Annotated in this window: 51 protein-coding genes (1 of these 51 running past the window's edge); 15 read left to right on the top strand and 36 right to left on the bottom strand. The window is 45.4% G+C overall.

Translation table 11 applies throughout. The features are described from left to right. Window positions 1-116: 116 nt before the first annotated feature. From EJ063_RS04175 to EJ063_RS04165, 3 genes are read right to left on the bottom strand one after another with little or no spacing between them, the layout of a single operon-like run. The gene (locus EJ063_RS04175; protein ID WP_126572742.1) at window positions 117-1,115 is read right to left on the bottom strand and encodes a succinylglutamate desuccinylase/aspartoacylase family protein; all 999 of its coding nucleotides are present in this window, start codon (window positions 1,113-1,115) and stop codon (window positions 117-119) included. Window positions 1,116-1,156: 41 nt separating this feature from the next. Further along, window positions 1,157-1,585: a MarR family winged helix-turn-helix transcriptional regulator gene (locus tag EJ063_RS04170; protein WP_126572741.1), complete on the bottom strand. Its 429-nt coding sequence runs from the start codon at window positions 1,583-1,585 to the stop codon at window positions 1,157-1,159. A 24-nt stretch (window positions 1,586-1,609) separates the two neighbouring features. Further along, window positions 1,610-2,236: a cytochrome b/b6 domain-containing protein gene (locus EJ063_RS04165; protein ID WP_126572740.1), complete on the bottom strand. Its 627-nt coding sequence runs from the start codon at window positions 2,234-2,236 to the stop codon at window positions 1,610-1,612. Between the two features lie 147 nt (window positions 2,237-2,383). Between EJ063_RS04165 and EJ063_RS04160 the strand changes: the two genes are divergently transcribed. Both EJ063_RS04160 and EJ063_RS04155 read left to right on the top strand, forming a co-directional pair. Next, a complete protein-coding gene (locus EJ063_RS04160) occupies window positions 2,384-2,809 on the top strand; it encodes a c-type cytochrome (RefSeq protein ID WP_158675986.1) in 426 nt (141 codons plus the stop codon). A 51-nt stretch (window positions 2,810-2,860) separates the two neighbouring features. After that, window positions 2,861-3,523: a hypothetical protein gene (locus EJ063_RS04155; protein WP_126572739.1), complete on the top strand. Its 663-nt coding sequence runs from the start codon at window positions 2,861-2,863 to the stop codon at window positions 3,521-3,523. A 51-nt stretch (window positions 3,524-3,574) separates the two neighbouring features. Here the strand turns inward: EJ063_RS04155 and EJ063_RS04150 are convergent, their stop codons facing one another. After that, entirely contained in the window at window positions 3,575-4,480 is a 906-nt protein-coding gene (locus tag EJ063_RS04150) for a DMT family transporter (protein WP_126572738.1), read from the bottom strand. 131 nt (window positions 4,481-4,611) lie between these two features. Between EJ063_RS04150 and EJ063_RS04145 the strand changes: the two genes are divergently transcribed. Continuing rightward, window positions 4,612-5,532 carry a LysR family transcriptional regulator gene (locus EJ063_RS04145; RefSeq protein WP_126572737.1) on the top strand — a complete coding sequence of 307 codons (921 nt, stop codon included), beginning with the start codon at window positions 4,612-4,614 and terminating at the stop codon, window positions 5,530-5,532. 11 nt (window positions 5,533-5,543) lie between these two features. Here EJ063_RS04145 and EJ063_RS04140 read toward each other — a convergent pair whose 3' ends face one another. From EJ063_RS04140 to EJ063_RS04130, 3 genes are all read right to left on the bottom strand, one after another. Further along, window positions 5,544-7,028 (bottom strand): SgrR family transcriptional regulator, encoded by a 1,485-nt coding sequence (locus EJ063_RS04140; protein WP_126572736.1) that lies wholly within the window; start codon window positions 7,026-7,028, stop codon window positions 5,544-5,546. 15 nt (window positions 7,029-7,043) lie between these two features. Continuing rightward, window positions 7,044-8,033 (bottom strand): Gfo/Idh/MocA family protein, encoded by a 990-nt coding sequence (locus EJ063_RS04135; protein ID WP_126572735.1) that lies wholly within the window; start codon window positions 8,031-8,033, stop codon window positions 7,044-7,046. Window positions 8,034-8,227: 194 nt separating this feature from the next. After that, window positions 8,228-9,406, bottom strand: a complete 1,179-nt coding sequence (locus EJ063_RS04130; protein WP_126572734.1) for an MFS transporter — start codon at window positions 9,404-9,406, stop codon at window positions 8,228-8,230. A 216-nt stretch (window positions 9,407-9,622) separates the two neighbouring features. Here EJ063_RS04130 and EJ063_RS04125 point away from each other — a divergent pair, with 216 nt between their 5' ends. Further along, window positions 9,623-10,114 (top strand): GNAT family N-acetyltransferase, encoded by a 492-nt coding sequence (locus EJ063_RS04125; protein WP_126572733.1) that lies wholly within the window; start codon window positions 9,623-9,625, stop codon window positions 10,112-10,114. 42 nt (window positions 10,115-10,156) lie between these two features. Here the strand turns inward: EJ063_RS04125 and EJ063_RS04120 are convergent, their stop codons facing one another. Beyond that, window positions 10,157-11,125: a phosphotransferase gene (locus tag EJ063_RS04120; RefSeq protein ID WP_126572732.1), complete on the bottom strand. Its 969-nt coding sequence runs from the start codon at window positions 11,123-11,125 to the stop codon at window positions 10,157-10,159. A gap of 1 nt (window position 11,126) precedes the next feature. After that, window positions 11,127-11,405, bottom strand: a complete 279-nt coding sequence (locus EJ063_RS04115) for a GNAT family N-acetyltransferase (protein ID WP_126572731.1) — start codon at window positions 11,403-11,405, stop codon at window positions 11,127-11,129. Between the two features lie 168 nt (window positions 11,406-11,573). Between EJ063_RS04115 and EJ063_RS04110 the strand changes: the two genes are divergently transcribed. Continuing rightward, window positions 11,574-12,305: a flagellar brake protein gene (locus tag EJ063_RS04110; protein ID WP_126572730.1), complete on the top strand. Its 732-nt coding sequence runs from the start codon at window positions 11,574-11,576 to the stop codon at window positions 12,303-12,305. Between the two features lie 59 nt (window positions 12,306-12,364). On the opposite strand, the gene gltS is transcribed toward EJ063_RS04110, so the two are convergent. Continuing rightward, window positions 12,365-13,591, bottom strand: a complete 1,227-nt coding sequence (gene gltS / locus EJ063_RS04105) for a sodium/glutamate symporter (protein ID WP_126572729.1) — start codon at window positions 13,589-13,591, stop codon at window positions 12,365-12,367. A 645-nt stretch (window positions 13,592-14,236) separates the two neighbouring features. Here gltS and EJ063_RS04100 point away from each other — a divergent pair. Next, a complete protein-coding gene (locus EJ063_RS04100) occupies window positions 14,237-15,157 on the top strand; it encodes a polyprenyl-phosphate transporter (RefSeq protein ID WP_126572728.1) in 921 nt (306 codons plus the stop codon). Window positions 15,158-15,218: 61 nt separating this feature from the next. Here the strand turns inward: EJ063_RS04100 and EJ063_RS04095 are convergent, their stop codons facing one another. After that, window positions 15,219-16,196 (bottom strand): arginine deiminase-related protein, encoded by a 978-nt coding sequence (locus EJ063_RS04095; protein ID WP_126572727.1) that lies wholly within the window; start codon window positions 16,194-16,196, stop codon window positions 15,219-15,221. Between the two features lie 307 nt (window positions 16,197-16,503). Here EJ063_RS04095 and EJ063_RS04090 point away from each other — a divergent pair, with 307 nt between their 5' ends. Continuing rightward, entirely contained in the window at window positions 16,504-18,360 is a 1,857-nt protein-coding gene (locus EJ063_RS04090; protein ID WP_126572726.1) for an ABC transporter ATP-binding protein, read from the top strand. Between the two features lie 273 nt (window positions 18,361-18,633). Next, window positions 18,634-18,846 carry a transcription antiterminator/RNA stability regulator CspE gene (gene cspE / locus EJ063_RS04085; RefSeq protein WP_004744614.1) on the top strand — a complete coding sequence of 71 codons (213 nt, stop codon included), beginning with the start codon at window positions 18,634-18,636 and terminating at the stop codon, window positions 18,844-18,846. A 157-nt stretch (window positions 18,847-19,003) separates the two neighbouring features. On the opposite strand, the gene EJ063_RS04080 is transcribed toward cspE, so the two are convergent. Continuing rightward, the gene (locus tag EJ063_RS04080) at window positions 19,004-19,525 is read right to left on the bottom strand and encodes a DUF2058 domain-containing protein (protein WP_126572725.1); all 522 of its coding nucleotides are present in this window, start codon (window positions 19,523-19,525) and stop codon (window positions 19,004-19,006) included. A gap of 286 nt (window positions 19,526-19,811) precedes the next feature. Between EJ063_RS04080 and speA the strand changes: the two genes are divergently transcribed. Both speA and speB read left to right on the top strand, forming a co-directional pair. Next, window positions 19,812-21,722: an arginine decarboxylase gene (gene speA, locus EJ063_RS04075; protein WP_167469867.1), complete on the top strand. Its 1,911-nt coding sequence runs from the start codon at window positions 19,812-19,814 to the stop codon at window positions 21,720-21,722. Beyond that, on the top strand, window positions 21,723-22,649 hold the full coding sequence (gene speB, locus EJ063_RS04070) for an agmatinase (protein WP_126572723.1): 927 nt from the start codon (window positions 21,723-21,725) through the stop codon (window positions 22,647-22,649). Between the two features lie 67 nt (window positions 22,650-22,716). On the opposite strand, the gene EJ063_RS04065 is transcribed toward speB, so the two are convergent. Continuing rightward, complete coding sequence (locus EJ063_RS04065; protein ID WP_126572722.1) at window positions 22,717-24,144, bottom strand: NAD-dependent succinate-semialdehyde dehydrogenase; 1,428 nt, start codon at window positions 24,142-24,144, stop codon at window positions 22,717-22,719. Window positions 24,145-24,317: 173 nt separating this feature from the next. On the opposite strand from EJ063_RS04065, the gene EJ063_RS04060 reads away from it, so the two are divergent. After that, window positions 24,318-25,103, top strand: coding sequence for an HAD-IIB family hydrolase (locus EJ063_RS04060; RefSeq protein ID WP_126572721.1), 786 nt, complete (start codon window positions 24,318-24,320; stop codon window positions 25,101-25,103). A 78-nt stretch (window positions 25,104-25,181) separates the two neighbouring features. On the opposite strand, the gene phnE (EJ063_RS04055) is transcribed toward EJ063_RS04060, so the two are convergent. The 10 genes from phnE (EJ063_RS04055) to catB all read right to left on the bottom strand — a co-directional run bounded on the left by phnE (EJ063_RS04055) (window position 25,182) and on the right by catB (window position 36,179). Continuing rightward, the gene (phnE, locus tag EJ063_RS04055) at window positions 25,182-25,985 is read right to left on the bottom strand and encodes a phosphonate ABC transporter, permease protein PhnE (RefSeq protein ID WP_126572720.1); all 804 of its coding nucleotides are present in this window, start codon (window positions 25,983-25,985) and stop codon (window positions 25,182-25,184) included. After that, window positions 25,985-26,788, bottom strand: coding sequence for a phosphonate ABC transporter, permease protein PhnE (phnE, locus tag EJ063_RS04050; RefSeq protein WP_126572719.1), 804 nt, complete (start codon window positions 26,786-26,788; stop codon window positions 25,985-25,987). Before phnE (EJ063_RS04050) ends, phnE (EJ063_RS04055) begins: the two co-directional genes overlap by 1 nt. Next, window positions 26,776-27,561: a phosphonate ABC transporter ATP-binding protein gene (gene phnC, locus EJ063_RS04045; protein WP_053439427.1), complete on the bottom strand. Its 786-nt coding sequence runs from the start codon at window positions 27,559-27,561 to the stop codon at window positions 26,776-26,778. Before phnC ends, phnE (EJ063_RS04050) begins: the two co-directional genes overlap by 13 nt. Before the next feature lie 100 nt (window positions 27,562-27,661). Then, complete coding sequence (phnD, locus tag EJ063_RS04040) at window positions 27,662-28,702, bottom strand: phosphate/phosphite/phosphonate ABC transporter substrate-binding protein (RefSeq protein WP_126572718.1); 1,041 nt, start codon at window positions 28,700-28,702, stop codon at window positions 27,662-27,664. Window positions 28,703-28,960: 258 nt separating this feature from the next. Then, on the bottom strand, window positions 28,961-30,172 hold the full coding sequence (locus EJ063_RS04035; RefSeq protein WP_126572717.1) for a glycerophosphodiester phosphodiesterase family protein: 1,212 nt from the start codon (window positions 30,170-30,172) through the stop codon (window positions 28,961-28,963). 213 nt (window positions 30,173-30,385) lie between these two features. Beyond that, entirely contained in the window at window positions 30,386-31,726 is a 1,341-nt protein-coding gene (locus EJ063_RS04030; protein ID WP_126572716.1) for a sigma-54-dependent transcriptional regulator, read from the bottom strand. Window positions 31,727-31,728: 2 nt separating this feature from the next. Continuing rightward, window positions 31,729-33,558, bottom strand: a complete 1,830-nt coding sequence (locus tag EJ063_RS04025) for a HAMP domain-containing sensor histidine kinase (protein WP_244225150.1) — start codon at window positions 33,556-33,558, stop codon at window positions 31,729-31,731. Window positions 33,559-33,978: 420 nt separating this feature from the next. Beyond that, window positions 33,979-34,827: a pirin family protein gene (locus EJ063_RS04020; RefSeq protein ID WP_126572714.1), complete on the bottom strand. Its 849-nt coding sequence runs from the start codon at window positions 34,825-34,827 to the stop codon at window positions 33,979-33,981. Window positions 34,828-34,941: 114 nt separating this feature from the next. Next, window positions 34,942-35,439 (bottom strand): DUF2867 domain-containing protein, encoded by a 498-nt coding sequence (locus tag EJ063_RS04015; RefSeq protein ID WP_167469876.1) that lies wholly within the window; start codon window positions 35,437-35,439, stop codon window positions 34,942-34,944. Between the two features lie 113 nt (window positions 35,440-35,552). Then, window positions 35,553-36,179 (bottom strand): type B chloramphenicol O-acetyltransferase, encoded by a 627-nt coding sequence (gene catB / locus EJ063_RS04010; RefSeq protein ID WP_126572712.1) that lies wholly within the window; start codon window positions 36,177-36,179, stop codon window positions 35,553-35,555. 193 nt (window positions 36,180-36,372) lie between these two features. On the opposite strand from catB, the gene EJ063_RS04005 reads away from it, so the two are divergent. Further along, window positions 36,373-37,668, top strand: coding sequence for an alpha/beta fold hydrolase (locus tag EJ063_RS04005; protein ID WP_126572711.1), 1,296 nt, complete (start codon window positions 36,373-36,375; stop codon window positions 37,666-37,668). Between the two features lie 58 nt (window positions 37,669-37,726). On the opposite strand, the gene EJ063_RS04000 is transcribed toward EJ063_RS04005, so the two are convergent. From EJ063_RS04000 to EJ063_RS03960, 10 genes are all read right to left on the bottom strand, one after another. Continuing rightward, window positions 37,727-38,107, bottom strand: coding sequence for a VOC family protein (locus tag EJ063_RS04000; RefSeq protein ID WP_126572710.1), 381 nt, complete (start codon window positions 38,105-38,107; stop codon window positions 37,727-37,729). Between the two features lie 167 nt (window positions 38,108-38,274). Next, window positions 38,275-39,006 (bottom strand): immunity protein TsiV2 protein, encoded by a 732-nt coding sequence (locus EJ063_RS03995; protein ID WP_126572709.1) that lies wholly within the window; start codon window positions 39,004-39,006, stop codon window positions 38,275-38,277. A 6-nt stretch (window positions 39,007-39,012) separates the two neighbouring features. Further along, window positions 39,013-39,189, bottom strand: coding sequence for a hypothetical protein (locus tag EJ063_RS20875; protein ID WP_158675985.1), 177 nt, complete (start codon window positions 39,187-39,189; stop codon window positions 39,013-39,015). 31 nt (window positions 39,190-39,220) lie between these two features. Then, on the bottom strand, window positions 39,221-39,949 hold the full coding sequence (locus EJ063_RS03990) for an immunity protein TsiV2 protein (RefSeq protein WP_126572708.1): 729 nt from the start codon (window positions 39,947-39,949) through the stop codon (window positions 39,221-39,223). Beyond that, complete coding sequence (locus EJ063_RS03985; protein ID WP_126572707.1) at window positions 39,946-40,125, bottom strand: hypothetical protein; 180 nt, start codon at window positions 40,123-40,125, stop codon at window positions 39,946-39,948. Before EJ063_RS03985 ends, EJ063_RS03990 begins: the two co-directional genes overlap by 4 nt. A 29-nt stretch (window positions 40,126-40,154) precedes the next feature. Next, window positions 40,155-40,886, bottom strand: a complete 732-nt coding sequence (locus EJ063_RS03980) for an immunity protein TsiV2 protein (protein WP_126572706.1) — start codon at window positions 40,884-40,886, stop codon at window positions 40,155-40,157. Beyond that, window positions 40,887-44,144: a T6SS effector BTH_I2691 family protein gene (locus tag EJ063_RS03975; protein WP_126572705.1), complete on the bottom strand. Its 3,258-nt coding sequence runs from the start codon at window positions 44,142-44,144 to the stop codon at window positions 40,887-40,889. Between the two features lie 2 nt (window positions 44,145-44,146). Beyond that, window positions 44,147-44,989 carry a DUF4123 domain-containing protein gene (locus tag EJ063_RS03970; protein ID WP_126572704.1) on the bottom strand — a complete coding sequence of 281 codons (843 nt, stop codon included), beginning with the start codon at window positions 44,987-44,989 and terminating at the stop codon, window positions 44,147-44,149. A 233-nt stretch (window positions 44,990-45,222) separates the two neighbouring features. After that, entirely contained in the window at window positions 45,223-47,403 is a 2,181-nt protein-coding gene (locus EJ063_RS03965; RefSeq protein WP_126572703.1) for a diguanylate cyclase, read from the bottom strand. 47 nt (window positions 47,404-47,450) lie between these two features. Further along, window positions 47,451-47,984 (bottom strand): dihydrofolate reductase family protein, encoded by a 534-nt coding sequence (locus tag EJ063_RS03960; protein ID WP_126572702.1) that lies wholly within the window; start codon window positions 47,982-47,984, stop codon window positions 47,451-47,453. Between the two features lie 55 nt (window positions 47,985-48,039). On the opposite strand from EJ063_RS03960, the gene arfB reads away from it, so the two are divergent. Then, entirely contained in the window at window positions 48,040-48,453 is a 414-nt protein-coding gene (gene arfB / locus EJ063_RS03955; RefSeq protein ID WP_126572701.1) for an alternative ribosome rescue aminoacyl-tRNA hydrolase ArfB, read from the top strand. A gap of 62 nt (window positions 48,454-48,515) precedes the next feature. After that, a complete protein-coding gene (locus EJ063_RS03950; protein WP_126572700.1) occupies window positions 48,516-49,157 on the top strand; it encodes an START domain-containing protein in 642 nt (213 codons plus the stop codon). Window positions 49,158-49,238: 81 nt separating this feature from the next. On the opposite strand, the gene glgB is transcribed toward EJ063_RS03950, so the two are convergent. From glgB to EJ063_RS03935, 3 genes are all read right to left on the bottom strand, one after another. Then, window positions 49,239-51,416 carry a 1,4-alpha-glucan branching protein GlgB gene (glgB, locus tag EJ063_RS03945; RefSeq protein ID WP_126572699.1) on the bottom strand — a complete coding sequence of 726 codons (2,178 nt, stop codon included), beginning with the start codon at window positions 51,414-51,416 and terminating at the stop codon, window positions 49,239-49,241. A gap of 196 nt (window positions 51,417-51,612) precedes the next feature. Continuing rightward, a complete protein-coding gene (malQ, locus tag EJ063_RS03940) occupies window positions 51,613-53,793 on the bottom strand; it encodes a 4-alpha-glucanotransferase (protein WP_126572698.1) in 2,181 nt (726 codons plus the stop codon). A gap of 102 nt (window positions 53,794-53,895) precedes the next feature. Then, a complete protein-coding gene (locus EJ063_RS03935; RefSeq protein WP_126572697.1) occupies window positions 53,896-56,349 on the bottom strand; it encodes a glycogen/starch/alpha-glucan phosphorylase in 2,454 nt (817 codons plus the stop codon). A 525-nt stretch (window positions 56,350-56,874) separates the two neighbouring features. On the opposite strand from EJ063_RS03935, the gene malT reads away from it, so the two are divergent. Beyond that, on the top strand, window positions 56,875-57,671 hold the 5' end (the start) of the coding sequence (gene malT, locus EJ063_RS03930) for an HTH-type transcriptional regulator MalT (RefSeq protein ID WP_126572696.1). It continues 1,912 nt past the right edge of the window; only the first 797 of its 2,709 coding nucleotides appear in the window; it begins with the start codon at window positions 56,875-56,877; the stop codon falls past the right edge of the window.

Raw genomic sequence — 57,671 nt, 5'->3', positions numbered from 1 at the left:
ACAGTCATATGGTTCATATAATTTATAGAAGTGACGAAGAGTTGTGGTGAGTCGATAAAAGAAAATGGTGATGTGCAATAAGGGGATTGCACATCACCGTCTATAGTTCGATGGGGTTAGTGGATAAGCCTAACCACCAAAGAGCCAGGCGCACGGACTGACTCCACATTGTGGCTTATGACCGTTCCTGACACTGGCGCTAGGTAAGTTTGGATCTCATCCCCAAAGCTATTGTATTGGGTGGCGAGCTTCTGGCCTATCTCAACCTGCTGCATAAGCTCAACATGACAAACAACAAATCCTCCCTGCTCCGCTCTTACACTGGTAATGGTGTTTCCTTCCACACACGGACTCTCAACGACAGCGCTTTCGCCTGAAATGAGTTGATAATCACGCAAAACATTCAATACCCCAGATGCCGCGCGCTCAACCATGACAAGATCGGTATAACGGCCAACACCCACTTCAATGGTGATTGATGGAATGCCCGAGCGGTTATAAACAGTTTCAAGTATGCCAGGGTCGCCGGGATCATTAAGAATGACATCAGGGCTTATCAACCTTGCCATACGAATAGCGTCATCTAAACGATAATCAGCAAACACATACAATGGGTACGCGCTGCCACTGGTTTGAGAGTGGAGATCAATCGCCAAATCCGCATTGGGCTTTAGTAAGTTTTCCCACAGGCTATTGGCATAACGACTAGCATCATCACCATTTGGGTTACCTGGGAAGAGTCGATTCAAGTTTGCAGAAGAACTGTCGGGGGCTGCAGAGTGAAAGTCGCGGCTATGGCGAGCAATCCCTGATAGGTTAACCGCTGGAATAATGGTAATGCACCCTGAGATTGTTTTCCCTTCGAGTTCATGAGCAATCTTTTGTGCCGTCAAAATGCCGTTTTGCTCATCACCGTGAACACCCGCAGTGATCACGATGCGCTTACCCGGCTTCTCACCTTTAAACACTCGCACTGGTAGTGTTTGCGGGTGTCCGATGGCATCCGTTGCCACCGCAAACCAAAACTTATGCTCTCCAGCTTCAAGAGCGTTCACGTCTAACGCTTGAAGCGTTGGATACATAGGAACAATGCATTCATTTAAAGGTTTGGTCATTTCGATCTCCATTTCAAACCACGTTGTTGTGCAATCTAGAGTTACACTCTATCGACCAACTTCTTTAGCAATCGAATCAGCTCTTTTTGCTCATTAGATTCTAAAACACTCAAATACTCTTTATTCAGACCTGCCGGAATCGGAACCAATTGGCTTTGCAGGGCGCGGCCCTCTTCGGTCAAGTAAATACGAAAAGAGCGACGGCTTTCTGGATCTGGCTGGCGTTCGACTAACCCGAGTTTCTCCAGTTTGTCTAACGTACGAGTTGTGGTTGAGTTTTCCACTTTGGATTTTTTAGCGATATCTCTTTGAGTTACGCCTTCTTCTTCCCATAAACACATTAATGTTGGCCACAGTGCAATTGTCAGGCCGTGCTTTTTAAGCTCATTATCAAACAACTTTGATGCATCGTTGGCCAATACATTGATCAACCAGCCAAAGCTCGATTGTCTATCAAATTCCTCATTCATCAGGAAGGCTCACTCTTCAATTATTTAAGATGAAAATGCAATTATTGCCATGGTAACTGATGCAGAAACAACAAGCACCAATAATGCTCTCAACTGAGAGACAAATCGAACCGTTGAGTTACCTTCTAACTTTGCCTGTACCCCGGTAATCATCGCTTTCGTCAGCGGTTTAGAGCGCAGCTTATAAAATAGAATCGCAGCGACATGCAAACCAACCAATGCAGGCAATAGGTTAACAAGACCAAGGTGCATCGACTCAAACACGCTAAACAGTTCATCTGTTAACCAATACTGCGCGTAAGGGAGCTCATCAAAAAATCCGCCAAGAGCAAGACCAGACACACATTGAAGAAGCAGTGCAGAAAGCATCATGATCACCATCCAACCACCAGCTGGGTTATGTCCCGCTTTCTCTGGTTCTCTACCTAAAAGATAAAGGATGACGGATTTTGGTGAGCGAACAAATTGCTTAAATCGACTGGTCTCGCTTCCAACCACTCCCCAAATAATTCGCCATACCAGCAGCGTAAACAATAAAAGACCGAATTGAACGTGCGGTCCGTTGCCACTAAATCCTGTTGCCATTAATCCAACAAACAATACAGCTTGCAGCCAGTGATAAAGACGTGTTGCTAAATCCCATACTTTCATTTTCTACCTCGTTAAAAAGCTCAATCACATTCGATTTGCAATAATTTACACAGCAACAGTTGCAATTGCAACTATTGCTGTGTAAATTAAGCACCAAGACGAGGAAATGATCCTCAATTGATCAAATAACAAAACGAGATAACCAACGTGAAAAAGATTCTGACAACCCTCATCGCAGCTTTGCCGCTGTGCGCATTCGCTCAACAAGGTGTTATTGAGCAAAGACAAGACGCTTTTAGTGATATTGAATCGATTGCAAAGAAAACCGACACGCTGTTAAGCCAATCAGAGATCAACTGGCTTCTCATTGCGGATAACAGCGAAACCTTAAAGGCCCACAGTGAGCAGCTCGCGACCCTATTTCCACAAGGCAGCCAATCAGGTAGCAAAGCAAAAAACTCTGTTTGGGATTCACCGGAAAAGTTTCAGCAACTGCTAAGCAAAATGGATGAAGGCTTTCAGACCTTATATCAAGCGAGCCTAAAGCAAGATCTTTCGGCAGCGGAGGACGGACTAGAAACAGCGCAAGGCACTTGTCGTGCTTGTCACCGCAGTTACCGTTCACGTTGGTAAACAGATAACAACACACAACACAATCAGCCATAAACAATCGAGGAAACTATTATGAAATCACTGACTATCGCCGCTCTATTTACCACTCTATTCACTGCAACTTTCGCAAACGCTGCCGACTTTGGTATTGAACTAGCGTGGAACACCGATGACGCTCAACAAGTGTTGGACACCATGCCTGAGCAAAAGGCTGCATTTGGCGAGCTGATTGAAAAAGGCGAAGTAAAAGATATGTTCGTCTACCGCTCTCAACTCGATGGTCGCTCAGTACAAATGTTGCGTTTCGTATTAGAAGCCGACAACGAACAGGATGTGAGCGAGAAACTCAAAGATCTGCCTCTGTACAAAAAGGAGTTGGTTAAGATTGCGAACATTCAACCAATGGGCTCGAAATGGTTAGACAACACACCGGTGTACAACAACTACGGTGTCACCATCACTTGGAAGAAGGGAATTGAAGCGCTGGAAATGGATCGTGTACTAAGCATCGACCTGCAACGAGTGATCAGCTTAAACCAAGCAGGTCTGGTGACGTCATCTTACATTGACACACAAGAGCTAGATCACGGCCTAGTTCGCCCAGTTTACTCAGTTTCTTTCTTAGCGAAAGATGCGCAACATGCACAAGAACTCAGCCAGCAATTTGAAGCGGTAAACTTAGGCTACGCAACCACTCAAATCATGCATCTTGGCCACAAAATCAAGATTCAATAAAAACCAAAGCGGGCTCACTTGAGCCCGCTTTTTACTTTGTTAGCTGTGAAATTAGCTCTCTCTTGTAGACGTGACGATGACACTAAAGAGAATCAAAGCCCCACCGAAAAGCTGCATAATTGAGAGAGATTCTTGCAGCCATATCATCGCAAAAATTGCACCAAACAGTGGTTCACTACCCATCAACAAGGAGACTCGAGTTGGTGAGGTTCTGCGAACTGCATAGTTTTGTACGTAAAACGCAAACAGAGTACAAAACAGCACAAGGTACGAGAGTGTTAGCCAAAATTCAGTGCTGGTTGGAATAACAACTTCGCTTGCAGGCAAGTAAACCACTGCACATAAAATCGCAACACCTGCGACCACCAAAGACTGCAGGGACGTTAAGGTCGTCGTGGTGATCTCTTTGCCTTCCGTAAAACGTTTCGTCAGAGTCACCATTAGCGCACGTAAAAGTGCCGCTGTGAGAATAAAGTAATCACCGGTGTTGAGCGAAATCTCAATGCCTTGGTCACTGGTCAGCATTAGCACACCTACCACGCTGCATAGAGTCAACATCCACAAGGTATTACTCACTCGTTTCTTGTTAATCACGAGCTCGGCAAATGCCGTTAAAATCACCGACAAACTGATCAAGAATGCCGCATTAGATGCTGAGGTTTGCGAAACCCCAAACACTTCGCAGAAAAAAATCGCCGAAAGAATAAACCCGGTCGGTATGGCGATCTTCCAGTCTTTATTAAGTCCTCGGCGAAAGTCTCGGATCACTACAGGTAGCATACATAGGAAAGTGACCGAAAAACGAATCGAAATGAACACCAGCACACTCGTATAGACCAATGCGCTCTTTGTTAAACCATAACTTGTTCCCCAAAACACCGCGACTAGCAGTAGCAGTGATTCAATAACGGGAAACTTAACGTTTCCTTTCTTTAATAGCCCAGTCGCTGTCGACATCCTTGTCCCCCATTTCAGCATCTTTGATGGCGTCCATTCCCTTGGCCGCCCTGCAACTTTATTGACTTCACCAGTATCCATAAGTAACTTAAACGAAACAATATCGCTATTTTGCAAAGGATTTTTGCACCATGGACACAAATAAGCTGATTCCACTGCTTTCTGAGATGGCGATATTCGTCAATGTGGTGGAGTCAGGAAGCTTTTCAAAAACCGCCAAAAAGCTAGGTTTGTCGCCTTCTTCTGTTAGCCGCTCTATCACACGTTTAGAAAATGCATTAGAAGAGAAATTGCTTGAGCGCACGACAAGGCAAATGCGGCTAAGCACCAAGGGGCAAGAGGTATATGGCTTATGCAGCGATATGATGTATTCCGCCAAAATGGCCGTGTCCGCCGCTCAAACTAATAAAAAGGAAGTGTCTGGTTCACTGCGAATCGCGGCCCCTAAAGCGCTATCAAGGCAAGTTCTCATGCCGATGATTCTAGACTTTATCGACCAATACCCTAACGTTGCCTTGCAGTTAAAGGTGGCTGATCACTACATCGACCCGATTGGTGATGAAGTCGATGTCATCATTCATATTACAGATAAGCCAGTCGAAGGATTGATCGCAAAGACACTAACAGAGTGCCGATTGATCATGTGCGCCAGCCCGAGCTACTTAGCAAGCCACGGTACACCAGCTCACCCAAATGATATCGCAAACCACAACTGTTTATGCTTAGGAGAGAACCCAAGAGACCGAGTGTGGGGCTTTACCCAAGGTACACAGAAGGTGTCAGTCAATGCGAAAGGGAGCTTTGCCGTCAACCATAGCGAAATTCGCCGTGAAGCAGTATTGCGAGGCGTGGGTATTTCAGTGTTTCCCGAGTTTGCTATTCAGCCTTACTTGGATTCTGGGCAAGTCTTAGAAGTGTTGAAAGATTGGCATGTAGGTGGAAACTATCAAGGCAAAGTGACCGCTCAATATGCACAATCAAAGTTCATTCCCGAGCAAATCAAGGCGTTTGTTGACTATCTGCAGGAACGGTTTGCTCAAACCAATCACTAGCCCATGACAACTTACACTTGGTCAACCCACAGTTCGTTTAATTGGCTCCAGCCGAAGCCATTGACTTGGGTTCCTTTCAAGCGTTCTGACACCTCAAATTGAAATGTTTCTCGTTGTAGCTCTGTCAGAATTTGCTCCTCTTGAAGCCACTCTTTTAGCGCATTCAATAACTTCCATGCCTCATCCAAATTAGGCTCACATCGAATCGCATCTAACTGAGACTGTATGAAATCCTGCCATTCACTCGAGAGTCCCAACGCATGAAATGGCAAGCGGAGCAACAAGCTTAACCAAGCGCTAAACGGGTCATTTTCTTCAATCAGACTACATAGCAGCGCATCGCTTACTTGGCTGTAATCACCATAATCGATAGTAATTGAATCACCATATACACTGTTGTCTTGCTCAAATAGCTGCTGAGCATTGGATGTATCTTCAACAGCGATAGTCTTCAATTCATCAGCCACCCGCGGGTTGGATAGATACAGAAATACGGCGGGACATTCACTGCCTAGCGTCTTGGTATTTTCTGGCATTTGTAAGCGAATTTGGTTGTAAGCACATTGTTTACTCACCGCCCAATCAGGATAAAACCACACCTCAGCTCGGTCGATAATTGGCAATTGATGGCTATATCTGTCATTGCGATTAAGGCGGAGCATATTATGTGAAAACACATCGACGGAGAACGCTCCAGAGCCCACCAATGAATGAGCAGTGGATAAACGAAAAACCGACGCCTCCGCTCTGGCGAGCATTCTTGGGAGATGCCAATCCGGTTGATTAAGCTGCACTTCGATGAGGTTATCAGACACCCTTTTTACGGCTGAGACATGCTGGTAACATGAAGCCCAGTGAGGATGTAACGTTAACTCTGTTAAGCTTCGAACCATATCTTCGGTGTTTAACGCAGTCCCATCATGAAGCAACACATGACTGCGCACTTGAAATTGCCATACCGTTGCGTCTTGACTGGCCGCCCAATGATAGGCCAGATCACCCGTTAACTTGCCGTTCTCAGTTTGAGTTAACCGCTGATAAGTTTGCATGATCAGAAAGCGTTCGGTTCGGCGTAATACCTTATGCGGATGAAGCGGTTCTATCGTTCGATGAAAAGGAATATAAACGACTTGTTTAGTTGTCCCACTGGCATGGTTTAAGAATACCTGTAGTTCTTTACCTGCATCCCGGCCCCCAAAGCTCAAGATATTGAGTAGCTCATCCACTCGTCCCTTCTCAGCCAAACAATGAGCTTCTAGATAGCACGCCTCAATAGGCTCAATCAGACAAGAAAGCGAAGCCCTTTTATTGCGGCCTGATTTGGCATGCCAATGAATCCATTTATCTTGTTCAAGCGCCTTAATCAAAGTGAAAACGTGCCTTTCGGTGACGCTCCACAGCTCCGCAAACTGACTGATTTGACACTCTGACTCACCTGGGCCAAACATACCAAATAGCTGTTCATAGAACTCGAGTTTGCGCTTGATGTTTTTCATGCCGTTCGAAACTTCCTACTGTGTTAAATGACCAAAACCACTCTCTGCTAGAGCCTCTTCCATTGTAGCCAGTACTCGCTCTGTCACTTGGTGCAACAATATATCTGAGTCTAATTTGTTCTGACTGACCAACGAAGAAAAGTGGTCAATTTCAAACTCAAAGCCATTTCCTGAAACTGGGGATTCTAGGATCGCTTTTTTACCTTGTCGATCAATCTCAATCACCTGCGGGTTCCACCACTTTTCTCGAATCGTAATAGTAAAGTCTGCGCCTTTTAACACTGCGCAACGATTAAGATCGTTGCTGATTGAAGAGGAGATCTTGCCTTTTATCTCACCATCAAATGTAAAACAGGCATCCGTATCGACATAGCATTGTTTAAGTGAAGCAAGCATTTTTACCTTAGGTTTAGGTGGGACATGCCCCATGAAATGGCATAAGTCATAGTAGAGCCACAAGCTGTACACCCCAACATCTAACGTAGAACCACCTGAAAGCTTATCGTTAAAGATAAACACATCGGGATCATAGTAATTGTGATTGCCAAAGCTTGCCTCAATTGAAGTAATGCTGAGATCATGTTCTCTGAGGTAACTTTTGAGCTGCAGATACGCTGGGAATGTGACGGTTTTCATCGCTTCCAGCAACAAAACACCTTGCTGCTGAGCGAGCGCTTTCATCTCTTGCCAATCATACAAATTGGTAAACGCCGGTTTCTCAACCAAGACGTGTTTGTTGTGGCTGAGAAAAAGCTGCGCCAATGCTTTGTGGTAAGGATGAACAGTGGCAATGTACACCGCTTCGACTTCTGGGTCTTGAGCCATTTCTCGGTAAGAACCATAGTGCTTTTCCGCATTAAATTGCTCACCAAAGCGTTGAGCTCGCTCGAGATCTCTTGCGGATACGGCCACCAGTTCCCCATGTTGGCTATATTGAGTCAGCGCCGTTGCAAAACGTTGTGCAATGTTCCCTAAGCCCGCAATACCCCACTTTACTTTTCTCATTATTATTTCTCCGCCTTACCAAAAACAGGTTTAGCATACACATTCAGGCCACAGCAAAATAGCGAACAAAAACCGATTCTGTTCATGGTTTAGTGCCACTCCCCTCAGTCCATGATGCATCAACACAACGAAAAAAGGCGCATTGTTACCAATGCGCCTTTAGGCTGATCATAAGAGATTTTAGCCCAAAAGGCTTAGCTCCATTTCAATACTCGTACTTCATTACCCTCTTCAGGCATTCTTGGAATGTTCAGTGACAGAGCTAAACTCACTAGCGCCATACCCGCACCGATATAGAAGACCGCTGATGGAGAAGCTAACCATATCAAACCAAACGTCACCGGAATAAATACCGCAGCAATGTGGTTAATGGTAAAAGAAACTCCGGCTGTAGAAGCCATATCCGCAGGATCAGCAATCTTTTGGAAGTAGGTCTTAATCGCCAACGCTAGAGCAAAGAACAGATGATCGATCACGTATAGCGCCGCTGCCCACTCAGCCGTTTCAACCAATGCATAACCAACAAAAACACCAATAAGACCAACGTATTCAAACACCAATGCTTTGCGCTCACCCACACGACCAATAAATTTACCAATGCGCTTAGCAAACAAGAAGTTAAACAAGTAGTTAATGAGGAACAGTAGTGTGATATCAGCGGCTGAATAACCGAAGCGTTCAACCATTAAAAAGCCTGCAAACACAGTAAAGATCTGGCGGCGAGCGCCACTCATAAACGTTAAGGCGTAGTAAAGCCAGTAGCGTTTTCTCAGCACCAATTTCTTGTTCTGCTGCACCTTAGTTTCAAACTCAGGGAACGCGAATGCCATCCAAACCACCAGCAAAAAGCCTACGCCACCAAAGCTGAGATATACCCACTCAAAGTCCATCTTCAAAACTTCTAAACAGACCCAAAGTGCGCCATAAGTGAACAGGGACGCCAAAGCACCAATCGAAATAAACTTGCCCAGCATTTCTGGAGCTTCATCTTTGGTGAGCCATTGCAGAGAGAGTGACTGCTTTAACGTTTCAAAATAATGGAAGCCGACGGACATCAACAAAGTGGTCATCAACAGGCCGAATAGAGAAGGAAAGAAACCGGTAATGGCGGTACCCAGAGTTAAGGCACCTAACGACAACAGCATGAAACGTTGCTCACGAATGAACAGCAGCACAAACACGGCGGTAAAAGCGAGAAAGCCAGGGATCTCACGAACACTTTGCAGTAGACCTATATCCGATCCGTCAAAGTTCGCTTTTTCGATAACGAAATTATTGAGAAGAGCCATCCAACTAGAGAAGGCGATAGGCACAACAATGGAGATAAGCAATAGGAAATTTTGTGGTGTTTTCCAGCTCGCTGAGTGGTTCATGTTTCGATCCTTATGTGAATAGCCTGTTACAATAAAACGCCTCTCGCCAATAAACAAACTTATTTACAATTTATACCTAGCAGTAAAGATTCTGAGAATTTCCCTCACTTTCAGTGCAAAAAACCAGTCGAATAAAAATATTAAAAACAATACTTTAAATGTTGTTAACTTCTCGTTATGGTGTTTTTATGTTCAACCAGTCGAGAGATAAGAAAAATGGAAATAATCGTACGTCCGACACAAGTGAGTGATGCAGCCGCATTATGTGAAATTTATTCACAACCGAAAGCGCAAAGAGAGACACTCCAACTGCCAAAACCGTCATTGGCGATGTGGACACAACGACTGGAAAACATGCCTCAAGGTGTTTATAGCTTTGTCGCAGAGATCGATGGCAAGGTGATCGGAAACATTGGATTCGAGCATTCGCAAAGACCAAGAACGTCACACTGTGCAAGTTTTGGAATTGGTGTGCATGATGACTTCCACGGCTTAGGCGTTGGCAGCAAGCTAATTGAAACCGTATTAGACCTGGCGGATAATTGGTTACAGGTGAAACGTGTTCAGCTTGAGGTCAACACCGACAACGAAGGCGCAATTGCCTGCTATAAGAAGTTCAGCTTTGAAATAGAAGGCGAGTCGAAATGCGGTTCATACCGTGATGGTGAATACATCAACACCTACTATATGGCGCGAGTAAAAGTCTAAGTTCCACTGATCCTGTGCAATAAGAATCAAAAAGGCTTACCACTACGGGTAAGCCTTTAATTGTTCTAGCGCGTTTTGTGTTAGCTGTTCCGTGTAGGGGTTTATCTTCCAATGGCCGGGACTCCATCCTTTAACAAAACGCTGAAAGTCAGCCCAGGCAATCGCAAACAGTGGACGCCAAGCGCGCTCTACATCTTCAAACTTCAAGTCAGGCTGATGGTTAGCCAATGCTACTTTCAAACACGTGAAGTATTCATCCAATACCCAAGATTCCATCTCAGCACACTGGTCAGGTTCAACAGCACTGCTCATGAATAACGCGATGTCTTTCATCGCACAACCTCGGCCAATATATTGAAAATCGACCGCAGCAGCTTGCGCACCATCAGCAGTAAAACAGAAGTTCGCAAGCTTGCCGTCACCATGCACCAATGTTTGATAAGGGGCTTGAGATAAAACCTTATCAATTTTGTGGGCGTAGGACTTTAATCTTTCGTCACTTAAAGCGGCAAACTCATCAGGTCGAGTATCGAGATGCCAATAGGTTCCCTGCTCCCATAAGCCTTCACCTTGATGACCGATATGCTGGGCGTGAAATTGTGCAAACCACGCTAAACATGCACGGAGGTGTGTACGTTCTGCATGCTTCACTACCTCAGAGTAACCGAGTGATTTAAGGTCTTGCATCACGATGAGCAATTCATTTTCTTCACGTTGAACATGGATAGCGTTAGGTACTTTAGCGACTGAATGGTTCGCAGCGTTCAAATACCAGTTAAGCTCGACTTGATAAGAACGGAGTTTTCGTTGGTGAGAGAGGTCGCTGTTCCAGCCTCGTGGGTGATGTTCTGGCTTAGGTAATTGGATGTGTTTGACCACGACACTGGTCTCATCGACAGACAACCGAACCAGTTCACCATATCCTCCCCATAAGGTTTGCAGTGCCTCATAAGAGCTCAAACGCTGAAAACCTAGAGTTTCCATCAACCGCTTATAATCGTAAGAATCCATATTATGCTTTTAGGTGCGCCCATTGTGGGTTACGTGAGAAGTAATGCACCACATAGCTACAAATCGGTTCTACTTTCATGCCTCTGGTTTCGATATCGGCCAACACCGCTTCCATCATTACCTTTCCGTAACCTTTGCCTTGAAGCTCTTCAGGCACCTTCGTTGAGGTAATCGCATAAATGCCATCTTTCTCAACAAATTTGACCACCGCATAGTGCTCAGACTCTAAATGGACACGAAACTGTGAGTTTACTTCATCAAAAATGGGGGTTTTAGGCATGGTTATTCTCAAAAATGATAAATAGATCAAATTAATCAAATGCATTGCCGTTTGAATAAACAGCAAAGCGCACATAAAATTTATAACATTCGGATCTTATCGATAAATGTCCGATATCAATATCACCTACCGCTAAAACAATAACATGGTGGGGACAACGGAGGCTAGATGAATACCCAAGCGGTGGCAAGGAAGGCACAGCCCGTGCAAACTTCCAACGACAGAAACATATCCACGTTAAACAGCACTGATGCACTCGCAATGATTGAGCATGGCGGCGAACTGACGATCGGCATATCGACCCCTGTCGGTACGACCTTTCGCTGTAAAACCTCTTTTATTGGCACTCACTCTGACAGCTTCGTATTAGCCGAGCTACCAAAAATCTCTGAAGATGATCTCAACTTTTTCTTCCAGGAAGGATTCTGGGCTACCATTCGTGCCATCTCACCTAGAGGTGAAGGTGCCATTGTTCATTTTCGTAGCCAACTACAACACATTTTTAAAGCCCCAATACCGATTGTTGCGCTCTCGATTCCACAGACAATGCAGGTCTCTCAGCTTCGCAAAGAACCTCGCTTTGATGTCAACTTAGCCGCGCGAGTTGTCGCCGAAAGCCACAAACTGGATTGTGAAATTCGTGATCTATCCAAAAGTGGGTGTCGTTTTATTACTGCGCCTCTAAGCCGTTCATTTCAAGTGGGTGAAGAGATCTCGTTGCACGTCCAGCTCAACACCAAAGGCCCACAATTTGAGCCTCTATTTGGCAAAGTATGCAACCTCCAGCGCTCATTGCATTATGCTCGTTACGGGATTCAATTTACTGGCCATGGTAAGAGCAATGCCAAAACGTTACTTGGTCATTTAAAGTTTAACGGCACTAAACTGACGCTGAAATAGCCTTTTACACAGACAAAAACGCCCCGCTGCATGCGAGGCGTTTTTGTTTGAGACTTAGCTTAACCAATAAAGGAAATATAACCTTGTAAGATGATTAAGTTCACAATGTCGATAAAGAACGCGCCCACAATCGGAACAACCATAAAGGCTTGTGGCGATGGGCCAAATCGATTCACTAACGAACCCATGTTCATTACCGCCGTTGGGGTAGCTCCTAAGCCGAAGCCACAATGGCCACCAGCAATCACCGCGGCATCATAGTTACTGCCCATCACTTTAAATGTCACGAAGTAAGCGAATATACCAAGCACCACTGACTGCACCGCCAGAATGATGAGGAAAGGAATCGCAAGATCAAAGATGTTCCATAACTTCAGGCTCATTAGTGCCATCGCTAAGAACAGTGACAAAGAAACCGTACCAAGAATATCGACCGTTTCTGTATCCACTTTGTGAACCTTAGTCACCTCAATCACATTGGTGATAAACACGCCGATAAATAGCGCATAAACGAAGTCTGGGATCATCAGCCAGCTAATTTCAAAGCTGCTTACCCACTGCTCTAAGTACTTCGCACCGGTAACACAGATCAAAAGAATAAATAGGACTTCGACGACTTTCTTCGCGGTTACCTTATCTTCTTCATACTCGTTATACGTCACCAATTCAGGGAAGCGTTCGTGAGTTTTTGTCCCTGTACCGTATTCAGACTCAAAACCATTTTTGTTGATCAACTTCTGCGCCACCGGGCTGCCGATGATGCCGCCAATGATCAAACCAAACGTTGCTGACGCCATCGCGATTTCTAATGTGTTCGATAAGCCGTAGGTTTCCGAGAATGTCTGCGACCACGCCGCACCGGTACCATGACCACCAGATAGCGTTATCGAGCCTGCGATTAAGCCCATTAAAGGATCAAGACCAAGCGCTGTGGCGAGCGTTACACCGACACCGTTTTGGATGATGATGTAGAACGATGCGACTGCCAAGAAGATGAAAACCTTAGCACCACCTTTCATCAGCTGCGTATAGTTAGCAGCCAAACCCACGGTACTGAAGAACATCAACATGAACACTTTCTGTAATGGAAGTGAAAACTCTAGGTCGATGCCGTTAAAGTGCATCAATGTAATGATGACCGCGACAATGAGTCCGCCTACGATAGGCTCTGGGATATTGAACTTCTTAAGGATTGGAAGCTTAGAATTAACAAAATGTCCTAAGAACAAGACACTGATTGCGATTAAGAAAGATTCTAGCGGTCCAACTGAAATTACGTGATTCATATAACCTCTTATTAGTTATTCACTCATCTTCCCTAATGAGTTCAGAGCCATACTTGGCTCTGGAGAGCATTGCTCACAGTTTCTATTTTTCTATTGAAATTTGTCCTTATACAAACAGCCTCAAGATGCTCGTTTCAACAGTTAACCCTATAAAACAGATTTAGGGTTTCGAAAAGAAAGCGGACATTATTAATAATCTTGGGCCCTTTTGTCGAGTATAGACACAAAAATCCTATGTGCTCTTAGTGTAAAAATGAGAACGAAGTGCGCTTGTGAGGTGAGGACAGCCAACCTACAGACAAAAAAATAGCCAACCGCAAGAGTGCGATTGGCTTATATATAGTGTGAACAAAATCATATTCACTAACAACGTCAGTTGGCTAGGTGACCCTCGGCTTAAGAAGGGTCACACGTACTAATGCAGTTAGCGTGCCAACTTTTAATTGGTGATTATTTTGGACTTACCCGCACTTTTTTGCCGTTTAGCACTCTTAAAATGCAAAATGAAAATTGCAAAATGCAAATATTTGCAAAAGCATATCAAACAACACTCTTATAAATACAATTATCAAAAATCAATTTTCATACTTTTTTTACGCCAGAGTCGATATACTCCTGGGCACGATAACTTACGCATCAATGAGAATGAACTACCTAACAACTTTTCTGAAAGGCATGGCGATGGGCGCTGCCGATGTAGTACCTGGCGTTTCAGGTGGTACTATTGCGTTCATTACTGGCATTTACGACACACTACTTGAAAGTATCCGCCGCATTAATCCATCTGTCATTGGAATTTGGAAACGTGAAGGCTTTAAAGCCGCGTTCAACCATATCAATGGATTCTTTTTAATCGCTCTATTCGGTGGCGTTCTGACCAGTATTGCTACCCTTGCCAAACTTATCTCTTGGCTATTGGTGACTCACCCCATTCCATTGTGGTCGTTCTTCTTCGGCTTAATCCTGGTTTCTGTGTTCCACATGCTCAAGCAAATAGAACAGCGCAGTCTAAGCCGTTTGGTCTTCCTATTATTGGGCGTTGTATTCGCTTACAGCATTACGGTGCTGAACCCGCTGCAACTTGAACCTACCAGTATGAACGTACTGCTTGCAGGTGGTATCGCTATCTGTGCCATGATCCTACCGGGTATTTCAGGCAGCTTTATCTTACTGTTGATTGGTATGTACACCCCAGTGTTGGGCGCAGTGAAATCATTCGACATCACCATTCTTGCTCTATTCCTATCGGGCTGTGTCATTGGCTTGTTAAGCTTTTCTCATGTTCTATCTTGGCTGCTAAAGCGTTTCAGAGATCTTACCCTGATTTTCTTAACCGGGTTGATGATTGGTACTCTACCTAAGATCTGGCCTTGGAAAGAAACCATTAGCTGGCGTACGAACTCCAAAGGCGAGCAAGTACCTTTGGTTCAACACAACTTAATGCCATCAGATTTTGAAATGCTGCACTCTCAGCCTGCGCAACTTGGAATGGCAATCTTGATGATGCTGTGTGCGATTGCACTCGTGTTAGGGTTAGAGAAATTCGCTGAAAATCGTGATTTGTAACGCGATCCTCCGCTCACAAAAAAACCGCCAATCTCGGCGGTTTTTTTACATCTAAAGAGGCTTACAGTTGCTTGTGACGGCTTGGCAAAAACACTTCACCTAGCATGCAACGTACGCTACCACCACCAATGTTTTCAATCGTCTTCACATTAAATGGCAGTAATTTACCGTGACTAGAAAGTTGTGCTCTCTGGGCCGGAGAGAACGCATCAAACGCCGATTGTGACATCGCAATCACTTTCTCTCCATTTATGGTCTCTAGTTGTAAGATATTTCCACAGAAGTTATTCATCTGCTCCAAAGAAATAGAAATCACCTGCTTGTCTTTCGCCAGAGATTTAATCACAAAACGTCGCTCAAACTCAGGAATCACTTCATCGCAGATCACACAGAAGCTTTCACCAATCGCCATCATCACGTTGGTGTGATAAATCGGCTTGCCGGATGGTAGTGCCGTCTGGAAAGAGACCACGCGATCATAGCCAATTCGCTGCGCGTAATCTTCCAACACTTCACGATCACAGCGTTGAGAAAGCGCTGCATAAACAGTTTTATTGATATGATCTTTGACCATCACACCGGTGCTTTCGAGGAACGCATCTTGTTCAAGGTACTCAGTCAAAGTGTCTTGGCTTGAAACGAGACGACCTGATGATTGTAATGCTTCAACCAGAGCATCGGTTTTAACTTCGTGCTGTCGGTTGGTACACGCCATCGGGAAGGTGTATAGCTCACCATTTGCTGTCGTACTGAACCAGTTGTTTGGGAATACCGCATCTGGTGTTTCGACTTTGCCTGCTGGGTAATTAAACTCAACCACCTGTACACCCGCTTTACGCAAAGAAGCCACCATATCGTTGAACTGTTGCATAGCGGCAATACGCACTTCGTTGGTCGATTGAGACACTTGATGCTGAAACTCATTGTCTTTGGCCGTTTCAGCGTTAAAAGCAAACTCTTTCGGTGGCACCATCACCACACAATTAGCGTTTTGTACTGTTGATTGTTTTTCTTGTAGTAGGGGTTGCTGTTTCAACATTAGGACAAACTCAATTTAACTCATTCACTAACGCCAATTGTAGACATAATGTTAAAACAATTTTTACTGTAATTAACTCCATCAACACCACTAAATCAGTTAAATTTACTGCAATGAATCAAATAACCAGAAAGATTTATTGTCATTGATACCTATTGGTAAATCCCACTGCATATTATGCATCACAGGGAGTAATAAACTGATTACATTTCACACATTAACGTTATACCATAGCTTTTCCTTCCTATTTTGGACGAACACTTTGCCAAGCGGCGCTCCACCTGTCTTTTGTGTTTAGGAAACAACTATGTTTAAAAAATTCGAAGGCTTTACTCAGCCTTTTCCTGATCGCGACCCCGATCAACCCCCTTCCAGTATCTTTGCTTTTTGTCGGCACTATACAAAAGGGTTTGAAGTACCTCTGATCATCATGTCTATCATGTCTACGATTGTAGCCATCGTAGAAGTTTCTCTCTTTGGCGCGATGGGCAACCTTGTTGATTGGCTGTCCACCAGTAACCCAGAAACATTCTGGCAAGAGAATCAAACCGATCTCATGTTTTACGGCGGCCTTCTACTCGTAGTCATGCCCGTCTTAGTTGTTGTTTACTCTTTATTGATTCACCAGACACTGTTGGGTAACTACCCGATGTCAATCCGTTGGTTAGCGCACCGCTATCTGCTCAAGCAAAGCCTCAACTTCTATCAAGATGATTTTGCTGGCCGAGTAGCAACCAAAGTGATGCAAACGTCACTCGCGGTCCGTGAGACTGTGATGAAATCAATGGACGTCTTCGTTTATGTTTCGGTTTACTTTACTTCTATCGTTGTCTTACTTGCACAAGCTGACTGGCGCTTAATGATCCCGATGGTGATTTGGCTCTGCTGCTACATCGCGATTCAAATCTATTTTGTACCGAAACTGAAAAGTGTGGCCTCAGAGCAAGCGGATGCGCGTTCTACCATGACGGGCCGAATAGTGGATAGCTACACCAATATTGCGACGGTTAAGCTGTTTTCTCACAGCAAGCGAGAAACCGAATACGCAGAGGAAGGCATGAACGGTTTCTTAGATACCGTTCACCGCCAGATGCGTTTAGTCACCGGCTTCGATGTGGCCGTTGAAATCACCAACTACTTACTTGTCTTCGCGATCAGTGCGCTTTCTATTGTCTTATGGATGGATGGATCCATCAGTATAGGTGCCATCGCCATTGCCATTGCACTTGCCTTGCGTATCAACGGTATGTCGATGTGGATAATGTGGGAAGTCGGTGCGCTGTTTGAAAACATGGGTACTGTTGTTGATGGCATGAAGACACTATCGAAGCCGATTGATATCCAAGACAAGCCAAACGCGAAGCCACTTATGGTTGAGCAAGGTGGCATTGAGTTTGATAACGTCAGCTTCCATTACGGTGAAAAAAATAAAGGCGTGATCAGTAACCTAAACCTCAATATTAAGCCAGGCGAAAAAGTCGGATTAGTCGGACGTTCAGGCGCGGGTAAATCAACCTTGGTCAATCTATTGCTTCGTTTCCATGATGTTGAAAGTGGCAAGATTAAGATTGATGGTCAGGTCATCTCAGATGTCACTCAAGATTCCTTGCGCGCGATGATCGGCATGGTGACTCAAGATACCTCTCTATTGCACCGCTCTATTCGCGATAACATCTTATACGGCAATCCTGATGCCTCAGAACAAGAATTGCTAAAAGCCACTCAACAAGCTCATGCTCACGAGTTTATCGAGTCACTGTCTGACCCATTTGGTAATACAGGCTACGATGCTCAGGTTGGTGAACGTGGCGTCAAGCTCTCTGGAGGTCAACGTCAACGTATTGCGATTTCTCGCGTCCTGCTCAAAGATGCACCGCTGCTTATCTTGGATGAAGCAACATCTGCTCTTGATTCAGAAGTAGAAGCGGCGATTCAAGAAAGCTTAAACGAGCTGATGCAAGGCAAAACCGTTATTGCGATTGCCCACCGCCTATCAACCATCGCCGCGATGGATCGCTTGATCGTTCTCGACAAAGGCGAAGTCGTTGAACAAGGCACTCACCAAGAGCTAGTTCAAAGCGGTGGCATATACGCTCAGCTTTGGGCGCATCAGACGGGTGGTTTTATTGGGGAAGACCAAAGCGAACAAAAACAGAGCGCTTAGAGCCCAAATTAGTAAGAAATAAGGGAAGTTAGGTCTTCCCTTGTAAATAAGCCTAACGGAAATACAAAATATGTCTTTACATCAGCCGGTAATCAGGTAGTATTTAGGTCGCTCTGCAAGACAGGGTTATTTGTGAAACTGCAAGTAAAAGTAAAGCCTTAGATTCTGCGTTACCGTTGTTATCCCAGTGTTTCCCTTAGCTTCATTGTTTACAATAAATAGTTCGATTTTACAGCGCACTACAATTTAATTTTTATATATAAGGGACACATCATGTCTAACAAAACTACTGGTATCGTAAAATGGTTTAACGAAGAGAAAGGCTTCGGTTTCATCACTCCAGAAAACGGCGGTGCTGACGTATTCGTTCACTTCCGTGCTATCGCTTCAGAAGGTTTCAAAACTCTGAAAGAAGGCCAACAGGTTTCTTTCGAAGTTGAACAAGGTCAAAAAGGCCCACAAGCTGCTAACGTAGTACCAGCTTAATTTTAGATTGACCTAAGCGTCAATTACTAAGATTTGAAGAACCAGCCCTAGTGGCTGGTTTTTTTATGTCTATAGTTTGTCGCAACACCCTATTTTCCTGCCATAAAAAAAGCCCTACCTAAGTAGAGCTCATTTTCTCAGTAACCTAAATGGCTATTTACCACATCAGATCATCGGGTACGACGAAATCTGCGTACGGGTCATCTTCTGCTGAAATGTCTTCCGCTGGCGCATTTTGTTCAATGATAGCGCTTTCATCACGCATCGCGATTTTCTTCGCCACACTGCTCGGGATCACCACGTAGGTGTCATCAGTACGCGCAATAGAAAGAAGACCTTTTGCGAGTTGATCACGAATCAGCTGTTCAACATACAGTGATTTAACAAGCGTCCCGTCGGTGAAGTTGTATTTAATATCGCCATCTTTCTGGTCGATTTTGTTCATCTCAATCAACTGTTTGATTTGCGCTTTGATCTCTTTTGAAAGACGCTGCTCTTTTTGCTCATCGCTTAACGCTTTATCACGTTCTTGCTGCTGGCGTTTATTCTCTTCAACCGCCGCTTTTACTTCACGTGCTTGCACACGAGATTTCTTCGAGCCCTTCTTGGCTTTCTTTAATTTTTTCTCGTTTACCAAGCCCGCTTTCAGCATTTGCTCTTGAAGTGTCAGTTTTGCCATCGTAGTTCCAAAGGTAATCAATTTGCATTCATTTTAACGGTTCAAACCAAGCAAATAAAGGCTACAAACAAGATAAAATCGTCAGAGAAACTGCATAGAAAATCATCCTAAACGAAGTCATTAAAAGCCTATCGTGACGATAAATCTATTTTGTTAGACTCTGCTGCCTTTTTATCCGTTAATGCGCTCGACGCGGAAGCTTAGAGAGCTCAATTCAGACCCGTGTCAGGTATGACTCAGCTCCACTGGGTCATGTATTTCTCTCCCTATCTTTGTGAGATTTGAAGTGGAAAACAATTCTAAACTTGATCGTGTTCGTGCTGATTACAATGTTCATTACTGGAGCCAAGGCTTCTACGGTATCGATAACCAAGGTGAAGTGTATGTATCACCTCGTAGCGATAACGCGCATCAGGTTCCGTTGAGCAATATCGTCTCTAAGCTAGAACAAAAGCAACTGAATTTACCTGTATTGGTTCGCTTTCCTCAGATCCTGCATCAACGAGTGCATGGTATCTGCCAAGCGTTCAACCAAGCGATTGAAGAAAACCAATACGACAACAACTACCTACTGGTTTACCCAATCAAAGTGAACCAACAAAAAGAAGTGGTTGATGAAATTCTAGAAAGCCAAGCTCAACTTGAAACCAAACAGCTCGGCCTTGAAGCAGGCAGCAAACCAGAACTACTCGCGGTATTGGCATTAGCGCAAAAAGCGAGCTCTGTGATCGTCTGTAACGGCTACAAAGACCGTGAATATATTCGCCTAGCTCTGATTGGTGAAAAGCTTGGCCACAAAGTATTTATCGTATTAGAGAAGCTTTCTGAGCTGGATCTGGTACTAAAAGAAGCAAAAAGCTTAGGAGTAAAACCTCGCTTAGGTATTCGTATTCGTCTTGCGTCTCAGGGTGCTGGAAAATGGCAATCAAGCGGTGGTGAGAAATCGAAGTTTGGTTTAGCAGCATCTCAAGTATTAACGGTAATTGAGCGCCTAAAGCAAGAAGACCAACTGGATGCGATGCAACTTGTTCACTTCCACCTTGGTTCGCAAATGGCCAACATTCGCGACATTCGCAACGGTGTGAACGAATCAGCTCGCTTTTACTGCGAACTGCGCGGTATGGGTGCGGATATCAAGTACTTTGATATCGGTGGTGGCCTAGCGGTGGATTACGATGGCACGCGCAGCCAATCTTCGAGTTCAATGAACTATGGCTTGATTGAGTACGCTCGTAACATCGTCAGCACTGTCGGCGATGTGTGTCAGCAATACGAACAACCAGTACCGGTGATAATCTCTGAGTCTGGTCGTTCTTTAACGGCGCACCACGCTGTTCTGATCACCAATGTGATCGGTACTGAAGCGTACCACCCTGAACAAGTGGTAGAGCCAAGCGGTGAAGACCCAACTCTGCTGCAAAACATGTGGCGCAGCTGGGAAAACGTGCAGAACGGCAGCGATGCTCGTGCATTGATCGAAATTTACAACGATACGCAAAGTGATTTGGCCGAAGTCCACTCACAGTTTGCGACTGGGGTGCTAAACCTCCAACAGCGTGCTTGGGCAGAACAGCTTTCACTACGAATCTATTTCGAGCTAAGCCGCCAGATGAGCAACAAAAACCGCTACCATCGTCCAATTTTGGATGAGTTAAATGAACGATTAGCGGACAAGTTCTTTGTGAACTTCTCGTTGTTCCAATCTTTACCAGATGCGTGGGGTATCGATCAGGTATTCCCTGTCCTACCACTTTCTGGTTTGGAAGAAGTCGAAGAGCGCCGTGCGGTGATGCTCGACATCACTTGTGACTCAGATGGTGCGATTGAGCAATATGTTGAAGGTCAAGGTATTGAAACCACACTGCCAGTCCCTGCTTGGAACAAAGACAAACCGTACCTAATGGGCTTTTTCCTAGTGGGTGCGTACCAAGAAATTCTTGGCGACATGCACAACCTATTTGGTGACACACACAGTGCAGTCGTAAACGTTGATGACAATGGCGAAGCGATTATCGAACGTGTGGACGAAGGCGACACTGTGGAAGACATGATGCGTTACGTGCACATTGATGTTGATAAGATTCGCCAAAACTACCGAGAGCTCGTCGCTGAACGCGTAAACGCAAGCGAGCAGCAAACGGTGCTAGCAGAATTAGAAGGTGGTCTTGCGGGATACACCTATTTAGAGGATTTCTAAATGAATGATTTGTTTACTAAAACTGATTATTCGCTTTACTCGAACTCAATGAGTTTTATGCGTAGACCTTACCTACGCAACCCAGTGTCGTCAGACGCCGATCTTGTGGTACTAGGTGTGCCACTGGATATGGCGACCTCAGGCAGACCTGGCGCTCGTATGGGGCCTGATGCCATCCGTCGTGCCTCAGTCAACCTCGCGTGGGAAGGCAATAAGTTCCCTTGGGATTTTAATGTATTTGACCGCGCGAAAGTGATTGATGCTGGTGATTTGGTGTTTGATTGTGGTGATGCGGAAGACTTTACCTACCGCCTAGAAGCCGCAACCAGTGAAATCCTGAAAAACGGTAAGACCATGCTGGCGCTGGGCGGTGACCATTTCATCACTCTGCCAATCTTACGTGCGTATGCGAAACACCATGGTGAAATGGCGTTGATTCATTTTGACGCGCATACCGATACATACGATAACGGCAGCAGCTACGACCATGGCACCATGTTCTACCATGCGCCAAACGAAGGTCTGATTTCACCAAAACATTCTGTGCAGATTGGTATTCGTACTGAGTATGCACAAGAGGGCCATGGCTTTAACGTCATTAATGCTATGGAAGCGAACGACTTAAGTGCTGAAGATATTGTCGCTCGTGTGCGTAATATCATTGGCGATAAGCCTGTGTACGTAACGTTTGACATCGACTGCTTAGATCCAGCTTTTGCTCCGGGTACAGGTACACCCGTTTGTGGTGGTTTGAACTCAGATAAGGTTCTGAAGATCCTTCGTGGCTTGGCTGGCGTCAATATTGTTGGTATGGACGTTGTGGAAGTATCACCCCCATACGACCACAGCGACCTTACCGCATTAGCAGGGGCAACCGTTGCACTTGAGCTTATGTACGCATGGGCATCAAGTCGCAACAACGAGTAAGCCAAACCGAATTAACAATAGCGCCCCTAATACAAGCTGACCTTACATGGTCAGCTTTTTTTATCCGTTAACTGCCTCCAAAGCAGAGGTATTTAATATCAAGGTATTCGTCTATGCCTTGCTTGCCGCCCTCACGGCCAATGCCTGATTGTTTCACTCCACCAAACGGCGCGACTTCAGTAGAAATGATGCCTTCATTAATGCCAACCATGCCGTATTCGAGCGCTTCTGCAATCTTCCATACACGATGTATATTCTGGCTGTAGAAATAACTCGCAAGGCCATAGATAGTGTCATTCGCCATCTCAATCAGCTCTTCATCACTATCAAAGGCAATCACAGGCGCAACTGGGCCAAATATCTCTTGTGAGACGATATCCATTTGGTGGGTTACATCTTTCAGCACCACAGGGGCGACAAATAGACCATCAAGCGGCTGCCATGATGAAACGGGGTTTGCGCCTTGCTCAATCGCTCGTTCAGTCAAAGCTTGGATGTTCTGTTTCGCTTGCAGGCTGATGACAGGGCCAACTTGAACGCCATCCTCAAGACCATTACCAACGTTAAGCTGTTGAACAGCCGCATCAAACTTGGTAACAAACTGATCGTAAATCGAGCTGTGAACATAGAAACGGTTTGCACAAACACACGTTTGTCCGGCATTACGGAACTTTGATGCGAGAGCGCCTTGCACAGCCGCTTCAATATTGGCGTCATCAAAGACGATAAAGGGCGCATTACCGCCTAATTCCATCGAAGTTCGCTTAATATCGTGTGCGCTCTTTTCCATTAGAATCCGCCCAACTTGAGTCGAGCCGGTGAAAGAGAGTTTTCGGATAAGTGGGTGTGAGGTAAAAATGGAGCCTACTGTAGGGGCATCTTGTCCAAGTACAACCTGCAATACATCACGAGGAATACCCGCTTGATACGCAAGTTCCGCTACAGCAAAAGCACAAAGTGGTGTTAGTTCGGCGGGTTTAACGATAAAACTACAACCAGCCGCTAATGCCGGAGCCGCTTTTCGAGTGATCATCGCAATTGGGAAGTTCCAAGGGGTAATCGCACAGGCAACCCCTACAGGCTGTTTGATGGTCATCAAGCGTTTGTTCCCCGCAATCGCAGGAATCGTTTCGCCATTGGTTCGTTTGGCTTCTTCGGCAAACCACTCAACAAAACTAGCGCCATACACCACCTCTCCTTGCGCTTCTGCCAATGGCTTGCCTTGTTCTAAAGTCATTAAGCGAGCGAGGTCTTCTTTGTTTTCCATGATGAGCTCAAACCAACATCTCAACAGCCCCGAGCGCTCTTTAGCTGCCATGGCCGCCCAACGCTTTTGCCCTATACTCGCTTGCTCAATACACTGTTCAATAGCCTGTTCGGTCTGTATCGGCACATAACCCAGCACTTCACCTATGGCAGGGTTCGTCACAGCAATGCCGTCGTCTTCACTCGAAACAAGAAATGACAGCAAGCTTGGGTTGTTGATGTTTAGCATATAGGTTCCTTAACCGGATTCTGGCAACTTGGCTGTTTTACATAGTATAAAACTCTGCACATCAACCCTAGCCTTTTAATGTCAATAAACCGTGTTAACCATACTCACTTCACTGAAATCCAGCGAGGGTTTAGATAGACTCAAATCTTCATTCAATAACATGATAACAATTGATGGAACACGGACTTTCAAAGGATTGGAAACAGATAGAGTGGGTGCTGACTGACGTCGACGACACGCTCACTTGGCAGGGCAAACTTCCGCCAGAAACACTGATTGCTCTCAATGCTCTTAAGCAGCAAGGAATCAAAGTTGTCGCGGTGACGGGCGCATGTGCCGGTTGGTGTGATCATATCGCCCAGCTTTGGCCAGTCGATGCAGTGCTGGGAGAAAACGGTGCCTTCACCCTAGAAAAAGGCGACAGAGGAATAAGCTTAGCAAGCAGCGTTCCACTTGAAACCATGCGAGCCCAACAAGCCGAACTCAAAGTGCAAATAAAGCAATTGCTTGCGCAGTATCCGGATGTAAACCTCACTCTCGATCAAGCGTACCGCTTATGTGAAGTTGCTATCGATATCGGTCAGAACCGAGAACCGCTTGACCCAAGGGTAATCGAGCAGCTTGTCGCTCAAATCCACCAGCTAGGCGCCCATGCGACGGCGAGCTCAATTCATATCAATGCTTGGTATGGTGAACATTCTAAACGCAACAGTACGTTTGCTTATCTGAAACGAAAAGGGCTTAGCGAGCAGGAAATTTTAGAGAAGTGCTGCTATGTCGGTGACTCGCTCAATGATCAACAAATGTTTGAAACACTGCCGATGACGGTCGGCGTTAAAAACATCGAGCACTATTGGCACAAACTGAGCCACAAACCGAGCCTTGTCATGAGTCAGCCAGGCGGCTTTGGCTTTGCTGAATTTAGCCAGCAGTTGCTCGCACTCAAAGAGTTCAACTAACCCCGCTCCTACCTTCAGCAATCATTAAAAAAGGCAGAGTCTCCCCTGCCTTTTGTGTTTACTGTTAACAGCTCAAGCTTAAATTAGCTTCTTACGTACATGTACGACTAATGCTTCAGCTAATACAACCACAGCGAAAATGCTCACTAGTACCATCGATACTTTCTGCCACTCAAATAGGTTTTGCGCATCATTTAGAACCACACCGATACCACCAGCACCAACCAAACCAAGTACCGCAGATTCACGTACATTGATATCCCAGCGGAACAGTACAATTGAGTAAAAGGCAGGCATCACTTGTGGCCAATAGCCTTTCATCAAGATGCTTGCCCAAGAAGCTCCCGTGGCTTTGAGTGCTTCAATCGTGCCCATATTCACTTCGGCAATCGCCTCCGCCAACAACTTACCCACGAAGCCGACACTACGAATGGCAATCGCCATAATGCCCGCCAGCACACCAGGGCCAAACAGTGCAATGAAAAGCAAAGCCCAAACCAGTGAGTTTACTGAACGCGATGAGACCAAAAAGAACTGAGCAATCCAGTTTAGCGTTTTACTTGGGGTGATATTTGGTGCATTAAGCAGCGCCAGTGGAATCGCCAGTATCAAAGTAAATAACGTACCTAGCGTCGCGATGTGCAAGGTTTCAACCAGCGCATCATGAATAGTTGTCGGGTAGAAGCCGTAATCGAGCGGTACCATGCGACCAAACATATCCGCAAACTGCGCTGGTGCGTCGTAGAGAAACTCAGGAATGATCTCTACTGTCTGCCACGACCACACAATGGCGGAGACAAAACACAGGTAAGCTGCGAATCTCGCAATGCGCTCATTGAAGGTAAAGCGCTGCCATTCTCTATCAATAGAAGCTGTCGTCATTAGAAGATTCTCCTTACTACATTAGACAAGAACTCACCCACTAGAATCAGTGCGATAATCGTAATCAGAATTGCCGCGACAAAGTCGTAGTCAAAGCGTTGGAATGCTGAGAACAATGTTCCGCCTAAACCACCCGCGCCAACGATGCCGACCATGGTCGAGTTACGTAGATTTGAATCGAGTTGGTAGCTAGAAAATCCAATGAAACGTGTAAATACCTGTGGCATGACCGCAAACAGAATCACGCTGATAAAGCTCGCGCCCGTTGCTCGAATCGCTTCAACTTGTTTAAAAGAGATCTCTTCAATCGCTTCAGCAAACAGCTTGGCAATAAAACCGATAGAAGCAAAAATTAGCGTCAGAATCCCTGCGAGCGCACCAAAGCCCACCGCTTTTACAAACAAGATCGCGATGATGACTGGATGGAATGAGCGACACAACGCGATAAAGCCGCGCACTGGCGTCGACACAATGGAAGGCATCATGTTACGCGCTGCTAATAGGCCCAAGAACAGCGAAATCACGATACCGAAGAAGCTAGAGATAATCGCAATTTGTAAGCTCTCAGCCAGTCCGCTCAACAACAAACTTGAACGAGTAAAATCAGGTGGGAACATGCGAGAAAGTAAGCGCTCGCTTTCACCAAAACCAATAATTAATCTATCCAGCGTTAAATCTAAAGTTGAAAAGCTGTAGAACAAATAGGCCACGACAACAGCGACACCTAAACGGCTTGCCCATGATGCTTTAAATGGGTTTTCGACATTGATTGGCGCAGAAGATGAGGAGCTTAATCCAGCCATGACTCACCTCCGTAAATGATCTTGAGATCTTCTTCACTGATGCCTTCTGGGCTACCATCGTAATGAACCTTGCCGTTACACATACCGATGATGCGGTTAGCAAAACGCTTAGCCAAATTCACGTCATGAATGTTCACCAACACAGGGATCTGTTTTTCTTTGGCGAAAGTTTCCATCAGCTCCATGATCTCAACTGCCGTTTTCGGGTCGAGTGAAGAGGTCGGTTCATCCGCCAATAAAATATAGGGGTCTTGCATAACGGCACGGGCAATACCCACGCGCTGACGTTGACCACCAGAAAGGCTGTCGGCACGCTGATTAGCAAAATCTTGTAAGCCTACGAACTCCAAAAGCTCGAACGCTTTCTGCAAATCTTCTTTTGAGTAGTTACGACGCCAAGCATTCCATGAAGACATGTAACCCAAGCGACCACTTAAGACGTTTTCAATCACGGTTAGGCGTTCAACTAAATTGTACTCTTGAAAAACCATACCTATATGACGACGCTGTTTACGTAGAGCCTGACCATTCAGTTTGGTGAGGTCTTCCCCTTCAAATAGGATCTCACCACTGGTTGGGTCATTGAGGCGATTGATGCAGCGAAGCAATGTACTTTTACCTGTACCCGATGGACCAATGATGGCAATAATACCCGGTTGGTCGATATCAATATCAATACCTTTAAGGATTGGCTTACCTGCCACGTACTCATGGAAAAGGTTGTTGATCTTTATTCCGTCATACTTAGTTCTGTCACAGCTTGCTACAGCCATACTACTCTTCCTTTTTAATATCTTGAGCCTAAATTTAGGGTGTACGATGCCCTGAGCCCTACACAAAGGACACCGTACTTATTGGTTATTTATTGGAGAATTATTGGTTGGTCGCTTGCTTTGCTAGCTCTGCCGCTTTCTTTTTAGCGCGCTTCGCAGCATCTTTCTCAGCAAGTTTCTTTAGGCCCGTTTTGGTATAAGCCGTGCCTGTTGCGTGTGCGATATCACGGATAACCGCCCACTCTTCTTGGTAGGTAATTGGCGAGAAACGATCCGCACCTTTAAAGGCATCGCTCATTTCTTGAGTAAATCGGTAGCTAAAGAAAGCTTCATTAATCTTCTCAGCCAATTCAGGTTTTAGGTTGTAAGCGTAACCAAATGCAGACGTTGGGAAACGAGGGCTGCGGTAAATGATTTTCAGCTCAGAATCGTCAACACGGCCTGCTGCCACCATACGGTCATACACGTCTGATGCAACTGGCGCAGCATCGTAGTCTCCGTTGTATACGCCTAAAATAGATTGGTCATGCTTACCAGAGTAAAGCACTTTGTAGTCTTGATCAGGCACGAGACCTTGAGCAGGGAATAACGCGCGTGGAGCCAGGTTGCCCGAGTTAGAAGACGCAGACGTATGAGCAACTCGCTTACCTTTAAGATCCGCCATCTCATTAATGCCGCTGTCTTTACGTACGATGGTCACAAGGTTGTAGCCTTGGAAGCCCGATTCGTCACCTTTTACTGCGATAGGCACGTAACCCGCTAAGTTAACGGCATAACCTGTTGGACCTGTCGAGAAGCCAGCCACGTGAAGACGGCCAGAACGCATCGCTTCAACCTGAGCTGAGTTTGAGTGAACAGTGTAGTAGATAACCTTTTTGCCCGTCACCTTGCTTAGGTGCGCTTGGAAATCGGCAAACGCATCTTTATAAAGCGCTGGGTCTTCAACTGGCGTATAGGTAAATACCAAGGTGCTTGGGTCGATCCACTCGTTGGCATCCTTTGGCGCATCCGCCACTAGATCTTGGTTTTCATCACAGTATCTATCGTCCAGTACCCCGCGAGTAGCACACTCACTTGCCATCGCCAGAGAAGGTAGCAGCAAAGAGCCAGCGATTAACAATCCATTTACACTGTTTTTCATATTAGAACCTTACATTCACGTTATTGTTGATGTTCCCTTCCCATATAGCAGGTCGCGTGCCAATATTTTATCTTTCATTTTTCAATCACTTACCATCATAACTAGATAACTAAAAACAGTTTGGGTCATCCGTGTCCAACGCTAGATAATGCTTTTGGGTCATTTGTGTCCCACAAAAACCCAGCACTAAAAAAGGGGCTCAACGCCCCTTTAAGATAAGATAAAGTCTATCGGTATCAAACCGGTGCCATCACTGTGTTAGATATCCATACAGTTCGCATAGTAAGTGACTGTTGATGGCCAATCACTGAACACGCCAAGAACGCCAACATCTTTCGCCAGTACATCAAGTACCTTCATCATGTCACCATCTTGATTGATCTGCTCTGTCACCGTTTGGTAGTACCAACCACCACCTTGAGCTAAAGGACCTGAGCGCTCTAGCGTCCAAGCGATAATATCGAGATCCGCTTGCTTAGCTAACTTAGCGTACTCTGACTCCACAATCGCGTTCTTATCATCAAGTTGAATTAGCGCATACAGAGGTGGTGCGATGATTTGTACGCCCTCTTTCGACAGCTCTTTCATGTTTTCCAACGTCGCGGTAAAGCCTTCTAGGTTGTAAACACGGTCATCTAAGTAGACAGCTTGCTTACCAAACTCTGGCTCGTTCTTAATCCAGTATTTCACATCATCAAGATTAAACGACTGCACGTAAGCATCTTTCGCTGAGAAACCAGCGGCCTTTAACTCATCCACTAACTTCTGCGCATAGTCCGCTTGGCTAAAGCCTTTGTACGGCATCTCAACTTTTGCTGATTTGAGCTCTGGCGTCACTTTCACACCATGCTTTTTGAAAAGCTCAGCACTTTCAGCATGAGTCATCAAAGTACCCGTTTGCGAGTAAAGATCGGTACGCCAACCTGGAGTGCCGTTCATGTACTCTTCAATCGTGGTTGCTTTAGGGTTCGCACCATCCATTTTGCCTTTAAGGGTCTTAAACTCCGCTAACGTGAAGTCAGATGTACGGCACTCTACTTGCGCATCTTCACCTGTCGCAGGATTAGCGGGCTTGAATGGCACAGAACACTTCTTGGCTAGCTCAGGGTGAGCAAGTACGTCGGTTGTGGTATGCAAATCGCTTTGTGAATGACGACAAACCAATTCTTTATCTTTGGTAAACGTCACATCGCATTCTAGAACGCCAGCACCCATCGCAATCGCCGCTAGGTAAGACTCTTTAGTATGCTCAGGAAACTGCATTGCAGCGCCGCGGTGGCCGATAGAAAAATCACTACGATAAAATGGGCCGGCCTCGCAGCTTTCCAATTTGGTTTTCAGTGGTCCCTCTTCCATATCACTGACTAGATATAATGGTCGAGGCCCAACTTGTGCGGGTTCATTGCCAGCCATAGCGACTGAACTAACGCCTAATAAGAGTGCGATACCACTGGTTAAGATTTGCTTCATCTGTTGATTCTCCTTGCAGCAAAATAGTTTGTTTATTATCAGGCTCAGTGACTTAGCGTTACGGTTCGCCGATGACGAAACATTCCCTAGCTTTGCACTCAGCCTATTGTCTAAAAAGCACGCAACGTGCCAAAAACTTTTCACTTATAATTCAAACAGATAAATATAATACTTTTATTAAGCTTCTATGATGGGTCAATTATGTCTTGTCGACTAGGCTTTAAAATTCCCTTTATCGAGTTGATGCTTTTTCATCTTACGATAGAGGGTCTTACGTGGCAGATTGAGCCGCAGTGAAACCTCATTGATGTTGCCAGACATCTCAATCAGCGCTTCAGTCAGTACATTGCGTTCATACTGCTCCATCTGTTGTTCAAAGGCGAACGCATCATTCCCTTGAGTAGGAGGCGCTTGCAGATCAAAGCCCTCACCCACAATTCCAAGCACAAAACGGTCGGCGACATTTCTTAGCTCACGAACATTCCCCGGCCAATCGTGGCGACATAGCTGCTGAATTTGCTCAGAATAGAGCGTTGATGGGCGAGTTTTATATTTCTGACTCGCTTGCACGACAAAGTGGCGAAACAGAGATTGAATATCTTCTTTTCGTTGTCTTAACGGCGGCAGATTTAAGCTGGCAATGTTCAAGCGATAGAAAAGGTCAGCGCGAAACTCACCTCGTTTACTGAGTTCGGCTAGATCGGCTTTACTCGCGGCGACCACAACAATATCGACCGGTATTAAACTGTTACCACCGACACGCTCGATGACGCGCTCTTGGATCACGCGCAGCAATTTAATCTGCACGGCGATTGGCATGCTTTCGATTTCATCAAGGAACAAGGTCCCGCCATGCGCTTGCTCTATCTTACCAATGCGTTTTTTATTGGCGCTGGTAAAGGAGCCTGCTTCATGACCAAACAGCTCACTTTCAATGATGCTTTCCGTCATTCCGCCACAGTTAATCGCCACAAAAGGTTTGTCTCGGCGCTCAGAATATTGATGCAGAGCGCGAGCAATCACCTCTTTGCCCGTACCCGTTTCACCGTTAATAATCGTATCAACCCCAGTACGTGCGAGGGCGAGCACTTGAGTTCGCACCATCTCCATTTGGCTAGAAACGCCAATCACCACCTCTTCGATCGGTAACTGCGTTGACTCGGAGGCCACCTCTGGCACATTACGAATATGAGTCGCCGCCAAATCGAGCTTTTCAATCAACTCATCGCTTTGCAAAGGCTTCTCAATAAAATCAAATGCACCAAGCTTCATCGCTTCAATTGCCATTGGGATGTCGCCATGACCACTCATTAGAATCACTTGGCATTTTGGCGCGCGACTTTGAATCGCATCGAGCATGGCTAAACCATCAAGGTTCGGCATCCGGACATCACACAGCACCACCTGTTTGCTATCCAGTGATAACGATTTCAGGCCAAGCTTGGGATCGGTAAAGCTCGTCACACTGAACCCTTCAAGCTCTAGCATCTCGCTCACCGCTTCAACCACATCCAATTCATCATCAATGAGGGTAATGTTCTTTTGCATAGCCATGGTTATCTGCCTTGTTCTAGATGTACAACAAACTCGCTGCCGACATTAAGCTGCGAGTTAACTCGAATCGAACCACCAAAATCCTTGATGATATTAAATGCGATGGAGAGACCTAAACCTAGGCCCTTACCCACCTCTTTTTGGGTGTAAAACGGGTCAAATATATGCGGGATATCTTCAGCGACAATCCCTTTGCCATTGTCCTTCACTGCGATAGTCACTTCGTTATCCGCACACTCTACACAAACAACGATTAATGGCTCAGAGCACTGCTCGACGGCATCAATCGCGTTACTGATGAGATTAACCAGCACTTGCTCTAAACGTATTGGATTCGCTCGCACATTCGCTTGTGGTGACAGAGAGCAATCTAAAACGATCGGGAGTTTTTTGTTGGCAAACAGCTCGATTGCATCGTTCACCACCGGCATTACGGCAACCGAAGAAATTTGGCCATCACTCTTGCGTGAAAAAGCTTTAAGATGATGAGTCAACGCCGCTACCTTGCCCAATAAGGTTTCAATCTTATCTAAGTTCTGTGTCGCCTTGTCAGTTCGGTCTTGCTCTAACCATTTTTTCGCGCTGCGTGCATGACTACTGATCGCAGTCAGCGGTTGATTGATTTCATGAGTAATACCTACACTTAACTGGCCTAATGCGGCGAGCTTACCCGCTTGCACTAACTCGTCTTGGGTCACTCTTAATCGCTCTTCGGCCATGCGGCGCTCTTCGACCTCTGCTTCGAGCTTTTGATTGGTCTTTTTCACCACTTTAGCGGTCGCTTGGAACACCTGTAGAGACTTCGCCATTTGGGTAACTTCGTCATGCCCTTTCAGCGCTATTTGAGTATCTAAATGCCCGGTTGAAATAGCGAACATGTCATCTCTTAAATTCAGCAATCGCTCCAAGATGTTTTTGCGCACATAGAACCAAGCAACAGCAGCTGCGGCAAAGAGACTGAACACAGATAGCACCAGTGAGAAAGTGCGATTCGAGGCGAGAGACTTTTGAACTTGAGCGATAGATGAGTCAATTTCTAAGTTCACATTAGAGGTATTACGCTCAATTTGAACCGACAATTGATGTAGATATTTACGGCTATTTTCCAGCAAAAACTCTTGTTGATAATGGTGCTCCAACGCCTGATTTTTTAACTGGACTAATCGACTAGATCGCGAAGCCAGAGTGTAGATAACCGATAGCTTTTCATCTAACGCTGGTAGCGATTCAGCAAGACCACTCGCCAACCACAAACTAAACCATTCTTGGCCAAGTTGTTCCAAACGATAAGTGGTGTAATCCAGCTCATTAAAGCTGCCATCGTTATACAGTTTTTCAACTAGGCCTAATTGATAGAACAGCAAAGCTTTGAGTTGGCTATATTGAAGGCGAGATTTCTGGCTCTCGGGCAAGTTATCCAGTTCTTCACTGACTTGTTGCAGTAGTGGATAAAAACCTTCCAGTAAGTTGCGCAGCTCTTTATTTAGTTGGCGGGATTCTTCACCACTTTGGTAGAGCAAACTTAAGCTGTTACTCACCTGCATGATCAGGTCTTTAAAATAGGCGTGGTATTCAGGAAAATGGGCGAGAACCAGATTCATACCATTGATGCTCTCTTCGATGCGCTCCATCGCATGACGACGCTCTAGGTTAGAGTCTGCGGCAACCAGTTGAGAGGCATCAGTGATCACTAGACGCACCATGTCATTGAGACGCGCTGCCTGTTCTAATGCGGGGATCTCTTTTTCTTTGAGGTCTACCAACGCCAGTTCTAATTTGTCGTAAGTGGTCGAGCTGTACAGCGCCAAAAGCAAGGTCGTCATCGAGAGCATCGCAAGCGCTAAGCCAAGGCGAAATTCAATACCGCGCCACTTGAACTTGCTGCGGGGACTATTCTTTCCGATTGGTTGAGTGCTACGCACATCGGTGTCTTGGCTAGCATTCTGATTCACAAGGACATTCTCTACGACTGAGTAAAGCGCTCTGGTTTACGCTCAAGGCATTTAACAAATCACATAAAACATCACCACAATTTATTAATAAAGCCGTAAATATCAGATTTGTGGAATCGGTGGTGAGAAATTCTGCAAACCTTGAAGTTGAGTCTGAGAAGATCTTGCTGCGGAGTACAAATAAAAAAACCACTCGACGATCGAGTGGCTAATCCAAAATAAACAGGCAGTGGATTGTTTATTTTTTCACAGTAGAGCACAAATTGGGCTCCAAGCTTTTTCCAGTGTAGTTCAGATACGTTAATACGTTTCGAACACACCTGAATTATAGTCGTGGATCGCTTGTTCTATCTCTTGCATGCTGTTCATCACAAACGGTCCATAATGCACGACTGGTTCATCAATCGGTTGGCCAGAAAAAATCAGTGCTCCGGTAGGCTTTAATGCCTCTAATGCCAACTGCTCACCTTTAGTTAATAGTGCGAGCTCACCTTGCTTAACACGTTTATCTCCGAGCAAAATCTCACCTTGGTAGGCATATATCATCACATTGAACTGATCCGGAAGTTCTATGCGAGTATGTTGACCTTGATTTGCTCGCCAATCAGTCACACTTAGCTCAACGCCCGTTTTATCAAGTGGCCCGTGCAAAACTTGGCCATCAGCAATAATGGAACCGGCTAACACTCGCAGCAACCCACTCTGTTCAGAAGTGTGCTCAGTTATCATCTCTGGCTGAAAGTCAAAGTATTGTGCTGGCTTCATTTTGTCGCGCGCTGGCTGATTAATCCAAATTTGAAAACCGTGCAAATCGCCCTCTTCCATAATTGGCATTTCGCTATGAATCACGCCTCGCCCTGCAGCCATCCACTGCGCCCCGCCTGAACGAAGCTCACCGACATTGCCCATATGGTCTTTGTGCTGGAAGTGCCCTTTCATCATATAGGTTAAGGTTTCAATACCACGATGAGGATGAGGAGGAAAGCCGCCCACGTAATCAGAACGTTGATCCGATTTAAGCTCATCAACCATTAGAAATGGCGAGAATTGGGCATTATTGAAACCGGCGACACGTTGAATTTTTACGCCATCACCATCAGAAGTCGCATGCGCTCGGATGATTTGATTAATTGTTCTCACGTTGCTCATAACAAAGCTCCTTGATGTCATTCTTGATTGAATGAACTCAGTTTAGCGCTTTGGTCTGGCAACATGAGCGGAGGGATTAGAGCTAGTCGTTCGAAAAAGCTGAATAAGAAGAAATCAACGAGCAACTAAGGTATTGAGTGATTTCGGCACGATCACTTTATGGACTGGCGTAACGAAAAACATATACACCTTACCAAAGGTATTTTTGACATGAACAACAGTCGTGGCATGCAGTGTGGCTTGGTTTCCATTCGGTACTAACAAGAAAGACAATCGAACATTAAGGTGCTTATCGCAGTCTTCCACTACGATTTCATTGTGACGCAGACTGACAATAGAAAAGATTCCGACTTGGTCGCCAACGTTATACTCTTCAATGGGTTTATTTTCGTCAAGATCCGCCATCCGACCTAAATGCTTTAAGCCGAGCTTAGACACGATGCGATTACGTAAATCCATTAAGAAGTTAACCCATTTAGGTGTGCGGTTAACCATCTGAAAATAGATTTTTAACGCTGATTCGCCTTGATAAGGGATCTCGATTGAGTAGCTATCAGCAAAATAAGCTTGGGGAAGATACGGGTGAATATCGGCATCAGCAGGCAAATCCATTGGCATTTCTTGCTCCTTTTATGGTCGTTCAATCCACCTTATCGATTCACTCAAGTAAAACAAAGGCGAGGTGGTTAAATCCCTCGCCTTGTCTCACCAATAATACGTGCTAGTTAGCGAATGTTCTTTTGCCAGTAGGCATATAACCCATCGATGTCTGCACTGCTGAGTAGCTTCATCGCTCCAGCGAGCTGTTGATCAGACCACTGCCACCACTGCATTTCACTCAGTTGATCGATCTGCTGTGGAGAAAAGCGAAACTTGATGTGCTTGGCGGGGTTGGAACCGACAACCTCATAGGGCTGCACATCTTTGGTCACCACTGCTCGACTAGCGATAATGGCCCCATCACCAACGGTCACACCAGCCATTATCATCGCCTCTGATCCAATCCAAACATCATTACCGATTACCGTATCACCCGAGCGCTGAAAACCATCTTCTGCACCTGAAAAATGTTCGTTATCTTGATAGAAAAATGGGAACGTAGTTACCCAATCAGAGCGGTGGCCTTGGTTGCCCGCCATCATAAATACCGCACCAGAGCCAATTGAACAAAAGTTGCCAATGATGAGTTTATCGACGTCATCTCTGTCTGGAGTCAAGTAGCGAGCGCAGTCATCAAAGCTATGCCCGTGATAGTAACCCGAGTAGTAACTGTGACGTCCAACGATGATATTAGGGTTGGTCACTTGCTCAACCAAAGGTTTGCCAGAAAATGGCGATTCAAAGTAATTCATAGTTTCATTCTTTTAGTTAGTCTCTTTGAGGTCTAGCGACCTAGCCTGTTTAGGATATGCCTAAATTTGATGCTCGTCACTCTACTTTCTCTGCCTCTGCACCAAGCCCTCACATCATAAAACTTACGTTGGTCTCGGTATGTCATCAGGTTAAGATAAGCCGTCTAATAGTCATGGAAGTAGAAACATAATAATGAACGCTCAAGAATTTATTGATGCGGGAGTCAAATACACCCCGCACACTTTCCAGTTGCCGCTGGACTATGCAAACAAAGAGGCTACTACCATTGAAGTGTTTGCCCGCGAGCTGTCGCTGGTTGCCGATGGTGATAGCAACAAGCCTTGGTTGGTCTACTTTCAAGGTGGTCCAGGCTTTCCGTCACCACGCCAAAACGGGCATAGTGGCTGGGTGAAACGTGCCCTGCAAGAATACCGAGTATTGCTCCTCGACCAACGTGGTACGGGTAATAGCAGTGTCATCAACCATCAAACACTGGCTCATCTTACTGCGCAGCAACAAGCGGAATATTTAAGCCATTTCCGCGCAGATAATATCGTGCGTGATGCAGAAGAAATTCGTAAGCAGTTTGGTGTTGAGCAATGGTCGATTTTAGGTCAGAGCTTTGGCGGCTTTTGCTCGCTGACCTACCTTTCGCTGTTTCCTCAAAGTCTGGCGCGTAGCTTCATTACTGGCGGTGTGCCGTCAACGACTCACCATGCCGATGACGTGTACCAAGCGACTTTTAAGCGCACACTACAAAAGAACCAGGCATTCTTTCAGCAATTTCCAAAAGCGCAGCAGCTATGTAAGCAGATTGCCGAACATCTGATTGAAAATGAAGAACTGCTACCAAACGGTCAGCGTTTCACGGTGGAACAGTTCCAACAAATTGGCATTAACTTCGGCATGAGCGAGACCTTCTTGCCAACCTACTATGCACTTGAAAATGCACTCATTGAAGTCAATGGCAAGCCACAATTGCGTTATGAGTTTCTCAACAGCATGCTAATGGAACAAGGCTTCCAGACCAATCCTATCTACGCGATTTTGCATGAGTCAATTTACTGCCAAGGGTTTGCTTCGAATTGGAGTGCGCATCGTGTTCGCCAAAGCCATGATGCGTTTAACTACAGCTCAGATAAGCCGTTCCTATTTACCGGCGAGATGGTCTTCCCGTGGATGTTTGATCAATACCAATGCTTGAAGCCGCTTAAAGAGGCCGCTGAATTACTCGCAGCAAAAGAAGATTGGACACCACTGTATGACGAAAGCGTACTGACGCAAAACAAAGTGCCAGTTAGCTGCGCCGTCTACGCCGATGATATGTTTGTGGAAATGGACATTAGCCGTGAAACGCTGGCAAAAATCCCAAATTCAAAAGCTTGGATTACCAACGAATATGAGCACAACGGATTACGTGCAGACGGCGAGCGTATTCTCGATAAGCTGATTGTGATGGGAAATCAAACTGCTGCGACACTCGTCTAAGCTAGAAACCGATCTGATATAAATATGCCCCGAACGATAATTCGGGGCTTACTTAATTTTATTCCATCGAATGAAGGCCTATCATATTACCTTCGGTATCCGATACCATTGAAATAAAGCCGTGAGGTGCAATAGAGAACTTAGGGTGAATAACTTGTCCACCAGCGCTTTCGACTCGACCCTGCTCTATTTCGCAATTTTGGCAAGAGAAGTACACCAGCGTGCTATTACCACCGGGGGCAACATCCTTCATTTTTGCGAGCGCTCCCGAGGCTCCGTATTGCTCCATAGACGAAGGGAAACCCCACATCTCTATACCCGCTTTGGCCTCATCGGCAATTTTTTCTAACGTCGTGTTAAACACTGCTTGATAGAAGCTTTTTGCACGCTCCATATCTTCAACATAAATCTCAAACCAACCTACAGGGTTCATTTCCATATCCTAGCCTCCGTTGTTATCTACCAATGACGATAATTGAAAGCTAGTTCAACGAAGCAACTTTTGCGTTGTCATAAACGCACATCTGGTCAAGATCTCAAACTTGAAGCAAGCGGGTGATGTAAACCAGAAACAATAGAGGTGCCGAGCGTAGAACAACAGCTCGCCTACTCTGTGACTTTGTCGTCTTCTTGATGATAAATAGGGTGTTTGTATTTATCATTCAGCTTTTTTATTTCGACAGTTTCAATTTCAGGGAAAGTCGATTGCAGACGGGAAAACAGCTCTATTTTTTGTTCAAGCGTTGCAGTAAAAATAGTCCCTACGTAATCAAGTGTGTCTCTTTTTGGGCTTCCAAATGATAGCACCGAGTCATGAGTGAGATTAAACACGATACTGTGCTCATCGATAAGCACATAAGACTGATTCACGGTAGACTGAAAATTGGTCATGCCAAACGACATCAGCGCACATGCCCCAGCACCGACAAGCGCCAAGGGACCCAGTAAAAAGACGGCAATAATACATACCGCAATTCCCACCCAAGCAAAGCCTCGAACAATTTTAAAGGCTACCTCTGGGATCATATCTTGCTCCGTATAGTGAATACCCAGTGAGGTTAAGTGATAACAGCGATGTTTATCAGGGAAAAAAAGGTATCTCGATACAAAAGTCATTATTAAACTAAATGAGGAAAACAACCAAAAACCGGGTTGATGAATTGCATCGTCTTCTACGATTAATAAGAATAAGGGAAATATCGACCCAGCCAATATCGATACTCCCCACCGCCATAGATACTCGTATTTTCCGCCCCATCCTTTGTGCTCCCAAGAGTACGCTATCTCAGCGTTATAAAGTTGCTCCTTGAGAGAGTCTATGCATTGTTCATTATTCATTATTCATTAGTCGATTCTCACTTCAATAATACGAGTAGCAAATTCTTTCGGTGCAGGCTCTACGGTTAAGTCACCTTGGTTATTCCCCGTCGCCACATAGCCAAGTCGCTGCTTCTCATCTGCTTGCCAGTTAAACGGCATGCTGACAAGGACGGCGATGGTATCGTCCATAGTAGTATTCATACCTGATAACTTTGTGAAAAACCGTTCTCGACTACTCTGTGACTTTGTCGTCCTCTTGATGATAAACAGGGTGTTGGTATTGATCATTAAGCCTTTTGATTTTGACGATCTCGATATTTGGAAAAAGCAATTGAAGATGAGAAAGTAGCGCTTCTTTTTTCTCGAGAGAGATATAGACATCTCCTGAAAAGGCATGTGCACCTTTCTCAGAAATCGCAAATGACATCACACCATCGTTTATTAGATTAAATGCGACAGTACGTTCATCCATTAACAGACAACATTTATCAGCGGTAGGCTGAAAATTGGTCATTCCAAATGACATCAGCGCACATGCCCCTGCACCGACCAAAGCCAAGGGACCAAGTAAAAAGACGGCGATAATACACACCGCAATCCCTACCCAAGCAAAGCCTCGAACAATTTTGTAGGCTACCTCTGGGATCATATCTTGTTCTGTGTAATGAATACCCTGTGCTGTTAGGTGATAGCAGCGATGTTTATCTGCTCCGAACAAGTATCTCGAGACAAAAATCATTATTACGCCAACTGATGAAAACAGCCAAAAACCAGGTTGATAAATCGCATCGTCGTCTACAATTAATAAGAATAAGGGCAATAGTGACCCGGCGAAGATAGCTGTACACCACTCTATTAAGTTACTATATTTCCCTTCACCACCTTCATACTCCCAATAATAATTGCTCTCAGCGTTATATAGTTGTTCCTTAAGAGACTCTATGCTTGGGTTATTATTCATTGGTCTATTCTCACTTCAAGGATACGAGTCGCAAATTCTTTCGGTGCTGGCTCTACGGTTAAGTCGCCTTGACTACTGCTAGGCGCCACATAGCCAAGTCGCTGATCCTCATCCGCTTGCCAGTTAAATGGCATGCTGACAAGGACGGCGATGGTATCGTCAGTGGTCGCACTCATACTTAATAACTCGGTGAGAAACCGTTCGCCTACTCTGTGATTTTGTCGTCCTCTTGCTGATAAATAGGATGCTTGTATTGATCATTCACACGCTTGATTTCTATGGCTTCCATATCAGGGAATAAATCTGTCAGGTGCAAGAGACATTCTGCTTTTTGCTCAAGCGTAGTGAAATACACCCAACCTTTATACATATGATTCCCTTTTTCTGGGATCGTGAATGACAACATTCCATTATCAATCAAGTTAAATAGAATCGTACGTTCATCCATAGCTAACGAGTACTTCTCGACTGTAGGATGAAAATTAGTCATTCCAAATGACATCAGTGCACATGCCCCTGCACCTACCAGAGCCAAGGGACCAAGTAAAAAGACGGCGATAATACACACCGCAATTCCCACCCAAGCAAAGCCTCGAACGATTTTAAAGGCTACCTCTGGGATCATATCTTGCTCTGTATAATGAATACCTAGTGAGGTTAAGTGGTAACAGCGATGTTTATCGGGAATAAACAAATACCTTGTTATCAAAACCCCCATTGTTGCCAAAACAAAACAAAACCAAAAACCTGCACTCCACATTGCGGTACTGCTCACCATCACTAAAAATGTTGGTAAAAATAGGCCAATAAATAGAGCTAGAAGCCATCGGATAAATGGAGAATAATTTCCATCGGGACCAATGTGCTCCCAACAATAAGCGACTTTATCCTGATACAACTTCTCTTTTAATGTTTCGATTTTGTCATTAAGGATCATCTATTCTATTCTCACTTCAATAGTACGGGTCACAAATTCTTTTGGTGCAAGTTCTACGGTTAAGTCACCTTGACTACTGCCAGACGCCACATAGCCAAGTCGCTGATTCTCATCCGCTTGCCAGTTAAACGGCATGCTGACAAGAACAGCGATGGTATCATCGGTGCTGCCGCCCAAATCTAATCGATAGATGACAGGGCTGCCTTCTTCTTTGTCTTGGCTCCATGTACCGTTCTGTTCGTTAACCATTACCGCAGTTTTTGTCTCAGCTGAGGCATAACTGTAGGCTCTATCTTTAGGCTGACGAGTAATTTGTAAGCCAATTAATTGACCTTTGGTAAACGCAGGGAGAGCTATTTCTAACTGCCATTGGCGCCCCATCGCATGATAGGTGGTTTGAGAAGGAGCATTAGAATAAACACTCTTCAACTGTATTTGAGGCTTATGAATGATTTGCTCTAAAAGCGTTAATTCTTCGACAGAACTCCATTGCTTCGATTCTTTACCCCATGTGGAATAAAGCAGCCATTTCTCGAGTTCGGAGCGCTTAAAGACATTAATGATGATCACGGCAATCAAATACACAATACCGGCAACCATCAACGTGGTCAGCATCCAAGAGGCAACAATGGCACTGATACTACCAACACCTAATCGACTAAAGAAATTTAATGTGAATTGTGCAACAAAAACTAATGCCTGTGATCCAGTGGATAGTCCTTTTAACCCATAACCCAACCGCTCCATTGGCGCATGGCTTGAGTCTTTAACTTTATCGTAGCTTTCCCATGTTTCGAAGCCTGTGGCGATTAAACCAAACAAGGACACAGCCGCCGTAGTTTTCGCGAAAGTTTTGAGTGAGGCAGCTCTTGAAGCACCTTCTTCTTTTATCGCTATGTTAAGACTTTTTTTAAGTAGTTCGGAATCCTTAGCCAGGATGTCCCATTTCGCATCTCGCCACACAGCGGTAACAGCCGAGACTGCGTAACCTGTCGCATAGACCGCTTCCCTAATCGCTGGATTGGTCCAAAAGTTACTGTTTGGATGCTGTTGAGCTTTATCTTGGACGTTTTGCAAAACAACCGATACATTCCAAAGGTTAAGAATAGCGACCACGCCCCCCATCTTGCCCAGTTTGTCCCATGACGCTTGGGTGGTTTGTTTACCTTGCTGCCAACTCCGTTCTATCGCGTCGTTAAGCATTTGCTTGGCGGTATTATTGATCGCTTCATGCTTAAGCATCACCATCATCGGCAACTCACTACTCAACAACTTCTGCATTTTCTGCTGAGCACGACGCATGGTTTGTATTTGGTGGTTCTTTGGCGTTACGCTCCCTGATGGAAGCTGGTTAACACGACGAATGTTTGTCATTTCTGTATTTAACTTTCGCTGCCATGCCGCTAACTGTGCTGGATAGTCAGGGTTATGCACCACGATGGCTTCTGGGTTCACGATTGCCTCTAACAGAACCAATCGTAAATTGCTGATCAATCCTTCTGTCGTTGCGGTGGTGTTCATCTGGCTAGGGAATAGGAAGTTCGAAGTGGTTCGCCAACTCTCTTGGGCCAAGCCTGAGGCGGCTTTTTGAAGTGCAATAAAACTAAGCTGAACTGGCTCTGCTAACGCTTTAAACCACGCCTTATCATGCATGCGTGCATCACCGGTGAACGCCTCCCAGTTAGCAATCGCACTAGAAAGGGCCACCATATCACTAGCGCTCTCTACAGAAAGTAAACCGGGTTTAAGTTCATCTACATAAGAGTTCAACGCCTGCCAATTGTCCAAACTAAAACCGAGTGAGGCTATAGCGAAAAGCGTTTTAGGTGAATCCAATGACAGCGCCTGCTTTAACTGCTCGTTCGCTTGTTCTGTGGTTACGGCTTGTTTGACTATCGCTAGGTACTGGTTGGTTAAGCTAAGTAGATAAGCTAGGTGTTCCTCGTCTTGGTTATCCAACCCAAGGGCGAGTGGGTCAGTACCCAGCTGCTCAAATGAAGTCATAAAGTCTTGATAAAGCGCGTCGATACGCTCATCTAAACCTTTGATCTGGGTGTAATATTGAGTAAGAAAAGCATCGAGTTCGTCCCAGTTCACTTCGTCGCTAAACACCGTATTGCGCTGCCAACTTTCTATCTGTTCATCAGTAGGAGTAAAGTGATAATTTGCTTTTAGCTCAGAATGCTTCTCAAGTGCTTCCTCTTGAAGCTGCGTAAAGGGAGCATTACCAACATTAGGGTTCGCTTCAAGGGCAGTACGCTCTTTATCCACCAGATATTGCGTCGCGACATATTCAGTAAGCTGACGCTCAAACTCCATCACCTTGATCGGATCATCCTTAACTTGCTCAGGTAAATCATCATAGTCGACTTTGACTCGTCCTAACGTTCGAGTCAGCTCTGCCATTTGTAACTTGTGAAGGTTCTCTTCATCCTGGTGTACTGTACTCCGCTTCGTAACCTCATCAGCAAGAGGCGAGAACAAGTCACTCACATCGGCTAGCGGATCATCGAGAGCAATAAACATCCCGCTATCTTGTGCCGGTAAATCTTCTCGATAATCAAGATCCCAACAACCCGCTTTATCTGCCACATGTCTAAAGTCATCAATAGAGCCTTCAAACGCACTTAGCGGTGTACAGGTTGATTCAAAAAGCTCAGTGGGAGCAGCTTGAGTGCCGATGTCAGCGACATAGTTGCCTATCTCTGAGGCTCGTCCAGCATGAGGATGACTCAATGTTGATTGGAATTGTGGAAGATTCACTTTTCGCATCCACATCGAGCGATTGGTAGGGTTAGAACGCATATGCTCACATAGGCGCCATGTCCAACGTTGATGGGCAAAGGTCATATAGAGGGTATTTCTTGCAGGGTAGATTAAACAGCTTTTACTTTCTCCGATACTACCTCTTTCATGGGCTGGTTTATCGGCCTCATCAGCCGACCAGTCAATCTTAATAAACTGCTGACCTTGAACCTGATATTCATGAAACGTCTTATCGGTGACGTCATAGACATAGAGCCAGCCATCGCGTAGCTGTCTCAACGTATATTGACGATGCTTAGGAGCAAAGCGGCCGTTCCACTGAGTTTCTTTCTCTGGTAGCGGATTAAGTGATAAACCATTCTCCCCCTTATCATCAAACGCATAGCGAACGGGAATGATCCCGATTTCATCATGCCTAAATTGGCACAAGCTTGTCGCACTTTTTACATCATTGGTTGAGGCGCATTTGGCGGCTTTATTAGCGGTACTCATGCTTAGCAATTCCTTTGTCTGTTAGCGATGTGTTCCGCTAGTTTGGCGGCGTGTGCAATTCGATCGGAGGGAGAATCAGAAGAGGTAGTCTCGAAAAATGGAGTCAGCTCTGGGTAAGCATGGTTCGAGAAAGCGTCCTCCCCAAGATATCCGAGAACATTGAAGTAGTAGAGTAAGTCTTGCTCTGTTTTAAACCCTTGAGCGTAGGCTAAATCCATATGTTGGCATACCCACTGCCTTAGATCATTAACTGTGGATATGGACTCCGGAAACCAGCTCTGCAAGTGATGAATAACACGGTCAGGCAAGGCACTTAACCACGGAATCATCTTCATCCTACGCCATTGTTCTTCGGCAATCTTAATTGGATCGTTAGTTAGCTCTGGCGATGCTTCAAATGGACTTTCTAAGATTTGCCACTCTCCTGACCGAGCGAGCCAAACCCTATTCATCGGGTACCATAGCGCAGCACAGTGGGTTTCAAGCAAAATAGCGGCGACATTACTATCGAAAAACCGCAAAAAGCCTTTGTTCCCCTCTGGCATCTCCGCAACGATCAATCGGCGCAATGATTCTGAAACGTGGCTCAATGAGAGGTTTGAAGAAAAGAAATAGCCGGATTGATATTGGTTTAGTTCAAGAAACCACTGTTGAACGTCTTTTGTCGCTACCACCACTCTTGGAGAAATGTGTAATAAATCATCGTAAGGTGGATGTAGGAAAATTGGCTCTTGCTCTAGCTCACCCGGAAGTTGATACAACTGACAGGCAAGATCGGGAACGTTAGCCCCCTCAACGAGAAGGAACAGTTGCTCTCCTTTTCCCAGTTCAAATCGTGGTTTCATGACGTGTTTATTCAGCCTGACATCGATTGTTTTTCATACATACAATCGAGAATATCGAACTCTAAACAGGTGAGCAAGAGGCCACCGATAAATTAGTAACCTTTTGACTTAAAAAGAAAAAACAGGCAAAAACCTGCCTGAATCGAAATCACATTTTATCTATGTTGATTACTAGCAGTTACTAAGAATACGTTCATTGACACGTAAAAATGAATCGAGAGACTTACCATGCATCAACACGGTTTCAATCTAAAATCGAGACAACGCACCTTGTTACGGCCCTGATCTTTGGCTTGGTAAAGCGCTTTATCTGCCATCTGTATTACGTCTTTTACTGACAATTCGGGACTGGTTACACAGCTCGCTACACCAATAGACAAGGTTACTCGATCAGCAATTTTCGAGGCAGGGTGATAGAGATTCACTTCTTCTAATGTTCTTGCCAGCGTCAGCGCTTTTTGACACGCATCATCTAACGCCTGTCCTTGGAGCAGAGTAAAGAACTCGTCGCCTCCATAACGAAAGACATCACCCACCCCATCGAAGGTCTCAGTTAGCAGTGAAGATAAATTGCACAATAATTTGTCGCCAGAGCTATGACCTAAGGTATCGTTGTATTGTTTAAAGTAGTCGATATCTATCATCATCATACTGAGCTGTTGATCCGACAACTTGATATAGTTTGCGGCAACATCATCAAACTCGCGCCGGTTTAGCAGCCCGGTTAACCCATCGGTTTTCGACATAAGCTCAAGCTGACGTCTCTGTTTGATGTTATTGATAGCAACCGCAATAAAATGCCCCAGTTGCTCCATAACCTCCAGATGATGCTGTTCATAACGATAGGTTTTTCTATGCTGCAATGACAAGCAGCCTAACACTTCATCCCCCAAGATGATTGGAGTGAAAATTCCTGAGAACGTCATCGTTTCAGTTCCGGGAATATAAGTAATATTTTTTGACGCAAGGTGAGGTAGGTAGTAGTAAATTTCTGACGGGATGCCGGTATTGAGTAGCACTGACTTTCGGGTACTACAACAATACGCCGAGATGCTTGTCATTTCAGAATAGCAATACGAAAAACCAGGTAAGACTTGGTTGATATCGATCTGATAATCATTGTGCATCATGTCATTTTTAATATCCAACATGGAAAGAGAAAAGTATTCACACGGTAGAATGCGTCTGATCCCCTCCAAAATATTAGGCAGCACAGTGGCGATATCATCGCATGTTGCGATCATTTGGCCGATGCTACTGACAGCCGACATGTATTCTTGCATCTGCAAATAGTTTTGCTGCTTTTGGCCCAACTCATTTTGCGTCATATGATGGCTAATCAAGCTCGCTTTCGTTTCTGAAGCCTTGGCTTGCAACTCTTCGAGCAAGGCTGTTTGAATATCAACTTGTTGGAAAGCTTTCTCGTTTTGCCTCAGTTCTCGATAGCAAACAAACAACAATTGGTGCAGGTGGAGTTTTTGGTGCACATTTTCTTGTGTCTGAATATGGCTTGAAACATCTTCTAAATGCGAAAGCGCTTCTTCATACCGCTTTTGCTCTGCAAGAAACTCTCCGTACTCAAAGCGCACTTCATTGATGGTGTGAACCACGTTCGTTTTTTGCATAAAACTCAGCGCAGTATGAAAACATGATTCAGCGTCTTCTGTCTTGATTTGAGCTTGATACCAAGCCGCCCGAGCTAGGTTGTTGTACCCGAGTGCATAGTCACTTTGAATCTCTTCAGCAAGGGTATGAGCCAGTTTTAAATGCTCATCCGCTTGTTGAAATTGCGCTAACTTGGTCTGTGCTAGCGCAATATTATGATGGTTAATCGCCATACCGAGTGGTCTAGCTTGAGTGTTTTCACTATTAACCACTTGCAGTCCATATTCGATAGCACTCGCATTGTCATTGAGCTTCAAGTAGATATCTGAAAGAAATATCTTAAGTACCATAACATACGATGGTTCGAACAAGTGTTCATTGCGTTGCGCCTTAGTTAAATACTCTAGCGCAACCTGATACTCCCCTAAATCACCATATAAGCGGCCCAGATTGACATAGATGACGTTCTCAAGCACCGTTTCATTCTGCTCTACGCACGCCTTAAGTAACTTGGCAAAAAAATCTATCGCGGTTTTATGAGATTGAGTCCGATAGATATGGCAAGCATCAATAAAGTCGAAATAGATCGCTTTAGGCTCGATCTCTGCTCGTTCAGCAATCTCTCTAATCTTGTTCTTGGCATCATCAAACGCAGAAGGAGAGTGATCGTTCTGGATATTAATAGCAGTGTGCAAACACTCTTGATGCGCAGCGACAGCAATCATAATCGGACTCAATAAGTAAACGTGCTGCAGATGATACGGAATGACATACCAAATCGCAACTTGCATTACTGATTGTTTTCTCACCGTCCCGCTTTTTGGCCCTCTACTCTTTTAAGGCATCGTATTGAAAGTTAATTGGCGCGTCGATAAGTCGTTTGGACAATCGCATCTAAATACGTGCGACTCTCGATAAGTTGAAAGGCTTGCATTGCATCAAGCTCACCAAAGAGTGATGAGCCGCCACCAAGTAATACGGGAATTGTGGTAATACAAAGTTCATCGACTAAATCTTCTTTTAGGAAACTTTGAACTGTCTTACCACCATCAATGTAGAGATCGTTGTAGCCCTGCTCATTAAGATTCTGAACGACCTCTTTAAGTTCGCCTTGAACCAAGAAGACTTTATCTTCATAACCTGCTGGTACTTGAGTCATAGTGTTGCTTAGCACAAACACTGGTTTGGAATACGGCCATTCGACACCAAAGCTCAGCACCACCTCTAATGTATTTCGCCCCATCACCAAGGCATCGACTCGTTCCATTAGAGGAGCAAAACCCATGTCGACATTGTCTGGGTTCGGCACCGAATGTAACCAATCAAGGCCACCATTCTGGTCAGCAATATAACCATCTAAGCTGGTTGCGATAAATACAATATTCGCCATATTAAATTCCTATTTCGGTATACTAGGAGAAGCCCCTAACTGATTAGCTTATAACATGCTCAAGATTTCGAATACTGTTTCTCTCCAAGCGTGGGAAATTCAACTCACAGCAATCCGTGCCCAAGGCGCTGGCGGTCAGAACGTCAATAAGGTCTCATCGGCGATTCATCTGCAATTTGACGTCAAACATTCTACCCTCCCGGCCATCTATAAAGAGCGAATCTTGGCACTCAAAGATTCTCGCATCTCAAAAGACGGTGTGATTACCATTAAAGCACAACAATTTCGTACTCAAGAGCAAAACAAGGAAGATGCGCTTAAACGCTTAGCAGAGATGATCCAAGCGGCGATGGTGGTGCAGAAAAAGCGCCGAGAAACCAAACCCACTCGAGCCTCTAAAGAGCGACGTTTAAAAGGTAAGAACATCAAATCTCAGACAAAATCTCTGCGTGGTAGAGTTAACCACTGACTGTTTTTAATCACCAATTTGTATATGCTAGAGATAAGGATGATTTAGGAATAGGGTATGCTATGACGAGCTTAGGGAAAAGTGCGTTGCTGATCGGGTTAGTCACTTCGTTGCCCATTTGGGCGGACGCCTTTACTGGCTGGCAGTTCGAAGGGGATAACGACGGCATTTCAATCTATTCCCGTGAGCACAGTGATGGACTTGTCGAAGTGCGAGCTCAGATGTTTGCTCCTACCAGCTATGGCGGGTTTCTGACCTTGCTTGAAGACAGCGAAAATGTACCGAATTGGATTGATAACGTCAGTCATAGTCGCGTTCTCACACAGCTTTCCACCAACGAAAACATCGTTTATACCCAATTTGCTGCGCCTTGGCCTGCCTTGGACCGAGATATGGTCACCTATTCAAAATACACCATTGATGAGATCGGATTTACACTGCAAATTGAAGATGCACCAAGCTCTGCTCTGCCCGAGCAAGATGGCTACATTCGGATTCGCAACGTTGACGCCACTTGGTCTCTGCAAAAGCTCACTAATGGCACCACGTTAATTGAATATACCGCTTTCGCTAATCCTGGCGGTCTTCTTCCCGATTGGATCATCAATAATCTAACCAAAGAGAGCGCGCGGAATACGTTTGAAAACCTGCGCCAGCAACTTCCTCAGTATCAGCAATATCGCCATCCTAACATCAGTGAATGAGCGAGAGCGAAAAGGTTTCAGACAAACAAAAAGGCCAGCATTAACTATGCTGGCCTTTGCTATCGACTCAAAGCGAGGGCACTACTTGAGCTTGTAGAATACCGTTGCTAGTGGCGGTAGGCTCAGTGATAGGGACTGGCTCAGCCCTTCACTTTCAACCTGCTGTGACTCAACAACCACTTGTACTTGGTAACCACTACCATGATATTTGCTGTCATCCGTATTCAATAACAGCTCGTAGCTACCTTCTAGAGGCACGCCTAAACGGAATTCATCATGTGGTACAGGTGTAAAGTTGCTGACAACCAAAATGCGTTCGCCATTATCACTCAAACGCTCATGTGCCAGAATCGACGCTTCAGCGGCATCTTGCAATCGCCATTCAAAACCACGCGGCTCGCAATCAAGTTCATGCATCGCTTTTTCTGACGTGTAGAGCTTGTTCAAATCACGGGTTAACGCTTGCACACCTTGGTGACGTTCAAATTCAAGCAAGAACCATTGGAGTTGGTCATCATGATTCCATTCCGCAGTCTGCCCAAATTCTGCGCCCATGAAGTTAAGTTTTTTACCTGGCTGAGCATACATGTAGCCTAAGTAAGCACGTAAGTTAGCCGTTTGCTGCCATTCATCACCCGGCATCTTATTATGAATAGAGCCTTTGCCGTACACCACTTCATCATGAGATAGCGACAAGACATAGTTTTCGCTGTGTGCATAAACTAACGGGAATGTGATGGTATCGTGATGATATTTGCGGTGAACCGAATCTTCTTGGATGTATGAAAGCGAATCGTGCATCCAACCCATGTTCCACTTAAATCCGAAACCTAGACCGCCCATAAAGGTTGGAGCTGACACACCTGGGAAAGCGGTCGACTCTTCGGCAATCGTCATTGCATTAGGGAAGTGTTTATAAACTTCTTCGTTCATCCATTTCAGCGTTGCTATGGCATCGTAGTTTTCGTTGCCACCATCCACATTTGGCACCCATTGGTCATGGCTGCGTGAGTAGTCGAGGTACAACATCGAAGCGACCGCATCTACGCGGATACCGTCAATGTGGAACTGCTCGAACCAATACAGAGCGTTAGAGACTAAGAAGCGGCGTACGTGCTCACGTCCAAGATCATAGATGTACGAGTTCCAATCTTGGTGCCAACCACGGCGTGGATCAGGATCGTGGAACAGTGGCGTCCCATCAAAGTTCGCTAAGCCATGGTCATCAGACGGAAAGTGCGCAGGAACCCAATCCAGTACCACGCCAAGATCGGCTTGGTGGCATTGGTCAACGAAGAATTTGAAATCATCTGGCGAACCAAAACGGCTCGTCGGCGCAAATAGGCCAACGGGTTGGTAGCCCCATGAACCATAGAATGGATGCTCAGACACTGGCATCAATTCAATGTGCGTGTAGCCCATATCCACTAAGTAAGGGATAAGCTGCTCCGCGAGTTCACGGTAGTTAAGAAAATCACCGTTTTCATTACGGCGCCAAGAGCCCGCATGCAATTCATAAAATGATAAGGCTTCTGTGCGCTTCTCTGTGACTGGGCGAGACTGCCATTGTGTATCTTGCCACTCATAGCGAGTATGATCATAAGTCACAGAAGAGAAAGAAGGATATTGCTCAGCGTAAGCGCCCCATGGGTCTGCTTTATGCGGTAAGCCTTCACCATTTGGCCCTTTAAGCTCAAATTTGTATTGAGTGCCTTCAGGAAGATTTGGAATAAAGATACCCCAAATACCGTAATCGAGTCGCTGCATTGGCGTACGACGGCCATCCCACTGGTTAAATTCACCCACTAAGCTGCACGCAGAAGCATGCGGAGCGTAAACCAAAAAGCGAGTACCAGAGATCTGTTTACCACCACGCTCAAGCGTAATGAACTGAGCGCCCATGTGCTTGTACATTTCTTTGGGCGTATGGAGATCATCATATTCAGCGTAGATGGTGTGGTATTGGTATGGGTCGTCAATGAGCTGTTCGTCGCCACCCCAGTTTACCGCAAGCAAATAGTGGGTTAGATGCAGATCTTTTTGCTGCTTTAAGATAAAGCCAGATGCATCTTCACGCTCTAATTCAATGCGCTCGTCATCTAGCACTAGCGCTACGCTGTCTGCCCCCGGCATCCAAACACGCAGTGAGCCTTGTTTCGGCTCAATAAAAGGACCAATAAAAGAAAATGGGTCAGCGCACGAAGCATGTGAAAGTCGGTTATATGCCTTTGTTGCCTTGTCTAACGTTTTAGTTTTCAAGTTAATTCTCTCCCTAACCTAACTTTCGATTATCCGAATAATTCCGGTTTTTATATTCCGGTTCTTATAATAGCGGGGTAGACCCCAAAAGCCCGCAATGTGCGGGCTTTAACAATGTTCTCAAGTTTACCGAATTACGGTTTTACTTAGAGTGACCAATTCGATCATTTTCTATGTATTCAGTGCAACTCGTTGTTTACTTACCTACTTTCGCTCGAACTTCGGTCAACTTGGTTGCAATACGATTGACACCTTCGTGAGCGAATACTTCGTCTAGGTTCATCGACAACTTACGACGCCAGTTTGGATACTCATCAACGGTGCCTGGAATGTTGACCGGCTTGTCCATTTCTAGCCAGTCTTCAAGCTGAACACTAAACAATGTTGAAGAACCCGCTGCAACATGAAGTTGCAGTGCTTCAGCCAAGTAAGAGTCCATTGGAACGTATTGCGCATCACGACCAACGCCTTCAGGCAGGTAGCCGTGCCAAGCCACAGAATCCAAAATGCCTTGCTTCGCTGCCAGACGATCAGTAAACAGGCCTTCTAGCTGTTCAGGATCAGGATACAACCCCAGTTCTTCACCCATCTTCAAGTCGTCACAATGCCAAAAACCGCGTAGCGTTGGCATATCGTGAGTACAAAGTGCCGACATTGATTGATCAGCGTAGTGCTTTGGTGAAATATAACCGCCGTCATCTTCTGATGTTTCAAAGAAGAACACTTTGTATGAATGCACACCCGCGTCACGCAAGATCTCGACAATCTCATCGGGTACTGTACCTAAGTCTTCACCAATCACACTACATTGATAGCGATGAGATTCAAGCGCGAGGATTGCCAGCATATCTTCCACTGGGTAGTAGATGTAAGCGCCCTTGGTCGCATTTTCACCTTTTGGAATCCACCATAAACGCAGCAGACCTAACACATGGTCAATACGCAGTGCACCACAATGCTTCATATTGGCACGAAGCAATTTGATGTATGCGTCGTAACCGGTTGCTTGCAGTACTTGCGGGTTAAGCGGCGGTAAGCCCCAGTTCTGACCCAACGGGCCAAGCACATCCGGCGGCGCACCGATGCTCGCATCCATAATTAGGTTGCCATCATCTGCCCATGTCTCGCTCCCAGAATCAGCCACACCAACCGCTAGATCACGGTATAAGCCAACCGACATGCCTTTTTCTTCAGCCAGAGCTTGAGCTTCGTTGATTTGAACATCAGCCACCCATTGAAGATACATATACAGATGAACTTGATCTTGATGTTGTTCAATGAACTTCTGCACTGCGCTGTTTTCAAAACGGCGGTACTCACTTGGGAATACAGGCCAACCCCATACATTTGAGTCGTCTGCGTGTAATTTAGCGTGCAGAGCATCAAAGGCCGCCTGATGAACGAGGCTTTCTCCACCTTCTTCAACAAACGCTAAGAAAGCTTGTGCACGGTCAGAGTTTTTATCGAGGTGACGCTTTTTGAACTCTTCAAACAGCTGTGGAAGCACGCTTAACTTTAGGTCCGCCACTTCACTGTAATTCACCCAATGTGAATCACGTGCTTTTTGTAGGCGTTGCTGGAACTCCGCGCTACCGACTTTTTGCTGCGCTTCAATACTTAGGGCAAACTCAGGTACAGAGCTCACATCGATGTAAAGAATGTTCAACCAACGACGTGACGATGGGCTGTACGGACTCGCCCCTTCAGGGTTGGCAGGAAACAGTGAGTGAATCGGGTTTAGGCCCACAAAGTCACCACCACGAGAAGCGACATCTGCGACCAACTGTTTTAGATCACCAAAGTCACCCATACCCCAGTTGTGCTGAGTGCGCAACGTGTAAAGCTGGACACTTGGGCCCCACATTTTCTTACCACTAAGGATGTCGCCTTGCTTGTAACACGCTTTTGGCGTCACAATCAGTGTCATCTCATACGGTGCTTTTCGGCGCTTACGTGTCAGCGTTAATTTGTGGTAACCCCAAGCAATGTCGCTTGGTAATGCAAACACTAAAGGGCCACCCTCGTTACGCTCATCTCGCACGATTTGCGATTGAAGATAGCCTTCAAGTACCTCTCCCTGCTCGGTATCGAGTCTCCAGCTAAACTCACTCTCGCGAGCGCTTGCACCAAGATTCAGTGCGACTTCAACTGGCTCTCCATCTCGAATCACTAACACAGGATCAAGCACATCTTTCTTATGCTTTTTCTCCGCGGATTTTAGAAGAGTTTCATCATTGGTTGTGTCGTAGCCTAAAGACGCAAGTAAGTGACGAATCGTCTCGTCTTCTACCTTAGCTTCATCTCCCCACGCGCTAATGTAGCTGTCGGCAATTCTCGCCATCTCTGCGACTTGTTTTAATGCGTTATTTTGTTTCATCGCTCTCTCCGAAGGACTGCTATACCTTCAAAATTGTAGGGTTTTTGATATCAAATAAAGTATTGAGCCAAGACCCGAAGGCCTTGGCTATTTTTGGTGAAATTAGCGTTTAACTGACTCTAATTTCCAAATGTTGTTTACATAGTCTCGAATTGAGCGGTCCGATGTAAACTTGCCCACCAAGGCAGTATTAAGAATCGCTTTCTTCGCCCAACCCGCCTGGTCTTTGTATTGTTTGCCCATCTCTTCATGCGCTTGAACATACGAAGCAAAGTCAGCCAAACATAGGTAAGGGTCACCGCCATCTAGCAAGCTATCAAGCGTTGCACGAAGCAGACCTGGTTGACCTGGAGTGAACTCCTCACCAGCCAGTAGATCCAGTGATGCTTTCAGAAGTGGATCTGAATGGTAGTAGTCATAAGGGTTGTAGCCCTGCTTGCGAATCGCTTCTACACCATCAACGTCTAGGCCGAAGATGTAGATGTTCTCGTCGCCAACTTCTTCACGAATCTCAACGTTCGCACCATCCATCGTACCAATCGTTAGCGCACCGTTTAGCGCCATCTTCATGTTACCCGTACCTGATGCTTCTTTACCTGCAAGCGAGATTTGCTGAGAAACGTCCGCCGCTGGAATGATGATTTCTGCCATGCTTACGCGGTAATCAGGAATGAATACGATTTTCAGCTTGTTACCAATGCGTGGATCGTTGTTCACTTTCTCTGCCACCTTGTTGATAGCAAAGATGATCTCTTTTGCTAGGTGATAACCCGGTGCTGCTTTCGCTGCAAAGATTGCCACACGCGGTGTACATTCAAAGTCCGGCTCATTGATGATGCGGTGGTATAGCGACAAGATATGTAGCAAGTCTAAGTGCTGACGCTTGTACTCATGCAGACGTTTGATTTGCACGTCAAAGATAGCGTTAGTATCTAGTTCGATACCCATGTTCTCTTGAACCCAATCAGCAAGGCGCTGTTTGTTTTGCTTCTTAACGGCCATGAATTCTTTTTGGAATTTAGCGTCTGTCGCAAACTGGCTAATGCCTTCTAATTGCTCAAGTTTTGCAGGCCACTCTGTACCAATTTTTTCAGTAATCAGATTTGACAAGCCAGGGTTACAGAACTTCAACCAGCGGCGAGGTGTAATACCGTTGGTTACGTTCGTCAGTTTGTTCGGGAAGATTTCGTTAAATTCTGGGAAGAGATCTTTCTTAACCAACTGAGAGTGCAGCGCCGCAACACCATTCACCTTGTAAGAGCCAATCACACATAGGTTAGCCATACGCACCATACGGTTGAAACCTTCTTGAATGATTGAAAGCTTCGCTTGCTTCTCACCATCGCCCGGCCACATCTTACGAACTTCTTGTAGGAAACGGTGGTTGATTTCAAAGATGATTTCCATGTGGCGCGGCAGTAGACGCTGAATAAGCGACTCAGGCCATGTCTCTAGTGCTTCTGGAAGTAGCGTATGGTTGGTGTATGCGAATGTATTGGCGCTGATTTCCCACGCTTTATCCCAAGATAGACCTTTCTCATCCATTAAGATGCGCATCAGTTCAGGAATCGCAATCGTTGGGTGCGTGTCGTTAAGCTGAATCGTCTCTTGCTTCGGAAGATCAGCCAATGCGTAACCTGCTGCTTCATGGCGACGAAGAATGTCACGCACAGATGCTGCTGAGTGGAAATACTGCTGCATTAGGCGCAGTGTTTTGCCTTTCTCATGGTTGTCATTCGGGTAAAGCACTTTGGTGATGTTGCCCGCATCGATGAGCGAGTGCTGCGCTTCAAAGTAGTCGCCGTTATTAAAGCTTGCTAGTGAGAATGGCGCAATCGCCTGACATTCCCATAGACGCAGTGGGTAGACCGTATCTGACTCGTAACCTACGATTGGTAGATCCCAAGGCATCGCTTTCACTTCCATACCTGGTACCCAAGTACGTACTTCACGGCCATCGATGTATTCAACGTTCACGTGGCCGAAGAAACCGATGTTTTGTGCCAATTCTGGACGAGCGACTTCCCAAGGGTAACCTTCAACACCGCGCCACGCGTCTGGTGCTTCTTTTTGGCGACCGTCTTGGAAAGATTGCTTAAATAGACCGTATTCATAGTGAAGACCGTAGCCTACCGTTGGGAATTCTTGCGCAGCACATGAGTCCATGAAACACGCGGCTAGACGACCTAGGCCGCCGTTACCCAGTGATGGGTCACGCTCTTCTTCAAGTAAATCTGTCAGGTTATGACCCAACTCTTCCATCGCCTCTGTGATCTGCTCGTACAGACCCATGCTGATTAGGTTGTTACCCGTTAGGCGACCGATAAGGAATTCTAGAGATAAGTAGTTAACGCTTTTCGCGCTTTGGATTTTTGGATCTTGCTCTGTCTTAAGCAAATCTAAAGTGGTTAGCTCAGCCAATGCACGGCCCATTGCTAAGTACCAATCACGCGGCGTCGCGGTTGCTTCTGTCTTCGCGTAAGTAGTCGACAAGTGTTGCTTTACACTTTCTTGGAATGCAGCTTTATCAAATTTTTTCTGTTGCGTAGGTTTCATCAGAGAAATCTCACTTATTAGTTCTAATCCATCTGTGACATATCGTGCATGGATATAGTCTTCAAAACATCCTCCTACCTAGACGGCGTATTGGGAGGAGGACACAGGGCGTAGAGGGCGTACTACCCGCGGCTCAGTGATCAAACTCTCATTAAACTTTCAACAAGACTGAGCCCGGGTGATTGAGATCACACCGCAAACGAATTTACCCTACATCTGATGTATTAAAGATACGTGTCTGACAAAATACTTAATTGATGAATATGCATACTCGATCACATTAAGATTCATCTCCGAATGCAATTTTCATGTTTTTTGGTGCAAACAGGTGTTTAAACCCCATCTAAGAACCCAAACCAACGTGACATTAATCACACTTATGGGGCGTAGTTCCTCCCAAATTGTGAAATAGCCAAAAGTCCGACCCAAGTTGGATAAACCTGGCTGTATTTCTCAAGTACCATTTGCCCAAACCGTCATCCTGACGACTATTTGCTTACTTCGGTGAACCAAAGGATCAGAGAAATGTGGATTCCTTCAAAATTGACGCGTCCTGGCAGGTTGCATAACGCGATTGTGCGCCCTAGAGTGTTAGATCTGCTGCAACAAGCCCCTTTTTATAAGCTTGTATTACTACGCTCCCCCGCTGGCTACGGCAAAACCACCATGGCTGCACAATGGCTTTCAGATAAATCTCATGTGGGGTGGTATAGTATTGATGAAAGCGATAACGACTCGTTCCGCTTTATGAACTACTTATTGCAGGCACTAAACAAGGCGACCGATGGAAGCTGCCCAAATTCGCAAAAACTGGCTGAAAAGCGTCAATTCTCTTCGCTACACTCTTTGTTTGGCGAAGTGTTCACCGAGATCTCTGGCTTTCATCAAGAGTGTTATTTGGTATTGGATGACTACCATCTAATCCATGACGATGAAATCCATGAAGCAATGCGCTTTTTCCTTAAACATCTGCCTGACAACCTCACCTTAGTCGTCACCAGTCGCGCCGCCCCGCCATTAGGTACAGCCAACCTTAGAGTGCGCGATTTGATGATCGAAATTGGTGATGAGTTGCTTGCGTTTGATACCGAAGAAACCACTCGATTTTTCAACCAACGCATTGCCGATGGCATTGATGACACCACTGCAACCAACCTACGCAATTACGTAGAGGGTTGGCCATCAGCACTGCAATTGATCGCGTTGCAAGCCCAACATCAGCATAAAACCCTAGCGCAATCGGCTGAGTCATTTTCTCAGTTTAACCATGCGCACCTTTGGGATTACTTGGTGGAGGAAGTGTTTGATTTACTTGATCAAGA

Source organism: Vibrio aquaticus (assembly GCF_003970385.1).
GTDB lineage: Bacteria > Pseudomonadota > Gammaproteobacteria > Enterobacterales > Vibrionaceae > Vibrio > Vibrio aquaticus.
Note: the sequence above shows the minus strand (reverse complement) of the source record. Positions and strands in the feature narration are given on the sequence as shown.

Excerpts from the sequence above, each read along its gene's own strand:
- EJ063_RS04175 (WP_126572742.1), bottom strand. The coding sequence starts at position 1,115 with ATGACCAAACCTTTAAATGAATGCATTGTTCCTATGTATCCAACGCTT.
- EJ063_RS04170 (WP_126572741.1), bottom strand. The coding sequence starts at position 1,585 with ATGAATGAGGAATTTGATAGACAATCGAGCTTTGGCTGGTTGATCAAT.
- EJ063_RS04165 (WP_126572740.1), bottom strand. The coding sequence starts at position 2,236 with ATGAAAGTATGGGATTTAGCAACACGTCTTTATCACTGGCTGCAAGCT.
- EJ063_RS04155 (WP_126572739.1), top strand. The coding sequence starts at position 2,861 with ATGAAATCACTGACTATCGCCGCTCTATTTACCACTCTATTCACTGCA.
- EJ063_RS04150 (WP_126572738.1), bottom strand. The coding sequence starts at position 4,480 with ATGTCGACAGCGACTGGGCTATTAAAGAAAGGAAACGTTAAGTTTCCC.
- EJ063_RS04145 (WP_126572737.1), top strand. The coding sequence starts at position 4,612 with ATGGACACAAATAAGCTGATTCCACTGCTTTCTGAGATGGCGATATTC.
- EJ063_RS04140 (WP_126572736.1), bottom strand. The coding sequence starts at position 7,028 with ATGAAAAACATCAAGCGCAAACTCGAGTTCTATGAACAGCTATTTGGT.
- EJ063_RS04135 (WP_126572735.1), bottom strand. The coding sequence starts at position 8,033 with ATGAGAAAAGTAAAGTGGGGTATTGCGGGCTTAGGGAACATTGCACAA.
- EJ063_RS04130 (WP_126572734.1), bottom strand. The coding sequence starts at position 9,406 with ATGAACCACTCAGCGAGCTGGAAAACACCACAAAATTTCCTATTGCTT.
- EJ063_RS04125 (WP_126572733.1), top strand. The coding sequence starts at position 9,623 with ATGGAAATAATCGTACGTCCGACACAAGTGAGTGATGCAGCCGCATTA.
- EJ063_RS04120 (WP_126572732.1), bottom strand. The coding sequence starts at position 11,125 with ATGGATTCTTACGATTATAAGCGGTTGATGGAAACTCTAGGTTTTCAG.
- EJ063_RS04115 (WP_126572731.1), bottom strand. The coding sequence starts at position 11,405 with ATGCCTAAAACCCCCATTTTTGATGAAGTAAACTCACAGTTTCGTGTC.
- EJ063_RS04110 (WP_126572730.1), top strand. The coding sequence starts at position 11,574 with ATGAATACCCAAGCGGTGGCAAGGAAGGCACAGCCCGTGCAAACTTCC.
- gltS (WP_126572729.1), bottom strand. The coding sequence starts at position 13,591 with ATGAATCACGTAATTTCAGTTGGACCGCTAGAATCTTTCTTAATCGCA.
- EJ063_RS04100 (WP_126572728.1), top strand. The coding sequence starts at position 14,237 with ATGAACTACCTAACAACTTTTCTGAAAGGCATGGCGATGGGCGCTGCC.
- EJ063_RS04095 (WP_126572727.1), bottom strand. The coding sequence starts at position 16,196 with ATGTTGAAACAGCAACCCCTACTACAAGAAAAACAATCAACAGTACAA.
- EJ063_RS04090 (WP_126572726.1), top strand. The coding sequence starts at position 16,504 with ATGTTTAAAAAATTCGAAGGCTTTACTCAGCCTTTTCCTGATCGCGAC.
- cspE (WP_004744614.1), top strand. The coding sequence starts at position 18,634 with ATGTCTAACAAAACTACTGGTATCGTAAAATGGTTTAACGAAGAGAAA.
- EJ063_RS04080 (WP_126572725.1), bottom strand. The coding sequence starts at position 19,525 with ATGGCAAAACTGACACTTCAAGAGCAAATGCTGAAAGCGGGCTTGGTA.
- speB (WP_126572723.1), top strand. The coding sequence starts at position 21,723 with ATGAATGATTTGTTTACTAAAACTGATTATTCGCTTTACTCGAACTCA.
- EJ063_RS04065 (WP_126572722.1), bottom strand. The coding sequence starts at position 24,144 with ATGCTAAACATCAACAACCCAAGCTTGCTGTCATTTCTTGTTTCGAGT.
- EJ063_RS04060 (WP_126572721.1), top strand. The coding sequence starts at position 24,318 with ATGGAACACGGACTTTCAAAGGATTGGAAACAGATAGAGTGGGTGCTG.
- phnE (WP_126572720.1), bottom strand. The coding sequence starts at position 25,985 with ATGACGACAGCTTCTATTGATAGAGAATGGCAGCGCTTTACCTTCAAT.
- phnE (WP_126572719.1), bottom strand. The coding sequence starts at position 26,788 with ATGGCTGGATTAAGCTCCTCATCTTCTGCGCCAATCAATGTCGAAAAC.
- phnC (WP_053439427.1), bottom strand. The coding sequence starts at position 27,561 with ATGGCTGTAGCAAGCTGTGACAGAACTAAGTATGACGGAATAAAGATC.
- phnD (WP_126572718.1), bottom strand. The coding sequence starts at position 28,702 with ATGAAAAACAGTGTAAATGGATTGTTAATCGCTGGCTCTTTGCTGCTA.
- EJ063_RS04035 (WP_126572717.1), bottom strand. The coding sequence starts at position 30,172 with ATGAAGCAAATCTTAACCAGTGGTATCGCACTCTTATTAGGCGTTAGT.
- EJ063_RS04030 (WP_126572716.1), bottom strand. The coding sequence starts at position 31,726 with ATGGCTATGCAAAAGAACATTACCCTCATTGATGATGAATTGGATGTG.
- EJ063_RS04025 (WP_244225150.1), bottom strand. The coding sequence starts at position 33,558 with ATGCTCTCGATGACGACCTTGCTTTTGGCGCTGTACAGCTCGACCACT.
- EJ063_RS04020 (WP_126572714.1), bottom strand. The coding sequence starts at position 34,827 with ATGAGCAACGTGAGAACAATTAATCAAATCATCCGAGCGCATGCGACT.
- EJ063_RS04015 (WP_167469876.1), bottom strand. The coding sequence starts at position 35,439 with ATGGATTTGCCTGCTGATGCCGATATTCACCCGTATCTTCCCCAAGCT.
- catB (WP_126572712.1), bottom strand. The coding sequence starts at position 36,179 with ATGAATTACTTTGAATCGCCATTTTCTGGCAAACCTTTGGTTGAGCAA.
- EJ063_RS04005 (WP_126572711.1), top strand. The coding sequence starts at position 36,373 with ATGAACGCTCAAGAATTTATTGATGCGGGAGTCAAATACACCCCGCAC.
- EJ063_RS04000 (WP_126572710.1), bottom strand. The coding sequence starts at position 38,107 with ATGGAAATGAACCCTGTAGGTTGGTTTGAGATTTATGTTGAAGATATG.
- EJ063_RS03995 (WP_126572709.1), bottom strand. The coding sequence starts at position 39,006 with ATGAATAATGAACAATGCATAGACTCTCTCAAGGAGCAACTTTATAAC.
- EJ063_RS20875 (WP_158675985.1), bottom strand. The coding sequence starts at position 39,189 with ATGAATACTACTATGGACGATACCATCGCCGTCCTTGTCAGCATGCCG.
- EJ063_RS03990 (WP_126572708.1), bottom strand. The coding sequence starts at position 39,949 with ATGAATAATAACCCAAGCATAGAGTCTCTTAAGGAACAACTATATAAC.
- EJ063_RS03985 (WP_126572707.1), bottom strand. The coding sequence starts at position 40,125 with ATGAGTGCGACCACTGACGATACCATCGCCGTCCTTGTCAGCATGCCA.
- EJ063_RS03980 (WP_126572706.1), bottom strand. The coding sequence starts at position 40,886 with ATGATCCTTAATGACAAAATCGAAACATTAAAAGAGAAGTTGTATCAG.
- EJ063_RS03975 (WP_126572705.1), bottom strand. The coding sequence starts at position 44,144 with ATGAGTACCGCTAATAAAGCCGCCAAATGCGCCTCAACCAATGATGTA.
- EJ063_RS03970 (WP_126572704.1), bottom strand. The coding sequence starts at position 44,989 with ATGAAACCACGATTTGAACTGGGAAAAGGAGAGCAACTGTTCCTTCTC.
- EJ063_RS03960 (WP_126572702.1), bottom strand. The coding sequence starts at position 47,984 with ATGGCGAATATTGTATTTATCGCAACCAGCTTAGATGGTTATATTGCT.
- arfB (WP_126572701.1), top strand. The coding sequence starts at position 48,040 with ATGCTCAAGATTTCGAATACTGTTTCTCTCCAAGCGTGGGAAATTCAA.
- EJ063_RS03950 (WP_126572700.1), top strand. The coding sequence starts at position 48,516 with ATGACGAGCTTAGGGAAAAGTGCGTTGCTGATCGGGTTAGTCACTTCG.
- malQ (WP_126572698.1), bottom strand. The coding sequence starts at position 53,793 with ATGAAACAAAATAACGCATTAAAACAAGTCGCAGAGATGGCGAGAATT.
- EJ063_RS03935 (WP_126572697.1), bottom strand. The coding sequence starts at position 56,349 with ATGAAACCTACGCAACAGAAAAAATTTGATAAAGCTGCATTCCAAGAA.